At 72.5% G+C, this 55851-nt stretch carries 52 protein-coding genes, 1 tRNA gene and 1 riboswitch (1 of these 54 only partly in view); of the genes, 13 read left to right on the forward strand and 40 right to left on the reverse strand.

Translation table 11 applies throughout. The features are described 5' to 3' along the window. Nucleotides 1–144 precede the first annotated feature (144 nt). From ABZ842_RS10250 to clpS, 10 genes are all read right to left on the reverse strand, one after another. On the reverse strand, nt 145–1095 hold the full coding sequence (locus ABZ842_RS10250; protein ID WP_361534808.1) for a cysteine synthase: 951 nt from the start codon (nt 1093–1095) through the stop codon (nt 145–147). 5 nt (nt 1096–1100) lie between these two features. Beyond that, the gene (locus ABZ842_RS10255; RefSeq protein WP_361534811.1) at nt 1101–1388 is read right to left on the reverse strand and encodes a MoaD/ThiS family protein; all 288 of its coding nucleotides are present in this window, start codon (nt 1386–1388) and stop codon (nt 1101–1103) included. Nucleotides 1389–1527: 139 nt separating this feature from the next. Further along, nucleotides 1528–1632 carry a putative leader peptide gene (locus ABZ842_RS10260; protein WP_361534814.1) on the reverse strand — a complete coding sequence of 35 codons (105 nt, stop codon included), beginning with the start codon at nt 1630–1632 and terminating at the stop codon, nt 1528–1530. Nucleotides 1633–1716: 84 nt separating this feature from the next. Next, nucleotides 1717–2526 (reverse strand): ABC transporter ATP-binding protein, encoded by an 810-nt coding sequence (locus tag ABZ842_RS10265; RefSeq protein WP_361534817.1) that lies wholly within the window; start codon nt 2524–2526, stop codon nt 1717–1719. Further along, nucleotides 2523–3512, reverse strand: a complete 990-nt coding sequence (locus tag ABZ842_RS10270) for an iron ABC transporter permease (RefSeq protein ID WP_361535167.1) — start codon at nt 3510–3512, stop codon at nt 2523–2525. The genes ABZ842_RS10265 and ABZ842_RS10270 overlap by 4 nt, the downstream gene beginning before the upstream one ends. Nucleotides 3513–3637: 125 nt before the next feature. Further along, a complete protein-coding gene (locus tag ABZ842_RS10275; RefSeq protein WP_361534820.1) occupies nt 3638–4648 on the reverse strand; it encodes an ABC transporter substrate-binding protein in 1011 nt (336 codons plus the stop codon). Nucleotides 4649–4681: 33 nt separating this feature from the next. Continuing rightward, a riboswitch (cobalamin riboswitch) is annotated at nt 4682–4844 on the reverse strand. Between the two features lie 35 nt (nt 4845–4879). Continuing rightward, the gene (locus ABZ842_RS10280; RefSeq protein WP_361534823.1) at nt 4880–5302 is read right to left on the reverse strand and encodes a M67 family metallopeptidase; all 423 of its coding nucleotides are present in this window, start codon (nt 5300–5302) and stop codon (nt 4880–4882) included. Nucleotides 5303–5420: 118 nt separating this feature from the next. Continuing rightward, on the reverse strand, nt 5421–6878 hold the full coding sequence (locus ABZ842_RS10285; protein ID WP_361534827.1) for an amino acid permease: 1458 nt from the start codon (nt 6876–6878) through the stop codon (nt 5421–5423). A gap of 343 nt (nt 6879–7221) precedes the next feature. Beyond that, entirely contained in the window at nt 7222–7842 is a 621-nt protein-coding gene (locus tag ABZ842_RS10290) for a DUF2017 domain-containing protein (RefSeq protein ID WP_361534830.1), read from the reverse strand. Next, a complete protein-coding gene (gene clpS / locus ABZ842_RS10295; RefSeq protein WP_361534833.1) occupies nt 7842–8156 on the reverse strand; it encodes an ATP-dependent Clp protease adapter ClpS in 315 nt (104 codons plus the stop codon). The genes ABZ842_RS10290 and clpS overlap by 1 nt, the downstream gene beginning before the upstream one ends. A 191-nt stretch (nt 8157–8347) precedes the next feature. Here clpS and ABZ842_RS10300 point away from each other — a divergent pair, with 191 nt between their 5' ends. After that, on the forward strand, nt 8348–9676 hold the full coding sequence (locus ABZ842_RS10300) for a nicotinate phosphoribosyltransferase (RefSeq protein WP_361534836.1): 1329 nt from the start codon (nt 8348–8350) through the stop codon (nt 9674–9676). A 198-nt stretch (nt 9677–9874) separates the two neighbouring features. Continuing rightward, on the forward strand, nt 9875–10456 hold the full coding sequence (locus ABZ842_RS10305) for an isochorismatase family protein (protein ID WP_361534839.1): 582 nt from the start codon (nt 9875–9877) through the stop codon (nt 10454–10456). A gap of 261 nt (nt 10457–10717) precedes the next feature. On the opposite strand, the gene ABZ842_RS10310 is transcribed toward ABZ842_RS10305, so the two are convergent. Next, nucleotides 10718–11020: a hypothetical protein gene (locus ABZ842_RS10310; RefSeq protein WP_361534842.1), complete on the reverse strand. Its 303-nt coding sequence runs from the start codon at nt 11018–11020 to the stop codon at nt 10718–10720. Nucleotides 11021–11143: 123 nt separating this feature from the next. Continuing rightward, on the reverse strand, nt 11144–13630 hold the full coding sequence (locus tag ABZ842_RS10315) for an immune inhibitor A domain-containing protein (RefSeq protein WP_361534845.1): 2487 nt from the start codon (nt 13628–13630) through the stop codon (nt 11144–11146). 386 nt (nt 13631–14016) lie between these two features. Here ABZ842_RS10315 and ABZ842_RS10320 point away from each other — a divergent pair, with 386 nt between their 5' ends. After that, nucleotides 14017–14304, forward strand: a complete 288-nt coding sequence (locus ABZ842_RS10320) for a hypothetical protein (protein ID WP_361534848.1) — start codon at nt 14017–14019, stop codon at nt 14302–14304. Between the two features lie 141 nt (nt 14305–14445). Here the strand turns inward: ABZ842_RS10320 and ABZ842_RS10325 are convergent, their stop codons facing one another. Together ABZ842_RS10325 and ABZ842_RS10330 are read right to left on the reverse strand one after the other, a co-directional pair. Beyond that, complete coding sequence (locus ABZ842_RS10325; RefSeq protein ID WP_361534851.1) at nt 14446–15252, reverse strand: RDD family protein; 807 nt, start codon at nt 15250–15252, stop codon at nt 14446–14448. A 125-nt stretch (nt 15253–15377) separates the two neighbouring features. Further along, nucleotides 15378–16742: an RDD family protein gene (locus ABZ842_RS10330; protein WP_361534854.1), complete on the reverse strand. Its 1365-nt coding sequence runs from the start codon at nt 16740–16742 to the stop codon at nt 15378–15380. A 248-nt stretch (nt 16743–16990) separates the two neighbouring features. Here ABZ842_RS10330 and ABZ842_RS10335 point away from each other — a divergent pair, with 248 nt between their 5' ends. Continuing rightward, a complete protein-coding gene (locus ABZ842_RS10335) occupies nt 16991–17476 on the forward strand; it encodes an SsgA family sporulation/cell division regulator (RefSeq protein ID WP_361534857.1) in 486 nt (161 codons plus the stop codon). A 16-nt stretch (nt 17477–17492) separates the two neighbouring features. On the opposite strand, the gene ABZ842_RS10340 is transcribed toward ABZ842_RS10335, so the two are convergent. Both ABZ842_RS10340 and ABZ842_RS10345 read right to left on the reverse strand, forming a co-directional pair. Next, the gene (locus tag ABZ842_RS10340) at nt 17493–17888 is read right to left on the reverse strand and encodes a VOC family protein (protein ID WP_361534860.1); all 396 of its coding nucleotides are present in this window, start codon (nt 17886–17888) and stop codon (nt 17493–17495) included. A 257-nt stretch (nt 17889–18145) separates the two neighbouring features. Further along, on the reverse strand, nt 18146–19144 hold the full coding sequence (locus ABZ842_RS10345; protein WP_361534863.1) for an AraC family transcriptional regulator: 999 nt from the start codon (nt 19142–19144) through the stop codon (nt 18146–18148). Between the two features lie 82 nt (nt 19145–19226). Between ABZ842_RS10345 and ABZ842_RS10350 the strand changes: the two genes are divergently transcribed. After that, nucleotides 19227–20072, forward strand: a complete 846-nt coding sequence (locus tag ABZ842_RS10350) for an NAD(P)H-binding protein (RefSeq protein WP_361534866.1) — start codon at nt 19227–19229, stop codon at nt 20070–20072. Nucleotides 20073–20148: 76 nt separating this feature from the next. On the opposite strand, the gene ABZ842_RS10355 is transcribed toward ABZ842_RS10350, so the two are convergent. After that, on the reverse strand, nt 20149–21576 hold the full coding sequence (locus ABZ842_RS10355; RefSeq protein ID WP_361534869.1) for an FAD-linked oxidase C-terminal domain-containing protein: 1428 nt from the start codon (nt 21574–21576) through the stop codon (nt 20149–20151). Between the two features lie 97 nt (nt 21577–21673). Here ABZ842_RS10355 and ABZ842_RS10360 point away from each other — a divergent pair, with 97 nt between their 5' ends. Then, nucleotides 21674–23131 (forward strand): tetratricopeptide repeat protein, encoded by a 1458-nt coding sequence (locus tag ABZ842_RS10360; RefSeq protein ID WP_361534872.1) that lies wholly within the window; start codon nt 21674–21676, stop codon nt 23129–23131. Here ABZ842_RS10360 and ABZ842_RS10365 read toward each other — a convergent pair. The 5 genes from ABZ842_RS10365 to hppD all read right to left on the reverse strand — a co-directional run bounded on the left by ABZ842_RS10365 (nt 23116) and on the right by hppD (nt 28538). Then, nucleotides 23116–23766 (reverse strand): class F sortase, encoded by a 651-nt coding sequence (locus ABZ842_RS10365; protein ID WP_361534875.1) that lies wholly within the window; start codon nt 23764–23766, stop codon nt 23116–23118. The genes ABZ842_RS10360 and ABZ842_RS10365 overlap by 16 nt on opposite strands. A 124-nt stretch (nt 23767–23890) precedes the next feature. After that, nucleotides 23891–24319, reverse strand: a complete 429-nt coding sequence (locus ABZ842_RS10370; RefSeq protein WP_361534878.1) for a hypothetical protein — start codon at nt 24317–24319, stop codon at nt 23891–23893. Nucleotides 24320–24400: 81 nt separating this feature from the next. Beyond that, nucleotides 24401–26482, reverse strand: a complete 2082-nt coding sequence (locus tag ABZ842_RS10375) for a HAMP domain-containing sensor histidine kinase (RefSeq protein WP_361534881.1) — start codon at nt 26480–26482, stop codon at nt 24401–24403. Beyond that, entirely contained in the window at nt 26472–27209 is a 738-nt protein-coding gene (locus ABZ842_RS10380; RefSeq protein WP_361535170.1) for a response regulator transcription factor, read from the reverse strand. Before ABZ842_RS10380 ends, ABZ842_RS10375 begins: the two co-directional genes overlap by 11 nt. Before the next feature lie 183 nt (nt 27210–27392). Next, entirely contained in the window at nt 27393–28538 is a 1146-nt protein-coding gene (hppD, locus tag ABZ842_RS10385; RefSeq protein WP_361534884.1) for a 4-hydroxyphenylpyruvate dioxygenase, read from the reverse strand. A gap of 121 nt (nt 28539–28659) precedes the next feature. On the opposite strand from hppD, the gene ABZ842_RS10390 reads away from it, so the two are divergent. The 3 genes from ABZ842_RS10390 (at nt 28660) to ABZ842_RS10400 (ending at nt 30065) form a co-directional block, all read left to right on the forward strand. Then, on the forward strand, nt 28660–29142 hold the full coding sequence (locus ABZ842_RS10390; protein ID WP_361534887.1) for an Lrp/AsnC family transcriptional regulator: 483 nt from the start codon (nt 28660–28662) through the stop codon (nt 29140–29142). Nucleotides 29143–29205: 63 nt separating this feature from the next. Further along, a complete protein-coding gene (locus tag ABZ842_RS10395) occupies nt 29206–29853 on the forward strand; it encodes a helix-turn-helix domain-containing protein (protein WP_361534890.1) in 648 nt (215 codons plus the stop codon). Then, complete coding sequence (locus tag ABZ842_RS10400) at nt 29850–30065, forward strand: hypothetical protein (protein ID WP_361534894.1); 216 nt, start codon at nt 29850–29852, stop codon at nt 30063–30065. The genes ABZ842_RS10395 and ABZ842_RS10400 overlap by 4 nt, the downstream gene beginning before the upstream one ends. Before the next feature lie 29 nt (nt 30066–30094). Here the strand turns inward: ABZ842_RS10400 and ABZ842_RS10405 are convergent, their stop codons facing one another. The 4 genes from ABZ842_RS10405 to ABZ842_RS10420 form a co-directional block, all read right to left on the reverse strand. Continuing rightward, nucleotides 30095–30883 carry a S16 family serine protease gene (locus ABZ842_RS10405; protein WP_361534897.1) on the reverse strand — a complete coding sequence of 263 codons (789 nt, stop codon included), beginning with the start codon at nt 30881–30883 and terminating at the stop codon, nt 30095–30097. A gap of 455 nt (nt 30884–31338) precedes the next feature. Then, a complete protein-coding gene (locus ABZ842_RS10410) occupies nt 31339–31980 on the reverse strand; it encodes a helix-turn-helix domain-containing protein (protein ID WP_361534900.1) in 642 nt (213 codons plus the stop codon). Between the two features lie 299 nt (nt 31981–32279). Continuing rightward, nucleotides 32280–34070, reverse strand: a complete 1791-nt coding sequence (locus tag ABZ842_RS10415; protein ID WP_361534903.1) for a DEAD/DEAH box helicase — start codon at nt 34068–34070, stop codon at nt 32280–32282. Nucleotides 34071–34285: 215 nt separating this feature from the next. Then, complete coding sequence (locus tag ABZ842_RS10420; protein ID WP_361534906.1) at nt 34286–35797, reverse strand: MFS transporter; 1512 nt, start codon at nt 35795–35797, stop codon at nt 34286–34288. A gap of 183 nt (nt 35798–35980) precedes the next feature. Between ABZ842_RS10420 and ABZ842_RS10425 the strand changes: the two genes are divergently transcribed. Next, nucleotides 35981–36052 (forward strand) — tRNA-Cys (locus ABZ842_RS10425). Nucleotides 36053–36106: 54 nt separating this feature from the next. Here ABZ842_RS10425 and ABZ842_RS10430 read toward each other — a convergent pair. From ABZ842_RS10430 to ABZ842_RS10480, 11 genes are all read right to left on the reverse strand, one after another. After that, nucleotides 36107–36664, reverse strand: coding sequence for an AAA family ATPase (locus ABZ842_RS10430; RefSeq protein ID WP_361534909.1), 558 nt, complete (start codon nt 36662–36664; stop codon nt 36107–36109). A 317-nt stretch (nt 36665–36981) separates the two neighbouring features. Then, the gene (locus ABZ842_RS10435) at nt 36982–39297 is read right to left on the reverse strand and encodes a xanthine dehydrogenase family protein molybdopterin-binding subunit (protein ID WP_361534912.1); all 2316 of its coding nucleotides are present in this window, start codon (nt 39295–39297) and stop codon (nt 36982–36984) included. Then, the gene (locus ABZ842_RS10440) at nt 39294–40946 is read right to left on the reverse strand and encodes a 2Fe-2S iron-sulfur cluster-binding protein (RefSeq protein WP_361535173.1); all 1653 of its coding nucleotides are present in this window, start codon (nt 40944–40946) and stop codon (nt 39294–39296) included. The genes ABZ842_RS10435 and ABZ842_RS10440 overlap by 4 nt, the downstream gene beginning before the upstream one ends. A 164-nt stretch (nt 40947–41110) precedes the next feature. Beyond that, on the reverse strand, nt 41111–42007 hold the full coding sequence (locus ABZ842_RS10445) for an FAD binding domain-containing protein (protein ID WP_361534915.1): 897 nt from the start codon (nt 42005–42007) through the stop codon (nt 41111–41113). 307 nt (nt 42008–42314) lie between these two features. Next, a complete protein-coding gene (locus ABZ842_RS10450) occupies nt 42315–44018 on the reverse strand; it encodes a beta-N-acetylhexosaminidase (protein WP_361534918.1) in 1704 nt (567 codons plus the stop codon). 90 nt (nt 44019–44108) lie between these two features. Further along, nucleotides 44109–44933, reverse strand: a complete 825-nt coding sequence (locus ABZ842_RS10455) for a carbohydrate ABC transporter permease (RefSeq protein WP_361535176.1) — start codon at nt 44931–44933, stop codon at nt 44109–44111. Between the two features lie 104 nt (nt 44934–45037). Further along, complete coding sequence (locus ABZ842_RS10460; protein WP_361534921.1) at nt 45038–46036, reverse strand: sugar ABC transporter permease; 999 nt, start codon at nt 46034–46036, stop codon at nt 45038–45040. A 25-nt stretch (nt 46037–46061) separates the two neighbouring features. After that, nucleotides 46062–47366 (reverse strand): extracellular solute-binding protein, encoded by a 1305-nt coding sequence (locus ABZ842_RS10465; RefSeq protein WP_361534924.1) that lies wholly within the window; start codon nt 47364–47366, stop codon nt 46062–46064. A gap of 277 nt (nt 47367–47643) precedes the next feature. After that, entirely contained in the window at nt 47644–47925 is a 282-nt protein-coding gene (locus tag ABZ842_RS10470; RefSeq protein ID WP_361534927.1) for a DUF3039 domain-containing protein, read from the reverse strand. 52 nt (nt 47926–47977) lie between these two features. Continuing rightward, a complete protein-coding gene (locus ABZ842_RS10475) occupies nt 47978–48799 on the reverse strand; it encodes an ABC transporter permease (protein ID WP_361534930.1) in 822 nt (273 codons plus the stop codon). Continuing rightward, nucleotides 48796–49557, reverse strand: coding sequence for an ATP-binding cassette domain-containing protein (locus ABZ842_RS10480; protein WP_361534933.1), 762 nt, complete (start codon nt 49555–49557; stop codon nt 48796–48798). The genes ABZ842_RS10475 and ABZ842_RS10480 overlap by 4 nt, the downstream gene beginning before the upstream one ends. Nucleotides 49558–49670: 113 nt before the next feature. Here ABZ842_RS10480 and ABZ842_RS10485 point away from each other — a divergent pair, with 113 nt between their 5' ends. Then, complete coding sequence (locus tag ABZ842_RS10485) at nt 49671–50885, forward strand: histidine kinase (RefSeq protein ID WP_361534936.1); 1215 nt, start codon at nt 49671–49673, stop codon at nt 50883–50885. Next, the gene (locus ABZ842_RS10490) at nt 50882–51568 is read left to right on the forward strand and encodes a response regulator transcription factor (RefSeq protein ID WP_361534939.1); all 687 of its coding nucleotides are present in this window, start codon (nt 50882–50884) and stop codon (nt 51566–51568) included. Before ABZ842_RS10485 ends, ABZ842_RS10490 begins: the two co-directional genes overlap by 4 nt. Here ABZ842_RS10490 and ABZ842_RS10495 read toward each other — a convergent pair. Then, complete coding sequence (locus ABZ842_RS10495; RefSeq protein WP_361534942.1) at nt 51541–52101, reverse strand: YqgE/AlgH family protein; 561 nt, start codon at nt 52099–52101, stop codon at nt 51541–51543. The two genes, ABZ842_RS10490 and ABZ842_RS10495, sit on opposite strands and share 28 nt — an antisense overlap. 346 nt (nt 52102–52447) lie before the next feature. On the opposite strand from ABZ842_RS10495, the gene murA reads away from it, so the two are divergent. Further along, the gene (gene murA, locus ABZ842_RS10500; protein ID WP_361534945.1) at nt 52448–53788 is read left to right on the forward strand and encodes a UDP-N-acetylglucosamine 1-carboxyvinyltransferase; all 1341 of its coding nucleotides are present in this window, start codon (nt 52448–52450) and stop codon (nt 53786–53788) included. Nucleotides 53789–54048: 260 nt separating this feature from the next. Here murA and ABZ842_RS10505 read toward each other — a convergent pair whose 3' ends face one another. Next, nucleotides 54049–54330: an HU family DNA-binding protein gene (locus ABZ842_RS10505; RefSeq protein ID WP_004571953.1), complete on the reverse strand. Its 282-nt coding sequence runs from the start codon at nt 54328–54330 to the stop codon at nt 54049–54051. Between the two features lie 333 nt (nt 54331–54663). Continuing rightward, nucleotides 54664–55851 carry the 3' portion of an NAD-dependent malic enzyme gene (locus tag ABZ842_RS10510; RefSeq protein ID WP_361534949.1) on the reverse strand. It continues 246 nt past the right edge of the window, so only the last 1188 of its 1434 coding nucleotides appear in the window; its start codon lies beyond the right edge, outside the window; its stop codon occupies nt 54664–54666.

Below are 55851 nucleotides of genomic sequence, written 5' to 3' on the forward strand. Positions count from 1 at the left end.
ACACTGCGGACCGGTGGTGGGCTGTTCGCAGAGGCCAATCGGTCCCAGGCGAAAGGGCGGGAGTGTCAGGGGGCGCGGAACTGCGCGAGCAGGCCGCCGCCGGGCCGCAGAGAAGCGTGGGTGCGGCCCGGCCGCGGGGGCGGGCTACGCCCAGAGTTGGCCACGGAGGGTTTCGATCGCCGCCTCAGTCGTCGGTGCCGTGTACACGCCCGTCGACAGGTACTTCCAACCCCCGTCGGCGACGACGAACACGACGTCCGCACCCCGCCCCGCCTGCACCGCCTTCTTCGCCACCCCGATCGCCGCGTGCAGCGCCGCACCCGTCGAGATGCCCGCGAAGATGCCCTCCTGCTGGAGGAGTTCCCGGGTGCGGGCCACCGCGTCCGCGGAGCCCACCGAGAAGCGGGTGGTCAGGACGGACGCGTCGTACAGCTCGGGGACGAAGCCCTCCTCCAGGTTCCGCAGCCCGTAGACGAGGTCGTCGTACCGCGGCTCCGCCGCGACGATGCTCACGTCCGGCACGTGCTCGCGCAGGTAGCGGCCGACGCCCATCAGCGTGCCCGTGGTCCCCAGGCCCGCCACGAAGTGGGTGACCGAGGGGAGGTCCGCCAGGATCTCGGGGCCGGTGGTGGCGTAGTGCGCGCCGGCGTTCGCGGGGTTGCCGTACTGGTAGAGCATCACCCACGTGGGGTTCTGCGCCGCCAGCTCCTTGGCGACCCGTACCGCGGTGTTGGAGCCGCCGGCCGCAGGGGACGGCACGATCTCCGCGCCCCACATGGCCAGCAGCTGGCGCCGCTCCTCGCTCGTGTTCTCCGGCATCACGCAGACGATGCGGTAGCCCTTGAGCTTCGCCGCCATGGCCAGCGAGATGCCGGTGTTCCCGGACGTGGGCTCCAGGATCGTGCAGCCCGGGGTGAGGCGGCCGTCCTTCTCCGCCTGCTCGATCATGTGGAGCGCGGGGCGGTCCTTGATCGAGCCGGTGGGGTTGCGGTCCTCCAGCTTGGCCCAGATCCGGACCTCGTCGGACGGCGACAGCCGCGGCAGGTGCACCAGCGGGGTGTTGCCGACGGCCGCGAGCGGGGAGTCGTAGCGCATCGGGCTCAGCGCATTCCGCCGGCGACGGCCGGCAGGATGGTGACGCTGTCGCCGTCGGAGAGCTTGGTCGAGATGCCGTCCAGGAAGCGGACGTCCTCGTCGTTGAGGTAGACGTTCACGAAGCGGCGCAGCTGGTCGCCGTTCGCCTTGTCCACGATGCGGTCCTGGATGCCCGCGTGGCGGGTTTCGAGGTCGGCGAAGAGTTCGGCGAGGGTGGTCCCGTTGCCCTCGACGGCCTTGGCACCGTCGGTGTAGGTGCGGAGGATGGTCGGAATGCGGACCTCGATGGCCATGGTGTGGACTCCAGTCGACAGTCGTTGAGGCGGTGGCGCGCGGGGCGTCGGACGCGGCTCGTCCTCCGCGCGGTGGGGCGGGCGTTCCAGTGATCGTGGGGCCGGCGGGCGCAGGCCCGACGATCGGGTGCGGACGCGCTCAGGTACAGATCGCGCTGGCGAGGCGACACAGGTCGACGTGCAGCCGCGCCACGAGCAGCACAGTGCCGCCCGGCGTCTTGTCGCGCACGTCGTGGAGAACCATGCGGTCATCGTATCGATTCCCGCCCCCAGGGCCGGAATGTGATCTCGCATACCGGACGCCAACCGCCCACTACGTGGGCAACGATCAGCCGGGGAGGTAGGTGACGACGGGTGCGCCGGTGCCCGGATGGACCGCGACCTCGGCCTTCACCCCGTAGACCTCGGCGAGCAAATGCGGGGTCAGGACCTCGCCGGGCGGGCCGGCGGCGACGACCCGGCCGCCGCTGAGCACGTACAGCCGGTCGCAGTAGTACGCGGCGAGGTTGAGGTCGTGCAGGGCCAGCACGCTGGTGGTGTTCAGCTCCCGGATCAGCCCGAGGATGTCCAACTGGTACCGGATGTCCAGGTGGTTGGTGGGTTCGTCGAGGACGAGGAGTTCGGGGCGCTGCACCAGCGCGCGGGCCACCAGGGCGCGTTGGCGCTCGCCGCCGGAGAGCGAGGGGAACGCCCGCCCGGCCAGGTCGGCGATGCCGAGCCGGGCGAGCGCCGCGTCCACGCTGCGGCCGTCCTCGGCGGTGTCCGCCTCCCAGAAGCGCTTGTGCGGGGCGCGCCCCATCAGGACGATCTCGCGGACCGTCAGCTCGAACTCGGGCCGGCTCTCCTGCGGCACGGTCGCCACCCGCCGGGCGCGTGCCTTGGGCGGGAGGGCGACGAGGTCGTCGGCGTCGAGGCGGATCCGGCCGGCGGTGGGGCGCAGCGTGCCGTAGACGCAGCGCAGCAGGGTCGTCTTGCCGCTGCCGTTGGGGCCGACGAGCCCGACCGTCTCGCCGGGGCGGGCGTCGAGGTCGACGTCGGCGAGGAGGGTGCGTCCTTCGACGGAGTACGACAGGTTCCGTACGGTCAGCCCCTCCCCCGCGACGCCTTGTGCGGGTGCAGGTGCGGTCGCGTCGGTCATGCCGGGGCTCCTTCCCGGTAGCGGGAGCGCATCAGCCACAGGAACAGCGGTCCGCCGATCAGCGCCGTGAGCACCCCGACGGGCACGTCCTGCGGGGCGACGAGGGTGCGGGCGCCGAGGTCGGCGACGACGAGGGCGACGGCGCCGCACAGCGCAGCGACCGGCAGCAGTGCCCGGTGGGCAGCGCCGACCAGGAGCCGGGCGGCGTGCGGGACCATCAGCCCGATGAAGCCGACGGCTCCGCTCGCGGCGACCATGACCGCGGTGACCAGCGAGACGAGGACGAAGACGGCGGCCCGGAAGCGCGCCACGTCCAGGCCGAGCACGGTCGCGCCCTCCTCGCCGACGAGCAGCAGGTCCAGCGGGCGGGCGAGCGCCAGCAGCAGCGGCAGGGCCAGCGCGATGACGAGGGCGGGCAGCCACAGGCTGTCCCAGCGGGCGCTGCCGAGGCCGCCGAGCGACCAGAACAGCGCTTCGCGGAAGTGCTCGGGCCGGGAGGAGGCAACGAGGACGAGCGTGGTGAGGGCGGTGAAGACGTAGCTGATGGTGACCCCGGCGAGGACGAGCCGGGTGCCGGTCATCGAACCGCCGCGGCGCGCCAGCGCGTACACGAGGACCATGGCGGCCAGTGCCCCGACGAAGGCGCCGGCGGGCAGGGCGACGGCGGTCGTGACGCCGATGCCGAGGGTGAGCACGACGACCGCGCCGGTGGACGCGCCGGAGGAGATCCCGAGCAGGAAGGGGTCGGCGAGCCGGTTGCGCACCAGGGCCTGGAGCACCACGCCGACGACACCGAGCCCGGCGCCGACGAGGGCGCCGAGCACGACGCGGGGCAGCCGCACGTCGACGACGACGGTCCGCAGCGGGCTGGGTTCCGCGCCGGGCAGCAGGGCCGCGACGACGTCCCGGGGCGGTACGCGTACGGATCCGAGGGCGAGGGCCGCGACCACGGCGGCAGCCAGGGCCAGCAGCAGGCCGGTCACCACCGCGCCGAAGCGGAGCCGGGAGGTCCCGGCCGCCGGCTCCGGCGCGACGTCCGTCTTCGGGGTCGCTGCGGCGGGCGGGCCCTGCGGCGGGCCCGCGGTCACGTCCTTCACGGGCTGCGCCCCCGTCACCGGGCGAGTTGCGGGGCCAGCTTGGCGATCGCGTCCGGCGCGCGGACGCCGACGACGGCGTCGGAGAGCGGCAGGACGGCGAACTTCTTGTTCTTGACGGCCGGCACGTCCTTGAGCGCCGGGTCCTTCAGCAGCCGCTGCTTCTTCTGCTCCACCGACGTGGCGCCGTAGTCGTAGATCACGATGATCTCCGGCTTGCGGGCCACGACCTGCTCCCAGCTCGCGTCGCCGAAGCTCTTGTCGATGTCGGCGAAGACGTTCTTTCCGCCGGCACGGCTGATCAGTTCGTTGCCGATGCCCTTGCCGCCGACGGTGAAGGCGGTCTTGTCGCCGCTGTCGTAGACGAAGACGGGCACCGGGGCCGCGTCCTTCGTGCGCTCGCCCTCGGCCTTCGCGACGGCGGCGCGGGCGTCGGCTATCCACTTCTGCCCGCGGTCGCCGACGCCGAAGGTGCGGGCGACCTCGTCGACCTCGCGGTACACGTCGTCCATGGTGGTGCGCTGCTTGGTGCAGTACTCCAGGTTCAGCCGGGTGTCGATGCCCGCCTTCTTCAGGTCGTCGCGGGTGCGGCCGTCCTTGGCGTCGAAGGCGCTGCCGTAGCCGCCGTACACGAAGTCCGGGTTGACGGAGAGGAGCTTCTCCTTGGAGGGGTACTCCTTGGCCACCACGGGGATCGACTCGTACGCCTTGCGGTACTCCGGCAGGACCGCGTCGTCGAGGTAGGCGGTGCCGACGAGGGACTTCTCCAGGCCCAGCGCCAGCATGATCTCGGTGACGTGCTGGTTCATGGCGACGGCCCGCTTCGGGGGCGCGTCGTAGGTGGTCTTCACGCCGCAGTTGTCGACGGTGTACGGGAATCCGGCGGCGGGTGCGCGCCCGGCCTTGGTGTCGGGTTCGGGGGTGGTCGAACAGGCCGTGGCCGTGAGGGCGAGCGGGAGCAGGGCGGTGGCGGCGACGAGCGCGCGACGGCGCCTGGCCGGCTGGTGCTTCCGGGGCTGCCGGGACATGTGTGAGCCTCCTCCGGGGATTTCCACGTCCCCTGGGTGTGGGAGAAGGGCGGCAAGTCAGTTCCTGGCTAATGGAACGTGTCACCGCGCCGCACCGTCCTCGGTGCGGCGCGAGGGAAACGTTCCACTCACAGTGGCGGGACCGCGCCGGACTCTCACCGGCTTCCTGGGGCCCACCGCCCGTGTTCTGTTGTCGAGGTCTAGGAATACCAGGTCAGTTCGGCACCGAGGTCAGTAGGTGGGAACGACCTGGACCTCTTCCTCGGTGATCTCGCCGTCCACGATCCGGAACGAGCGGAACTGGAACGGCCCGGCGTCGTCGGTGTCGGCGGTGGAGACGAGGACGTAGTGCGCGCCCGGCTCGCTGGCGTAGCTGACGTCCGTGCGGGAGGGGTACGCCTCGGTCGCGGTGTGCGAGTGGTAGACGATCACCGGCTCCTCGCCGTTGTCGTCCATCTCGCGGTAGAGCTTCAGCAGGTCCGCCGAGTCGAATTCGTAGAAGGTGGGCGAACGGGCCGCGTTCAGCATGGGGATGAAGCGCTCGGGTCGCCCGCTGCCCTCGGGGCCGGCGACCACGCCGCAGGCCTCGTCGGGGTGATCGGCACGGGCGTGCGCGACGATCCGGTCGTACAGGGCCTGTGTGAGGGTCAGCATGTCGATCAGGATATGCGCCCGTCCGAATGACGGAAGGGCCGGTCCGCACCCCGTCGGGTACGGACCGGCCCCGTTCCACATCGTGGACGGCCAGTCGTGGAAGGCCAGTCGTGGAGGGTCAGACGTCCTCGGTGGTCCGCTTGCGCTTGGTGAAGGCTGCGCCCTGCGGGTTCTTCGCCCGCAGCACCAGGTACGACACCCCCAGCACCAGCGCCCACACCGGCGCCGCGTACAGCGAGATCCGGGCGTCCTCGTCGATGCCCATCAGCACGATCACCATGCCGATGAACGCGAGCGCGAACCAGCTCGTCCAGGGCGCGCCGGGGGCCTTGAAGGGGGAGGCCGGGGCCTCGCCCTTGGCCACCTTGGACCGGTAGAGGATGTGGCTGACCAGGATCATGACCCACGCCCACATGCCGGAGATGGTGGCGAACGAGACGATCTTGTGGAAGGCGTCGCCGGGCCACTGGTAGTTGATCCAGACGCCGATCAGCATCAGACCGGCGGAGAAGGTCGTCCCGATCAACGGGGTGCCCCGCCGCGTGAGCTTGGTGAAGGCCTTCGGGCCCTGGCTGTTGAGCGCGAGGTCGCGCAGCATCCGGCCGGTGGAGTACATCCCGGAGTTGCAGGACGACAGCGCCGCGGTGAGCACCACGAAGTTGACGATGCCGGCGCCGATCTGCAGGCCCATCTGGTCGAAGGCGGCGACGAACGGCGAGACGCCGGGCTCGAAGGTGGTCCAGGAGACCACCGACAGGATCATGATCAGCGCGCCGACGTAGAAGACGGCGATGCGCCACGGCACGGTGTTGATCGCCTTGGGGAGGTTCTTCTCCGGGTCCTTGGACTCCCCGGCGGTGACACCGACCAGCTCGACCGCGAGGAAGGCGAACATCACGATCTGGAGGGTCATCAGGGTGCCGCCGATGCCCTTGGGGAAGAAGCCGCCGTCGTCCCACAGCAGGGTGACGGAGGCGGTGTCGCCGGCGTCGGAGAAACCGATGGTGAGGATGCCGACGCAGATCAGGATCATGCCGACGATGGCGGTGACCTTGATCATGGAGAACCAGAACTCTATTTCCCCGAAGAGCTTCACGGAGATCAGGTTCGCCAGGTAGAGGACGATCGTGAAGGCGAGGGCCGAGATCCACTGCGGGATGTCGAACCAGTACGTCATGTACTCGGCCGCGGCGGTGACCTCGGTCATTCCGGTGACGACCCAGAACAGCCAGTACGTCCAGCCGGTGGCGAAGCCCGCGAAGGGGCCGACGAACTCGCGCGCGTACTCGGAGAAGGACCCCGAGACCGGGCGGTACATCAGCAGTTCGCCGAGCGCCCGCATGATGAAGAAGATGACCACGCCCGCGATGGCGTAGGCGAGGATGAGGCTGGGCCCGGCCTTGGAGATGCCCTTGCCGGCGCCGAGGAAGAGGCCGGTGCCGATGGCACCGCCGATGGCGATCATCTGGATCTGCCGGGCCCCGAGTCCGCGGTGGTAACCCTGGTCCTCGGCGGCGGTTCCCTGCGGCGGTCCGCTCGGCCCGTCGTGCTTGTCGTCGATCTGCACCGACGTCATGTGGTGCGCCCTTTCTCCATGCCGATCCGAGTCGCCCGCCCCCCGGCGTGCGGCTGCGGACCGGTTCCTGATCCCCCCGGATGTGGATGGAGTGCCACCGGCGATCCGCCGGTACAAGCGCCACCGGGGGCATGGGTGGCGCCCCTGGCGGTCGTGAAGATCTATCACGCTGGCGACGAAGATCGATCGGGCCGATTGTGGCGCACTGCACAGCGAGAACCGGACAAAACGCGCCCCGGAGCGGCAAAGCACCCCGGGGCGGTGACGGAAACGTTATTCGGATTTGAGCGTCCGTTGAGCGAACGACCGAACGGACGGTCGAGTGCGCGGGCGGCGAGGACGGTCAGGGCATCAGGGTCTCGACGAGGGTCTCCTGGAGCACCCCGAGCCAGAGGTACGCCATGACCATCGGTTTGCGCGGATCGGAGTCCGGCAACTGGTACAGCCCGCCGGTCGGGTCACCCTCGGCGCCCTCGTCGTCCGTGATCTCCAGCCGGGTGCCGATGGTCAGCCGCAGGTCGTTGAGCGCGCCGAGCCAGCATCGGGCGTCGTCCGGCGTCAGCTCCAGGACCGCACCGGCGTCGCCCGCCGCGTCGAGCCCGTCCAGGGCGCGGACCACGGCGAAGGCGTTCTCCCGCTTGCCGGTGCGTAGGTCGTTCTCGGTGAAGCGGCGGAACTCGGCGGAGGAGGCGGTCAGTTCCTCGTCCTCTGCGGCGCTCTTGGGCTGCGTCGTCGGGCCCCGGTAGGCGTCCGGGAACAGCCGGGCCAGCGCCGGGTCGGCGGGCGGCTCGCTCGGCCCTTCGGCGAACAGCGCGGCCAGCGGGTCCTCGCCCTCGACCGGCTCGTCACCGGGCCCTATCAACTCCATCAGTTGGACCGCGAGGGAGCGCAGGATGGAGACCTCGACGTCGTCGAGCGCGATGGCCGCACCGCCGCCGGGCAGCGGCTCGAAGTGTCCCGGCATCAGCCGCGGTCCTGGGTCAGGGTGGCCCACAGGCCGTAGCCGTGCATCGCCTGGACGTCGCGTTCCATCTCCTCGCGGGTACCGCTGGAGACGACGGCGCGTCCCTTGTGGTGGACGTCGAGCATCAGTTTGCGCGCCTTGTCCTTGGAGTATCCGAAGTACGCCTGGAAGACATAGGTGACGTAGCTCATCAGATTGACCGGGTCGTTGTGGACGAGCGTGACCCACGGCACGTCGGGCTCGGGGACGGCGAAGCTCTGCTCCGCCGACTCGGGGCGTTCGATCTCAGTGGGGGCAACACTCACCTGATCCATGCTGCCACTCACGGCGACGGATCGCACAAACGGGCATCCCATTTCGTCACTCTGACGAAATGTGGGGTAGCATCCTGGCCATGGCCGGATCGAGCTTGGATCGGCTCGTGGATCCCCGCCACTCCGGCAACGAGTACTGCCAAGTGCCGACAAATGCTGAAGAAGCTGACGAAAGCGTGAGGTCGAGTCCTGTGAACCCCTCTGACCTGGGGCTACCGGTCGATGTGCCCTCCACCGCCCTCTTCACCGACCAGTACGAGTTCACGATGCTGCAGGCGGCCCTACGGGCGGGCACCGCACACCGTCGCTCCGTCTTCGAGGTCTTCACCCGCCGGCTGCCCGAGGGGCGGCGCTACGGCGTCGTCGCCGGCACCGGCCGGGTGCTGGACGCCGTGGAGAACTTCCGCTTCGACGAGGGCGTGCTGGCCTTCCTGCGCGAGCAGGAGATCGTGGACGCGGCGACGCTCGACTGGCTGGCGTCGTACCGCTTCCGCGGTGACGTGTGGGGCTACCCCGAGGGCGAGGCGTACTTCCCCGGCTCCCCGATCCTGCGGGTCGAGGGCACCTTCGCCGAGTGCGTCCTGCTGGAGACGGTGATCCTCTCCATCCTCAACCACGACTCGGCCATCGCGGCGGCGGCCTCCCGGATGTCCACCGCGGCCGGCGGGCGGCGGCTGATCGAGATGGGCGCGCGGCGCACCCACGAACTCGCCGCGGTGGCCGCGTCCCGCGCGGCGTACGTCGGCGGCTTCGACTCGACGTCGGACCTGGCGGCCGGCTTCCGCTACGGCATCCCCACGGTCGGCACCAGCGCGCACGCCTTCACCCTGCTGCACGACAGCGAGCGCGACGCCTTCCGGGCGCAGGTCGACTCGCTGGGCCGCTCCACCACCCTGCTGGTGGACACCTACGACGTGGCCGAGGCCGTCCGCACCGCCGTGGAGATCGCCGGTCCCGAGCTGGGCGCGGTGCGCATCGACTCCGGCGACCTGCTGCTGGTCGCGCACCGCGTCCGGCAGCAGTTGGACGAGCTGGGCGCCCGGAACACCCAGATCACGGTCACCTCCGACCTGGACGAGTACGCGATCGCCTCGCTGGCGGCGGCGCCGGTGGACGCGTACGGCGTCGGCACCCAGCTGGTCACCGGCAGCGGGCACCCCACCTGCTCCATGGTCTACAAGCTCGTCGCCCGCGCCCGCTCGACCGAGCCGGACGCCCCGCTGGAGCCGGTGGCGAAGAAGTCGCTCGGCGCGAAGACGTCCGTGGGCGGTCGCAAGTGGGCGGCGCGCCGGCGCGACGCGGACGGCGTCGCTGAGGCGGAGGTGCTGGGCACCGGCCCGGTGCCGGACCGCCTCGCGGCCGACCAGCTCCTGGTCGAGCTGGTCCGCGGCGGCCAGGTCGTGGCCCGCGAACCCCTGGACGTTCCCCGGGACCGCCACCGGGCGGCCCTGGCGGCGCTCCCGCTGTCCGCGACGCAGCTCTCGCGCGGCGAGCCGGTGCTGCCGACGGAGTACGCGTGAGTGCACGCGCGTGAAACCCGGGGCGGGTGACGTGTGGGGCCGGGCGGTGCGGGGACGCTTCCTTCGGGAAGGGCGACCGCGCCGGTGCCGGCCGTGTGGATCCCGTGGACCTGTGCGTACGCCCCTCCCGTGCGACGGCCCGAGTACCTAGGCTCGGGCGGCACCGCCCCCACCCTCGACCCCAGAAGGACACCCGCCATGCACCGCGCCTTGATCGTCGTCGACGTCCAGAACGACTTCTGCGAGGGCGGCAGCCTCGCGGTGGCCGGGGGTGCGGAGGTCGCGGCGGCGATCACCGAGATGATCGGGGAGGGCGCGGGCTACCGCCACGTGGTGGCCACCCGCGACCACCACGTGGACCCCGGCGACCACTTCTCGGACACCCCCGACTACGAGACGTCCTGGCCCGTCCACTGCGTCGCCGGCACGGAGGGCGCGGGCTTCCATCCGAACTTCGCGCCCGCGATCGCGTCCGGGGCGATCGACGCGGTGTTCGACAAGGGTGCGTACGCGGCGGCGTACAGCGGCTTCGAGGGCGCGGACGAGAACGGCACGGGGCTGGCCGCGTGGTTGCGGGGGCAGGGTGTGACGGAGGTGGACGTGGTGGGGATCGCGACGGATCACTGTGTGCGGGCGACTGCCTTGGATGCGGTGAGGGAAGGTTTCGCCACGCGGGTTCTGCTGGACCTGACGGCCGCGGTCTCCAAGGACCGCACCGCCCGCGTCCTCCCCGAACTCCGCACCGCCGGCATCACCCTCACCGGCACCCCGGTGGCGTGAGCAAAACCAGCCCCTCCGGCGTTTGAGGAGCGGGGGTTCGGGGGCTGGCCCCCGACGATGTAGCCGCGCTCTGCGAGCGAGCCGGGTCTCCGAGGCCCGGGGCGCCCGAATGCACCCGCCCCTCCGTCGGGGCTCCGCCCCGAACCCCGCGCCTCAATCGCCGGCGGGGCTGATTTCTGCTGCCCAGGCCCGCCGAGTGTGCGGGCACTCCAACCGCCTCAAACGCCGGCGGGGCTGATTTCTGCCGGAGGGGCTGAATTGTCACGCACTCGCGCGGAAGCGGAAGGGGTGCCAGAGGCCCGGTGGGGTGGGGGCCTGGAGGCGCCAGAGGAGGCCGTCGGGGTGGTGGAGCACCGCCGTGATCTCGTCCGGCGTCGGCGGCTCCGCGTTCCCCCGCAGATACACCGACCGCAGCCCGAGATTCCGCAGTCGCGTCAGCGCCCGCGCCCGGTTCCCCGCGTGCACCAGGTATCGCGCCGGGCTGCCGTCACCCAGTGGACTCGGCAGGCTCACGGCGACGACGACGGTGCCGTTCGGCAGCTTGCTGAAACCTCCGCCGGACATGCTGCAACACTCCCCCGTGGATCGGTGTGTCAATAAGGGTCGGTCATCACGCACCTAAACACGATCGGCCGTCGCCCGCCAGGGGGCAACGGCCGATCAAGCTCTGACCTGCTATTTCACCAATTACTTGGTCGACGGACCAACCTTCACGGTGATCGTTTCACCGCTCCGGGGCTCCTTCACGATCGAGATCTTGGTGTTGGTGTCAGTTACCTTCACGCTTCCCGTGGGGTTCTCCGCGTACCAGTAGGTGCCCTTGCGGTCGTCGAAGACGCCCCGCCCCGGCTTCGCCGGGATCTTGGTCGGGACGCCCGCGTTGTGCAGGGTGAAGCCGTCGTACGGACGCGTCGTGAACGTCGCGTCGAACGCCTGGATGCGGTTGCGGATCACGCTACCGTCCGCCCACTTCAACGGCTCGGGATTCGCGTCAATCGGCAGGATCTGACCGGTGCCGGGGTGGACGCCGGTGTTGTTGTCCCGCTGGAAGGTGTCCCAGAGCCAGATCATCAGGCCGTTCTGGTACGGGTAGTGCTCGACCCAGCGGTTCAGGGGCGCGTTGAAGCCGAAGTTGTACGGGCCGACCTGCAGGCCCTTGTCGTACGAGACGTACTGCCGGTTCTCGGCGATGTAGTACTGCTCGTAGTCCTTGGTGAAGGACTCCCCGATGCGGCCGAAGCCCTTCGCGGTCCAGCCCGCGTCGCCGTTCTCCGCGCCGTCGGTGACCAGCGCCGCGCCGTCCGCCTTGATCGTGATCGCGTCCGCGGTGAAGCCCTTCTCCGCGGTCGCGCCGTCCGTGCGGTACTGGAAGCGGAGGTCGATCTTCTTGCCGGCGTACGCGTCCAGCGGGTACGCCAGCGCCGCGTGCGCGCCGGAGCGGCCGGTCAGCGCGGGCTTGCCGCTGGAGTCACGGGTGATCGGCTTGCCGCCCGCGGTGCCGTCGATCGGCGTCCAGTTCGCGCCGCCGTCCGTGGAGACCTCGGTGTAGAGGTAGTCGTAGCCCCGCTCGATCTGCCACCAGGCCGAAAGCTCCAGCGACGCGGTGGACTTGCCCGTGAGGTCGACGCTGCGGGTCAGGGTGTTGCGCAGGTCGTCGCCCATGTCGCTCCACCACTGGAGGTTGCCCTCCGCCGGCTTCACGACCGGCGTGGTGCCCGGCTTCTTCGGCAGCTCGACGACCAGCGCCTGGGGCCGCTTGGTGTTGTACGCGGAGACCCCGAGGGTGTGGGTGGAGTCCGTCGCCGCTCTGGCCTTGGTGTAGTTGAGCCAGCCGAGTTGCAGCTTGTCCCAGGCGGTCATGTCGCCGGGCAGGTCGCCGATGGCGCCCTGCCCGCGGCCCAGCCACGAGCCGGAGGACATCAGGCTCCAGTAGCCGGTGGAGTTCTCGCCGCGCCCCGAGTAGTCGTACAGGTCCGGCAGTCCGAGGTCGTGGCCGTACTCGTGGGCGAAGACGCCGAGGCCGCCGTTCTCGGGCTGGACGGTGTAGTCGCCCACCCAGATGCCGGTGTTGCCGATCTGGGCGCCGCCGGCCTTGTTGTTCGCGGGGCCGGTGCTGCCGTTGTCGGTGCCGTACGCGTACCAGCGGTGCGCCCAGATGGCGTCCGTGCCCTGTGCGCCGCCGCCGGCGGACTCGTCCTCGCCGGCGTGCACGAACTGGAAGTGGTCGATGTAGCCGTCCGGCTCGTTGAAGTCGCCGTCGTTGTCGAAGTCGTAGCGGTCCCAGACGTCGTACTGCTTGAGGTCGGCGACGATCTGCTCGTCCGTGCGGCCCTTCGCCTTCTGGTCGGCCACCCATGCGTTCACGCCGTCGCGGACCGCGTCCCAGACGTTCTCGCAGTTGTTCTCGCCGCAGTAGTTGGAGCCGTAGCGGGCCTCGTTGTACTCGACCTTGACCCAGTCGGAGACGGTGCCCTCCACCGAGTAGCGGCCCGACGACGCCTTCTCGAAGTACGTCTTCACGGACTGCTTGGGCTTGCCCTTGGCGTCCTTGCCGCTGCCGAAGTAGAGGTCCTGGAAGTGCTGGCGGTTGTAGTCCGCCTTCCAGTCGGTGGCGTTGTCCTTGGTGCGGTCCGGCTGCTTGATCGCGTTGTGGGCCGGGCCGGGGGTGCCGCCGTACTTGGTGATCGGCTGCTGGGGACCCTCCGGGCCGTCCGGGTCGTACGTCGTCGTGCCGTCGACCTTGTCGCCGAACTCCACCAGGATGGTGAAGATCTTGTCGGTCTTCTCCCGGCCCAACTCGACGTACTTCCCCTTGTCGAGCTTGACGACCTTGGAAGCGCCGCGCTTCTCCACGGTCTTGTCGCCGGCCATCACGGCTTCCAGGGCGCTGGCGCGCTGCGCCTCCTGCTGCTTGCTGAACGGGCCGTCGAGGTCGTGCTCCACGTGGTCCCGCTGCGGTGCCGGGTCGTGTCGTTCGACGGCGCCGGCCGCGGCGGCTGCCCCGGCGGCGGTCGGCCGGGGCGCCCGGTCCTCCGCCTGGGCGGTGGTGAAGGCCGACGCCGCCGCGGTGGTCGCGGCGAGCGCGACGAAGACCGCGGACGCCCTGAAGGTGCGTCTGCCGGTACGTCCGCCGGTGCCCGTGCCGGTGCGTCTGCCCGTGCTCTTGGTGGTCACGTGTGGAAAGTCCTCCCCCGCGCCCCGGTGCCCCGGATCCAGTGGGTGTGGTGGGGCGGTCCGGGAGCGGGGTCGCGTCTCAAGTGACGGCATTCGACCGTAGGTGCGAGAGAAAACCAAGACCTTGACTTGGACACACCAACTGCACTATGTGCAGGCCAGGTTCCGATATCCGGACGGTGGCCGGTCGTGGTGGGCGCATCCGATCGACCGACGGACGGGGCGCATGAACCTGTGCGCCCCCCGTGCACCGGCGGCGTGCAGGACGTCACGCTTATCGCCGATTCCCCCCGGGCATCCAGCACCGTAGAGTCACTTGACAGTGCGACCGCGTTGAGCGACACCCCCCGACCTGTTTCCCCCATCTGTAGAGGATGGAAACCGTGATGCCGCGTCCGACTGCCGCACAGCTCGCCTCCGGTTCGGCGACCGTCGTCTTCTCGGCCCTCGCCCTCCTGCTCTTCACCCGCACCTCACACGCCCTCGGGGTGGCCGCCATCGGCGTGGCCTCCATGGCCCTCGGACTGCTGGTGTGCGCCGCGCTGCCGATGGGGCGGGCGGTGCGGGGCGCCCGTGCGCGCGGTGCCGATGGCACTGCGGCGCCGCGGTCTGCCGCGGCGGCGGCGCCCACGCGCCCCCGCGTAGGAGCGGGCGCGGACTCCCGGGCCCGCTAGGCCCTGTCTGCAGGCGCGATGGCGCCGTGGCACGTATGCGGTCATGGCGTCTGCGACAAGCCCAAGGCGGGCCGGTGGAGACCAACGCTCCCGCAGGGAAACGGCGGATGCGTCCAGGGGACGGCGACGCCAGTTGAGGCGTCAGGCGTTTGTGCCGGTGCCGTCGGACGGTGGTGTCGGCGGGCCCTCGGGCACCGTCACCACCACGGTCTTGGCCGCCTTGTCGTGCAGCCCCTGCCGGTACGGCTTGTCGACCAGGATCGTGATGATGATGACGATCCACCACAGACAGAAGCAGCAGACCAGCGCCGGCACCCACAGGACGGCCGCGCGGATCAGCGACGCCCCCGCGTCCGGGGTGCTGCCGTCGCTGAGCATCGCGACCCGCAGCTTCAGCAGCCGCTTGCCCACGGTCTGGCCGCTCTTCTTGACCATCAGGGTGTCGTAGGCGACGTACGCGACCAGTGCGATCAGCGACCAGAGCCACTGGCGGCCGGTGTTCACCTGGTTGGCGACGTCGTCCCAGTTGTCGTCGGAGTTGGTGCCCCAGCCGACCAGCAGGGAGATCACGAAGAGCGGTACGAAGATGATCAGCGCGTCGATGACGCGGGCCGCGAAGCGCCGGCCGAAGTCGGCGAGCGGTGGCATGCCGGCGAGGGGGTCGGGGGCCCCGCCGTACGGGCCGCCGCCGCCGTAGGGCCCCTGGTCGTACGGGCCGCCCGGCGGCGGGGTGCCGCCCGCGCTGCTGCCGTACGGACCGCCCTGCCCGGCACCGCCGTACGGGCCGCCGCCCTGACCCGGCCCGTACGGGGAGCCGGGCGGGGGTCCCTGCGGAGGCGGCGGGGGCGGCGGTTCGCCGCCGCCTCCTGGCCCGCCCGGACCGCTCGGCTCAGGCGGCTGCTTGCGGAACGGGTCGTCTCCGGGGGGCGGCGGCTGGTCGTTGCTCATGTGGGCAGTGCAACCCGCGGCCGGGACCCCCGCAAAAGGACGCACGCCGTTCGGGGGAACCCGGCTGATGCGCGCTCAGCCGCCCGGCCGCAGCCCCGGCCCCTGCTCCGGCGTCAGCCCCGGCCTCAGCTGCGTACGAACGTGTGCGCCAGCTTGTCGTGCCAGCACTGGCGCCAGGGCCGGTCGACGAGGCACCACAGGACGTTCACCACGCCGACGACGACGAGCCCGAGCACTCCGTACACGAGCCAGCGCCGCAGCGCCGCTCCGAACGCCGGCGGCTCGTGCGACTCGATGTCCACCACGGAGATGCCGAGCAGCTTCTTGCCGAGCGTGTGCCCCCACTTGGCCGTCGGCAGCGCCTCGTACAGGGCGCCGAGGACCAGGAACGCGGCGAGGACGATGCCGAACTGGACCGCCGTGGTCCCGTCCAGGAGCCAGACGGTGACCGTCTCGCCGGACTGCTTCGCCGCCGCGATCTTCTCGTCGACGTGGTCGAGGGCGCTGGTGACCAGCGGGAAGGCGATCGCGCCGAGGACTCCGCCCAGGAGCACGCTGTCGATCAGCCGGGCGGCGATCCGTCGGCCGAGCGGCGCTGGGCGGGCGGCGGCCTGGGCCTGCGCGATGGCCAGGAAGGGGTCGTTGACCGGCGGCTTCCAGGGCACGACGGCCGGTTCGGCGTCGCCGTCCTGGGCGAGTTGGTGCACCTGCTGGGCCCAGGACGCCGAGCCGCCGCCGGGCCCGTCGGTCACCGGCGGCAGGGCCTGGGCCTGGGGCTGGGCCTGCTCGGGGACCTGGGGCTGCACCGGCGCCTGCGGCTGGACCGGGGGCAGCGGCTGCGGCTGCGCGGCGGGCTGCGGGTTCGACGGCTGCGCGGCCCTGGGTCGTACGGCACGAATGGTCACCGTGCTGTCCGGCACGGGCCGCTCGGCGGGCCGCTCATCGCCGGCCGCGGCCTCCGGCCGCCTGCCCGCACCGGCGGACCGCACCCCGGGCAGCGCCCCGCCCGTGGGGTCCCCGCCCTGCTCCGGAATCCGCGGATCCGCCCCGGGACCAGCACCAGCACCGGCACCGCCCCAGGCCACCCCGCCCTGTGAGCCCTGGAAGCCGCTCTGCCGCGAGGAGTCCGCCTGCCACGCGCTTGCCGGCTCCGGCCGCGGGGGCTCCTCCAGCTCCTCCACGGGGTCCTCGTCCAAGAACACCGGCCCGGTCTCCTCGACCGCCGACGGCCCCGCCGCGCCGTCCCCCGCCCCGCCGACCGGCGCGGCCGGCGCAGCAGGAGCGGAGGGAGCGGGAGGGGCAGGAGGAGGAAGCGGAGCGGCGGGCTCGGGCGCCGCCGCCGTCGTCTGTTCCTCCTTGGGTGCGGGCCGGCTCGTACCGGGCACCCAGGACGCACCGTTCCAATACCGGACGTATCCAGGAATGGACGGGTCGGGGTAGTACCCGGGCGCAGGACTGCCGTCGCCGTCGTTCGGGGTTGGGGCGCTCATCACCGTGGTCCCGTATCTCCTCGCGAGCCTCGTTCAACCCACCACATGTACCAGACGCTTGCACACCCCCGCGTCTGTCCTGCGGTAACGACCACCATCCGGTGTGTCCCGCGCCGTCCGCGGCGCCGGCGGACGACGGGTGCGCGGGTCGGCGAAAAAAAACTTATCGAAGTCGCGTAAGAGTCGGGCGGCAACCCGCTCCCTCCTGTGTGGGCCCGAACCGGGGCCCCGACGACGAGGGAGAGAACATGCACTCCGTGGTGGAACGCGAACTGGAACTCCGGCTGGTGCTGTCCCCGGAGCGGAGCGTCACCGTGCCCGCTCGGCTGTCCTACCGCTCCGACGACCCGTACGCCGTGCACGTCACGTTCCACATCGGCTCGGAGAGTCCGGTGATGTGGACCTTCGCGCGGGAGTTGCTGGTGGAGGGGGTCTTCCGGCCGTGCGGGCACGGGGACGTACGGATCTGGCCGACCAAGGCCGACGGGCGGAACGTGGTGCTGATGGCGCTCAGTTCGCCGGACGGGGACGCGTTGCTCGAAGCGCCGTCCGCGCCGGTGTCGGCGTGGTTGGAGCGGACGCTGCGGGTGGTGCCGCCCGGGGAGGAGTCGGAGAACCTCGGGATCGACGACGGGATCGCCGGACTGCTGGCCCACCATCCGGCCGACGGCCGCGCGGGGGGCGGCCGGCACGGGGCGCCGGCGGACGGTGAGCCGCGGGACGGCGATGCCTGACGGGCGCGGGGCGTCCTCAGGAGGCCGCGCCGTCGCGTTCCCCGTCGGGTGCGGTCAGGAACTCCAGGTTGTGGCCGTCCGGGTCCTCGACGTAGAAGCCGCGACTGCCGTGGATCAGATAGGTGTTGCCGGGGTCCCGGTGCACCGGGTCGCTCCAGTACGGCAGTTCGCGCTCGGACACCTTGGCGAGGATGCGCTCGAAGAGGTCGTCGGGAACGCGGAAGGCGAGGTGCTGCATGGTGACGTCGCCGTCAGTGTCGTAGTAGTCGAGCGTCGGGCCGTCCTCCAATTGCAGGGCGGCGAACGGGCCGACGGCCTGCGGTTCCGGCGTCTCGATCAGTTCGGCGAGGAAGCGGGCTCCCCGGAAGCGGTCCTTGCTGAAGACGACGGTGTGGTCCAAACGCGCGGACATGGCTGCTCCTTCTTCTTCTCGCTGTTGCGTGGTCGTGCTTCAACGGTAGGAGCGCGGGGCGCGGCGCAGCCATCGGGCATTGGCCCTAGGGCCCCGGTCCGCCCGGGGGCGGGACGGGGCTTAGGTCGTGCCCGTGCAGTCCCTGCGCGAACAGCCCACCACCGGCCGGTGGAGACCAACGCCCCCGCAGAGCCACGGCGGCTACGTCCAGAGGCGCAGGGACGCGCGGGACGCTACGGACGCGGCCTGAGTCGGGACTACGGCGAGCGATGCGCGGCGCGGTGGGCGGCCGGGGCGATGCCGCGCAGGCGTTTGAACGCGACGCTCAGGGCGAACGCGTTGGCGTACCCGACCCGACGGGCGACGGCCTCCACGGTGTCGTCCGTGGTCAGCAGCAGATCGGCGGCGGTGTCGACGCGCCAGGACGCCAGGTACGCCATGGGGGGTTCGCCGACCTCCGCGGTGAAGTGGCGGGCGAGCGCGGCGCGGGAGACGCCGGTGCGGGCGGCGAGGTCGGCGACGGTCCAGCGGCGGGCGGGGTCGTCGTGGAGCAGCCGTAGGGCCGGGCCGACCATGGGGTGGTCCCAGGCGCGGTACCACGGCGGCGACTGGGCCCCGGGGCGGTCGAACCAGGCGCGCAGGGCCGCGAGCAGCATCAGGTCGAGGAGGCGGTCGAGCACGGTGCGGCGGCCGGGGCGGGTCGTCGCGATCTCCTGGGCGAGCAGTTCCAGCAGCGGGTGGCCGCACTGTGCGCCGGGGACGACGAGGACGTCGGGCAGGGCGCGCAGCAGCCGGTCGCTGACGCTGCCGCGGGCCTCGTACACCCCGCTGAGCAGCATCGCCGCGGGCTCGGGCGCGGCGTTCGGGACGGGTGTGCCGGCCAGCACGTCGATGCCGTCGCCGCCGGGCGGGGGACAGTAGGCCGCGGCGGTCACCAGGGTCCTCGGCGCGGCGCCCGGTTCGTCGGCGACCGTGTACGGCGCCCGGCCGCGCACCACCGCGACCGCGCCCTCCTCGACGGCCACGGGTTCGCCGCCGTCGGGCAGGAGCCAGCCCCGGCCGCGCACCATCGTCACCAGCGTCAGCGGTGTGCCGCCGGCGAACCGCAGGGACCACGGCCCGTCCACGCAGGCGCACCGGAAGAGCGCACCGCGCGCCCGCACCCCGTCCAGCAGTTCGGCCAGGACGTCCACACCCGCGTCCGCACCCGCGTCCGCACTCGTCGCGCTCGTCGCACTCGTCGCGCTCGTCGCCATGACAAGAGAGCGTAGACGCTGAGACATGGATACGAGCTGCTGAGCCATGGAGCGTCTTCCGCCGGCCGGATTCACTGGGGGCATGACACAGCACGACATCCTCGTCCTCGGCGGTACGGGCACCACCGGCCGCCGCGTCGCCCGCCGGCTGAAGGAGCTCGGGCACGTCGTCCGGATCGGTTCGCGCTCCGCCGACCCGCGCTTCGCCTGGGAGTCCCCCGCGACCTGGGACGCAGCCCTCGACGGCGTCGACGCCGTCTATCTCGTACCGCTCGACGGCGCTCTGCTCACCCGGCCGTTCGTGGCGCGCGCCGAGGAGCGCGGGGTGCGTCGGATCGTCCTGTTGTCGGGGCGCGGGGTCGACCTGCCGGGGTACATGGACCACTCGCAGCCGGCGGCGCGGACCCACGTCGACGGCGAGGCGGCGATCCGGTCGGCGCGCTCGGCGGAGTGGACCGTGCTGCGGCCGGGGTGGTTCGCGCAGAACTTCAGCGAGGGGTTCTTCCTGGACGCGGTGCGCTCGGGCGAGCTCAAGCTGCCCGGCGAGGACGGTGCGGCGTCGTTCGTGGACGCGGAGGACATCGCGGCGGTCGCGGTGGCCGCGCTCACCGAGGACGGGCACGCGGGACGCACGTACGAGCTGTCCGGGCCGGGGGCGCTGAGCCTGGGCGAGGTGGCCGCGGAGATCTCCGCGGCTTCGGGGCGCACGGTGCGCTACGTGCCGGTGCCGCCGGCGGACTTCGTAGCCGAGATGACGGCGCAGGGGTGGTCTCCGGAGGACGCCGAGGCGTACGTGGAGATCCTCTCGCCGGTGCGGCGCGGTCTGGACGCGCACCTGTCCACCGGGGTGCAGGAGGCGCTGGGGCGGCAGCCGCGCGACTTCGCCGCGTTCGCCGCGGACGCGGCGGCGGCCGGCGCCTGGAGCTGATCGACGCCCGTGGCGGGTCGGGGCGGGCCCGGGGGAACGACCTGCCACGTCGGCGGCCGGCAAACGCATACGGGCGTCAGAAGACCTTGCCGGGGTTCAGGATGCCCAGTGGGTCGAAGGTCCGCTTGATGCCGCGCTGCAACTCCACCCCCACCGGCCCCAACTCCCGCGCCAGCCACTCCTTCTTCAGCACCCCGACCCCGTGCTCCCCCGTGATCGTGCCGCCGAGTTCCAGCCCGAGCGCCATGATCTCGTCGAACGACTCGCGGGCGCGCCGGGTCTCGTCCGCATCCGTGTGGTCGAAGCAGACGACGGGGTGGGTGTTGCCGTCGCCGGCGTGGGCGCAGACGCCGATCGTCAGCCCGTGCTTCTCGGCGATCGCCGCCGTCCCGTCGATCATCGCGCCCAGCCGGGAGCGCGGGACGCACACGTCGTCGATCATCGTCGCCGACTTCACGGCCTCCAGTGCGGTCAGCGCCGTCCGCCGGGCCTTGAGGAGGAGTTCGGACTCGGCGACGGTGTCGGCCGGTACGACCCCGGTGGCGCCGGCGGCCGTGCACAGCTCGCCGACCGCGGCCAGGTCCGCCGTCGGGTCGGGGGTGTCGAACGCGGCCAGCAGCAGCGCCTCGGTGGTTTCCGGCAGCCCCATCCGGCCGAGCGCGTTGACGGCGCGGATGGTCGTGGCGTCCATCAGCTCCAGCAGCGACGGCGCGTGCCCGCGCTCCATGATCGCGCAGATGGCGTCGCAGGCCGCCGCCGCGCTCGGGAACTCGGCCGCGAGCACCAACTGCCGCGGCGGCTTGGGCTTCAGCGCCAGCACCGCCTTCACGACCACCCCCAAACTGCCCTCGGAGCCCACGAACAGCCGGGTCAGGTCGTAGCCGGCGACGCCCTTCGCGGTACGCCGGCCGGTGGTGAGCAGTCGGCCGTCGGCGAGGACGACGTCCAGGCCGAGTACGTACTCCGCGGTCACCCCGTACTTGACGCAGCACAGGCCGCCGGACGCGGTGCCGATGTTCCCGCCGATGGTGCAGGTCTCCCAGCTGGAGGGGTCGGGCGGGTAGTAAAGTCCGCGCTCCTCCACCGCGCGCGACAGCACGGCGTTCACCACGCCCGGCTCCACGACGGCGATCCGGTCGACCGGGCTGATCTCCAGGATGCGGTCCATCTTGACCAGCGACAGCACGATGCAGCCGTCCGTGGCGTTCGCCGCGCCCGACAGGCCCGTGCGGGCGCCCTGCGGGACGACGGGGACGCGCAGCTCGGTAGCGGTGCGCAGCACGTGCTGCACCTGCTCCACGGTGCGCGGCAGGACGACGACGGCGGGCGTGCCGGCGGCACAGAAGCTCGCCATGTCCCGTCCGTAGGAAACGGTGACGTCGGGGTCGGTGATCAGGGCTTCGGCGGGCAGCCCGGCGCGCAGCCTGCGCAGGAGGTCGGCAGGGCCGTCGAGGCCGGCACCGCTCGGTCGGTCGAGGAGGTCGTCCGTGCGTCCAGCGTCCATGCCTCCAGCCTCGCACCGGCGGCCATCGGTGTGAACCCGTACCCCGCCCACCTGGATGATCGTCGTACCGTACGCGTACTGCCGCACAGTGATCGTCATGAAGGGCGAAGCTGCGAAGAACGTCGCGGTCGGCACGCTGGTCGTCGCGACGCTGATCACCGGAGTGGTGCTGGCCTTCCCCGGCACGGGCCGGCAGGGCCCGCCGCCGCTGCCCGGCCCCCTCGCGCGCGCCGAGACGGCGGTGCTGGCGGGCGCGCCCGCTTCGGTGCCGGAGCTGGACGCGCTGATCGCGGACCGGCGCACGTGGCTCAAGGGGCACCCGAAGGACGAGGCGTCGTGGGCGGCGCTGGGCTCCGCGTACACGGAGCGGGCGGTGCGAGCCGCGGACTGGTCGGCGTACGGCAAGGCCGAGCAGGCGCTGAAACGGTCCCTCGCGGCGCTCCCGGGCGAGCGCGGCAACACCGACGCGCTGCTGGGGCTCGCCGTGCTCGCGGGCGCCCGCAACGACTTCGTCGCGGCGAAGGAGTACGCGACGCTGGCGCGCAAGCAGAAGCCGCGGCGCTGGACCGTGCACCGCGCGCTGGTCGACGCGTACAGCGGGCTCGGGGACCACAAGGCGGCCGAGAAGTCGCTGGAGTCGGTGCAGAGCCTGTACGACGGGGCGCAGGCGCGCAGTCTGGCGGCCCGGGTGTACCGCGACCGCGGCTGGCGCGAGGACGCGGCGGCGAGCGCGTACGACGCGGTCGGCGCGGCGCGCGGGGCCACGGAGCGGGCGCACGCGCTGTGGCGACTCGGCGAGTTGTCGTGGGAGCGGGGGGAGCCGGAGGAGGCGGTCGGCAGCTACGACGCGGCGCTGCGGCTCGCCCCCGACCTGCATCCGGCGCTCGCCTCCCGGGCCCGGGCCCTCGCCGCCGTCGGCCGCACGGACGAGGCGCTGCGCGACTACCGCGCCGCGCTGACGAAGGCGGCGCTGCCGGAGTACGCCCTGGAGGCGGGCGAGTTGGCGCAGTCCCTGGACCTCGACGCGGAGGCGACGGCCTTCTACGGGCAGGTGCGCGCCGCCGGGGAGCGGGCCGCGGCGCAGGGGGTGAACGTCCAGCTCACGCTGGGCCGCTACGAGGCCGACCACGGGGACCCGGCGGAGGCGGTGCGCATGCTGCGGGCCGAGTGGGACCGGGGCCGGCGCAGCCCGGAGACGGCGGACGCGCTGGCGTGGGCGCTGCACAGGGCGGGGCGGTCGAAGGAGGGGCTGCCGCAGTTGGTGAAGGCGATGAAGGACGGGCCGCGCAGTGCGCTCTTCGCGTACCACCGGGGCGAGATCGAGCGCTCCCTCGGCATGTACGGGGCGGCCCGCCGCCACATCGGCGAGGCCCTGCGCACGAACCCGTCCTTCTCCCCGCTGCTGGCCCCGGCCGCCCGGTCGGCGCTCACGGCGCTGGGCGAGCCGCCCGAGGGCGGTCCGCGCAAGTTGACGGGTCGCGAGGGTCAGGGCGGCTCGGGCGGCACGCCGGCGGGCCAGCAGCGCCGCACCGGGACGGGTCAGAGGGTGGCGTAGACGATCAGGTTGTCCACGGGGTGCCCTTCGGCGTCGAACTCCCCGTCGCAGGTGACGAGTCGCAGTTCGGGGCCGGAGGTCGGCCCGTAGACGCGCTGGGTGGGGAACGCGGTCTTCTTCACGGTCTCGGTGCCGGTGACCGTGAAGGTGCGGGTCGTCCCGCGGGCGTCGCGCACCTCGATCTTCGCGCCCTTCGCGAGCTTCTTGAGGTCGTGGAAGACGGCGGGCCCGTACTTGGTGTCGTTGTGCCCGATGACGACCCCGGGCCCGCGCTGCCCGGGCACGGCCCCGCCGGTGTACCACCCGGCGGTCATCCCCTTCTCGGCGGGCGGCACTTCGACGGTCTGGTCGGCGTTGAGCCCGAGCTTCATCAGGTCGCTGCTGACCCCGATGGAGGGGATGGCGACGTGTACGGGTTCGGCGACGGACGCCTTCGTGGACGAGGCCGTGGACGGGTCCGTGGACCGGGGCTCTGACCGGCGCTCCGGCCGGGCCTCGGTGCCGACCGACGTACTGGACCCGGCGACGCGCCCGCCGCCCTCGTCCCGGACCCCGTCTCCGTCCCCCGAACACCCGACGACCACCAGCAGACCGAGCGCGAGGGCCGCAAGGCGGGAGAAGACTGCGTGACGCATGTGAAGCTCCAAGAGGGGTGACCGCGACGGGGCCGGGCAGGCGGACGACGAACTGAGCGACTCGGGGGCGCAGTCGTACGGGACGGGCCGCACTCCACTGCGCGGCCCGTCCAGCAGCGGAAGATCAGGCCGCAGTCGCCCGGGCCGTACCGCGGCGGCGCACCAACACGCCCCCGCCCACCAGCACCAGCGCACCCACACCGGCCGCGACACCGACACCGGCGCCGGAGGCGGCGCCCTCGGTGACCTCGGGCCGCTCCCCCGCGGCCACGCCACCGCGCGGCAGGACGATCCTCGGCACCTCCGCCGACTTGCTGTCCCCGCGGAAGATCACGCAGGCGTCAGCCTTGTCGGTCGGCTTCGCCTTTGCCGTGCTGCCGCCCTCCGTCTTGATGGGCAGGCACTTCACGTCCTTGGCCCTCTCCGGGGACGGCTTCGGCTTCTCGTCGGCGAACGCGGCACCGGCCGGCGCCAGCACCGCGCCGAGGGCGACAGCGGTGACGGCGAGGGCCCGCAGCGGGCGACGACGGCGGCACACAGACGCTTCGGTCATACGGATGTCTCCAATCCGGGGGTCCCGAAGGGGCTCGGAACCGTATGACCGCAAGGCTGGCCGGGAGTTGTGAGGATCCTGTCAGATCCCGGTGTCCTCCCCGTCAGCCCCGACCGCGACCGGCAGCAGCAGTGTGAAGACGGACCCCTTCCCCACCCGGCTGGCCGCCTCCACCGAGCCGCCGTGCGCCTCCGCCAGCTTCCGGACGATCGCGAGGCCGAGCCCGCTGCCGCCGGTGCGCCGGTTGCGGGACTTGTCCGCGCGCCAGAAGCGGTCGAAGACGTACGGGAGGTCGTCCGCCGCTATGCCGCTGCCGGTGTCGGCGACCTCGATCGCCACCCGCCGGCCCGCCCCCTCGCCCTCGCTTTCGCCGTCACCCGCGCCCGCCCGGTACGCCCGCAGGGTGACCGTGCCGCCGCGCGGGGTGTGGCGCACGGCGTTGGAGACGAGGTTGTCGACGGCCTGGCGCAGCCGGACGGGGTCGGCCGCCAACTCCCCCGCGTCGGCGCCGGCTTCCGACACCGTCAAGGTGACGCCCGCCGCCTCCGCGCGCGGCGCGTGCGCCGCGGCGACCTGCGGCAGCAGCTCGTCGATCCGCACCGGCACCGGGGACAGCCGCAGCTCTCCCGCGTCCGCCTGGGCCAGGTCCTGGAGGTCGTCGATGATGTGCTGGAGCTGGACGGCCTCCTCCAGGAGGGAGGAGACGAACGCCGGGTCGAGTTCCGCCACCCCGTCCTGCGCGCCTTCCAGCCAGCCCCGGATGGTGCTCAGCGGCGTGCGGAGTTCGTGCGCGACGTCGCCGACCATCTCGCGGCGCTGGTGTTCGAGCCGGGTGCGGTGTTCCGCCATGTCGTTGAACGCCGCGGCCAGCCGGCCCATTTCGTTGTCCCCGCGGACCGGCACGGGCTCCGCGGCTCCGCCGTCCTTCATCCGCTGTGCGGCGGCGGTGAGGGCGCGCAGCGGCCGGACGAGCCGGGTGGCCGCCAGCACGGACGCCCCCACGGTCAGCGCCAGCACCAGCGCCGCGGCGCCCGCGATGCGCGCGGTGTTCTCCGGGGAGAGGTCGAAGCCGGGGACCTCCGCGCCGTCGGGGTCGCTGATGAACAGCAGCGCGGGGGACGACACGTACGAGCCGAGTTGGTCGCGGCGGGCGGTGTCGACGCAGTTCTCCACGACGCTGTCCACCCGGACGACGACCCGGGCGTCCGGCTCCTTCCTCGGCTCGGCCGCCCGCGGGGTGGCCTGCCCCGCGGTGCTCGGATCGGCCGGCGTCACCAACAGGATTCGCTCCTTGGGAGTTTGGCCGAGCACGGCGATCTTCGCGTCCGGTCCGGAGCCGAACTCCATCGTGAGCGGAACACTCTTGTGGCCCTTGCGGCTCAGGCAGTCGTCGGAGAGCTTGGTGAGCGCCTTGAGCGCCGCGCTCTCGGTTTCGGTGGGGACCTCCAGGCGCCCGAGCCCGCACTGGTCGCGGAGCTCGCCGGTCTCGTACCCGGCGGCCCGCACCCAAGAGCGCCCGCTGGGGGCGGTCACGCGCTCGGCGGTGACGGACCGCTCGCCCAGGCAGTCGACGACGGCGTCCGCGACGGAACGCAGCCGGGCGCCCTCCTCGGCGGTCAGCCGGAAGGGGCCGACGGCCCGGGCGTCGATGCCGCCCGGGGTCAGCGCGCCCTTTCCGCTCCCGGCCGTGCCGACGGGGACCGACCCTTGGTCGGCCTTCTGCTCCGCGGTGGGGTCGAGCACGGCTTCGGTGTTGAGCGGATCGATGACGGCGGAGGCGTTCTCGGGCAGCGCGGGCGGCGCCCCGCCGGTCGCGGAGTCCGCGATGGGGACGCGGGCGCGGGTGGTCAGCGCGATCCGGCGGTCGTACTTCTCGGCGAGCGCGGTGACCTGGCGCTGGACGCCGTCCCACTGGGGGGTGGTCGCGGCGTGGCCGAGGAGCGTCCGGTAGATCAGAGCGTCCGTGGTGAGGTTCCGGCCCTGTTCCCGCTTGATGGCGCCGGAGGTGGTCTGGGCGGCCAGCCAGGCGGTCGCGGCGACGGAGCAGACGGCGACGAGGGCGGAGACGGCCAGCAGCCGACCCAACAGGCTCTTGCGCAACGGCAGTCGACGCCCGTGCACCCGCCCGCGCTTGCGCCCTGTGGCGGCGCGGTCAGGACGCACGGCCGGCGCCCTTCGCCGGGTCCGCGAGCTTGTAGCCCACGCCGAAGACGGTGAGCAGCCGTTGGGGCTTCTTCGGCTGGTGCTCGATCTTCTTGCGGAGGTTCATGATGTGGACGTCCACGGTCCGGTCGCCTATGTAGCGGGTGTAGCCGTGGAGTTCTTGAAGGAGGCGCTGGCGGGTGAAGACCCGGCCCGGCTCGGCTGCCATGGCGGTGAGGATGCGGAACTCCCCCGGGGTGCAATCGACTCCGGCGCCGTCCAGGGTGATCTCGTGCCGCTCGGGGTCGATCACGAGGGCGCCGACGGTGATCAGGTGTTCCTCGACGGGGGCGGGGGCAGCGGCGGGGGCGGCTGCGCCGCGGGGCCCCGCGGCGGACGCGGAGCGGCGCAGCAGCGTGCGCACCCGGGCCATCAACTCCCGCGGGCTGTAAGGCTTCGTCATGTAGTCGTCGGCGCCGAGGTCGAGCCCGAGCAGGAGGTCGTCCTCCGTGGTGCGGGCAGTGAGCATCAGCACGGGGAGTTCGTACGCCTCGGCGCGCAGGATGCGCAGCACGTCGAGCCCGTCGGTGCGGGGCATCATCACGTCGAGCACGAGGAGGTCCGGCGCCCGGCGGCGGACCTGCTCGACGGCGGCGCGGCCGTCCGTCACGACCGTGACCGCGTGGCCTTCCCGCTGGAGGTAGCGGCGGACCAACTCGGCCTGCTTGTCGTCGTCCTCGGCGATCATCACATGTGCGCACACGCCTCGATGGTAGGCAGAGCGTCGAACGCGTGCGCAGGGCTGTAGATAACCCCGGGGAAACAGTCGCGGACGGACGGCCGGGCGCGGTTCGCGCCGGCCGTCCCCACGACGGCGTGGACCGTTCGGACGGCGTGAACCGTGCGGGCAGCGTGGGCCGCTCGGACGGCGTCAGAGGTTGCCGCGCTTCTCCTGCTCGCGCTCGATCGCCTCGAACAGCGCCTTGAAGTTGCCCTTGCCGAAGCCCATGGAGCCGTGCCGCTCGATCATCTCGAAGAAGACCGTCGGCCGGTCCTGGACGGGCTTGGTGAAGATCTGCAGCAGATAGCCGTCCTCGTCGCGGTCGACGAGGATCTTCAGCTCCCGCAGGGTCTCCACCGGCACCCGGGTCTCGCCGGCCCACTCGCCGAGGGTGTCGTAGTACGAGTCGGGGGTGTCGAGGAACTGGACGCCGGCGGCCCGCATGGCCCGCACCGAGGCGACGATGTCGTTGGTGGCGAGCGCGATGTGCTGGACGCCGGCGCCGCCGTAGAACTCCAGGTACTCGTCGATCTGCGACTTCTTCTTCGCGATCGCGGGCTCGTTGATCGGGAACTTCACCTTCAAGGTGCCGTCGGCGACGACCTTCGACATGAGGGCGGAGTACTCGGTGGCGATGTCGTCGCCCACGAACTCCTTCATGTTGGTGAAGCCCATGACCTTGTTGTAGAAGCCGACCCACTCGTTCATCCGACCGAGTTCGACGTTGCCCACGCAGTGGTCGATGGCCTGGAAGGTGCGGCGGGCCGGCGGCTCGACGATCGGGGCGGCGGCGGTGAAGCCGGGCAGGTACGGCCCGTCGTAGCCGGAGCGCTCCACGAGGGTGTGCCGGGTCTGGCCGTAGGTCGCGATCGCGGCGAGGACGACGGTCCCGTGCTCGTCCTTGAGCTCGTACGGCTCGGTGATGCCGCGGGCGCCGTGCGCGGTGGCGTAGGCGTACGCGGCACGGACGTCCGGGACCTCGATGGCGAGGTCCACCACGCCGTCGCCGTGCTCGGCGACGTGCTCGGCGAGGAAGGCGCCCCACTCCGAGGTCCGCTTGATGACGGAGGTGAACACGAACCTGGCGGAGCCGTTCTCCAGCACGTAACTGGCCGTCTCTCGGCTGCCGTTCTCCGGCCCGGCGTAAGCGACGAGCTTCATCCCGAAGGCGGTGGAGTAGTAGTGGGCGGCCTGCTTGGCGTTGCCGACGGCGAAGACGACCGCGTCCATTCCCTTCACCGGGAAGGGGTCGGCCTCGCGCGCGGTGGTGGGGTGGTGATCGATGGTCTCAGTCATGGTTGCAGGCTCCACCCGATCCACAAGGTGCGCAATAGTTCGTCGTTCCTCTGGGCAACCTGTCCAGCCGGGGTCCACGATGGTGGCCCCTTCTGTACATGATGACCATCGGGGAGCGGGTATGGCGATCGATCATTTGGACGGCCGGCTCATCGTGCTGCTGGCCCGGGAGCCCCGCATCGGCGTCCTGGAGGCGTCGCGGCGCCTGGGGGTCGCCCGGGGCACCGTCCAGGCGCGGCTCGACCGGCTCCGGTCGAACGGGGTGATCAGGGGCTTCGGCCCGGACGTCGACCCGGCGGCGCTCGGCTATCCCGTGACGGCCTTCGCGACGCTGGAGATCAAGCAGGGGCAGGGCTCGGACGTGCGCAGCCATCTGGCGTCCGTGCCCGAGGTGCTGGAGCTGCACACCACGACCGGGCACGGCGACATGCTCTGCCGGCTGGTGGCGCGCTCCAACGCGGACCTCCAACGGGTGATCGACCGGGTGGTGGGCTTCGGCGGCATCGTCCGGGCGTCCACGGCGATCGTGATGGAGAACCCGGTGCCGCTGCGGATCATCCCGCTGGTGGAGCAGGCGGCGACGGGCGAGCCGGGATCCGGCTGAGCCCCGACAACTCGATACAAAGAAGTCTTTGCAACGAGGTGGATGCAAAGCTATCTTTGCATCATGTCGGAACGCCCAGACCACTCAGACCGCTCAGACGCCGCCGATGACCGGCGCGAGTACCGGCCGCTGGATCCGCGGTCGCTGCGCGGCCTCGCCCATCCCCTGCGCATCCGACTGCTGACCTCCCTGCGCCACGACGGACCCGCCACCGCGTCCGGCCTCGCGGAGAAGCTCGGCGAGTCCAGCGGGGCGACCAGCTACCACCTGCGGCAGCTCGCCGCCCACGGCTTCGTCGAGGACGCGCCCGGGCGCGGCAAGGGCCGGGAGCGGTGGTGGCGGGCCTCCGCGGACGGCACGAGCATCGACCACTCGCTGTTCACCGACCCCGACCCCGCGGTGCGCGGCGCGGCGGACCTGTTCATCCACGAGATCGCGACGCTCCACACCGAGGAGGTCAGCACCTGGCTCGGCACCGCGCACGAGTGGCCCGAAGCCTGGCGGCGCAGCTCGGACCTCAGCGACTTCACACTGCGGCTGACGCCCGCGCAGGCGTTGGACCTACGGGACCGGGTGCACGCCCTGATCCAGGACTACCACGCACAGGCCCCGGGGCCCGACGCGGCGGACGCGGAGAAGGTCCGGGTGCACCTGCACACGTTCCCGCGCGGCGACGGCCGGCGGGACGATCCGAGAGGGGACGGACAATGAGCGAGGCCCACCCGGACTTCCGGCTCCGACTGGCCGCGGAGCGCGCCGCGCGGCTGCGGGTCCGGGCCGCCGCATCCGCGCTGGCCGCGCGGGCACGGGCGCAGCGCCCGCCCCGGACGCCGCTGCGGGTGCGCTTGGGGTGGGCCCTGGTGGAGGTGGGCCTGCGGCTGGTCCAGCGGCGGGCGGTGCCGTTGCGGTCCCGTACGGTTTGAGCGGCCCGTACCGGCGAGGCGCCGGGCGATCAGCAGGAGGGGACCTTCTCGCCCTTCTGCAGGTCCCGCAGCGCGTCCACCGCGCCGTCGAGCGTGGTGACGGGAATGAGCTGGAGCCCCTTCGGCAACTCGGCCTCGGCGTCCGCGCACTCCCCCTTGGGCACCAGGAAGACGGTCGCGCCGTCCCGCTTGGCCGCCTGCGTCTTCAGGGAGACCCCGCCGACCTCGCCGACCTCGCCGTCCGGGCTGATCGTGCCCGTACCCGCGACGGTACGGCCGCCGGTGAGGTCGCCGCCGGCGCCGTTGCCGTCGAGCTTGTCCACGATCCCCAGCGAGAACAGCAGCCCTGCGCTCGGCCCGCCGATGTCCTCCAGCCGCAGGGAGACCTTCACCTTCGCGGGGTCCTCGTCGAGGTACGAGAGCGCGGCCTTCGCCGCGTCGTGCTGCGACTCCTCCATCGCCTCCAGGTTGATCTTCTCCACCTGCTGGTCGGACTTCCCCGCGGGATAGACCGACTCCCGCGGCAGCACCGCGCGGTCCGTGCGGAACCAGCTGTCCACGACGTCCTGGACGTCCACGTCCGTGGACGGCCCGGTCGCCACGATCGTCGTCATGCGCAACTGCCCGGTCGTCTTGCGCACGGGCGCGCCCTCGATCGAGATGACGGGCTGGCCGTCCTGCGTCCCGAGCACGTCCGCGGTGGACCCCGGCTGGGCGATCACGAACGGCAGCGGCACGAAGGCCGCGACCGCGAGCAGCGCGAGGACGGGCAGGGCGCTGAGGGCGATGGCGCGGGGGCGAGTGAGACGGGAGAGCACGGGGCCAATCTAGTCGCAGCGCCGCGGGTGCAGCGCCCCGACCACGTCTTGGCCGGCGGGGACGGGCTCGGCTGCCCCGCGGCTCCCTGTGCCGAGGACTGCCGGCGGGCGGCTGCGGGTCGTACGTGGCCTGGTCGCGCAGTTCCGCTCCAGGGCGCTGTTGCGCCGTACTGGCGACGCGGTGATGACGCCTGCGGCCCGGTGGCGGGTTTCTCGCGCAGTTCCCCGCGCCCCTCATTACCCACGCCCTGCGGGCGTAGGCCCGGCCTGTGGACGAGCCTGCAGGTGACCGACGGAGGCAGCGAGACAGGGGCGCTGGGGTCCCCCAGGCCCTCTGGGGCCGAGATGGGGGTACCCCCGTGCCCTCAGGGCACAGGGGAGGAACTGCGCGGGCAACCCGGCACCGGGCCGCAGGCGCCGTCACCGCATCCGCGCCCGTCAAAGCGCGGCAGGCATCACCGTAGGGCTTCGGCCACCTCGCGCGCCGCGTCGACCACGCGGGGGCCCACGCGTTCGGGGACCGAGTCGGCGAGCATCACCACGCCCACGCTGCCCTCTATGCCGGTCACCCCGACGAGGGGAGCCGCCGCGCCGCTCGCGCCCGCCTCCAACTCGCCGTGGGTGAGGGTGTAGCCGGGGTCGTCGGCGGGGGCCTGGCGCGCGGCGAGGATCGCCTTGCCCGCGGCGCCCCGGTCGAGCGGGTGGCGGAACCCGGCCCGGTACGCGACGTGGTAGTCGGTCCAGGTGGGCTCGACCACGGCGACGGCGAGCGCCTCCGCGCCGTCCACGAGCGTGAGGTGGGCCGTCGCGCCGATGTCCTCGGCGAGCGCCCGCAGCGCGGGCATCGCGGCCTCGCGCACCAGGGGGTGCACCTGGCGCCCCAGGCGCAGCACGCCGAGGCCGACCCTCGCCCGGCCGCCGAGGTCGCGGCGGACGAGGGCGTGCTGCTCCAGGGTGGCGAGCAGCCGGTAGACGACGGTGCGGTTGACGCCGAGTTTTCCGGACAGCTCGGTGACGGTCAGCCCGTGGTCGGTGTCGGCGAGCAGCTTGAGGACACGCAGTCCCCGGTCGAGCGTCTGGGAGGTCTCCGCGGTCACGACGCCCTCTCCTTCGGAGTGAGTGACGGCGGGTCCCCCGGTCGTCGCGGCACCGGTCCCGTCGGCGTCGCACCGAGGGCCCACCGACGGGCCATGGCACACCGGTTGGGCTCCGCGGCTGCGCTGCCACGGGGCGCTTGATTGTGTGACGGGGACAGTAGCGAGCTGGTTCGCTCAGCGGAAGACCCCGTCCAGAATCCGGTCCCACGGATGTGATATGGGACCGGTTCCTCCCTGTTCCTCCCCAAGAAGCACCCCGTGATCGGCCGCGCCGACCGCCCCGCCGACCGCCGCGCCGGTCACCGCATCCGCGTCGCCCACTCCTGGACCTTCTTGATCCGCTCCCGGATCTGCCCGGCCGTCGCCTCCGCGCTCGGCGGCCCGCCGCACACCCGCCGCAGCTCGGTGTGGATGACGCCGTGCGGCTTGCCGCTCTGGTGGACGTACGCGCCGACCATCGTGTTCAGCTGCTTGCGCAGTTCCAGCAGTTCCTTGTGGGAGACCACGGGCCGGCGCTCGGCCGGCAGCTCCAGCAGGTCGGCCTCGGTGTCCGGCTTCTTGCGGCTGTGCGCGATCTGTCGGGCCTGCCGCTTCTGCAGCAGCATCTGCACCTGGTCGGGTTCGAGGAGGCCGGGGATGCCCAGGTAGTCCTGCTCCTCCTCGCTGCCGGGGTGCGCCTGCATGCCGAACTCGGCGCCGTTGTACATCACCCGGTCGAAGACGGCGTCCGACTCCAGTGCCTCGAAGGGCAGTTGGTCCTGATCGCCGGTGTCCTCGTCCTGCGCCTTGTTCGCCTCGTCCAGCTCCTTCTCGGACTCGGCGTACGGGTCCTCCTCGCCCTCCTTCTTGGGCCGGTCGAGGACGTGGTCGCGCTCGACCTCCATCTCGCCGGCGAAGCCGAGCAGGTTGGGGATGGTCGGCAGGAAGACGGACGCGGTCTCGCCGCGCCGCCGGGAGCGCACGAAGCGCCCCACGGCCTGGGCGAAGAAGAGCGGCGTGGAGATGGTGGTGGCGTACACGCCGACGGCGAGCCGGGGCACGTCGACGCCCTCGGACACCATCCGCACCGCCACCATCCAGCGGTCCGTGCCCTCGCTGAAGTCGTCGATGCGCTTCGAGGCGCCCGTGTCGTCGGAGAGGACCACGGTCGCCTTGGTGCCGGTGATCTCCCGGATCAGCTTGGCGTACGAACGCGCCGAGTCCTGGTCGGAGGCGATGACGAGCCCGCCGGCGTCCGGCACCGACTTGCGGACCTCGATCAACCGCTGGTCGGCGGCGCGCAGCACGTTCGGCATCCACTCCCCGCGCGGGTCCAGCGCGGTGCGCCACGCCTGGGAAACCGCGTCCTTGGTCATCGGCTCGCCGAGCCTGGCCTCGACCTCGTCGCCGGCCTTGGTGCGCCAGCGCATGTTGCCGCTGTACGAGAGGAAGATGACGGGCCGCACGACGCCGTCGGCCAGCGCGTTGCCGTATCCGTACGTGTAGTCGGCGGCGGATCGGCGGATGCCGTCGTTGCCCTCCTCGTACATGACGAACGGGATCGGGTTGGTGTCCGAGCGGAACGGGGTGCCGGTCAGCGCCAGGCGCCGGGTCGCCGGCTCGAACGCCTCCAGGCACGCCTCGCCCCAGGACTTGGAGTCGCCGGCGTGGTGGATCTCGTCCAGGATCACCAGCGTCTTGCGCTGCTCGCAGCGGTTGCGGTGCAGCATCGGCCGCACCCCGACTCCCGCGTACGTCACGGCGACGCCCTGGTACTCCTTGCTGAGCGGACCGGCGCTGTACTCCGGGTCCAGCTTGATCCCTATCCGCGCCGCGGCGGCGGCCCACTGCTTCTTCAGGTGCTCCGTCGGCGCGACCACGGTGACCTGTTGCACCACGTGGTGGTGGAGCAGCCAGGAGGCGAGGGTGAGCGCGAAGGTGGTCTTCCCGGCGCCGGGCGTCGCTACCGCGAGGAAGTCCCGCGGCTGTTCCTGTACGTACCTGTCCATGGCCGACTGCTGCCAGGCGCGCAGCTTCCCCGCGGTGCCCCAGGGGGCACGGCCGGGGAAGGCGGGAGAGAGGTGGTGGGAGTGGGCGGCGGTGGTAGTCACGGTCTCCGGTTCGACGGGCGCGACGGGCACGGAGCCCCGGGTTCCACGGGGCTGGGGTCGCGGGCGGTTCCAGCCGAGCCCCGCTCCAGGCCGAGGGGGCTCGGTATGACAACCGGGCCACCCTACCGGTGCGTCCGGACCGGTCCGGCTCGGACGGGGCCGGCCCGGGGCCGAGTGCGAGTTACCTCACACGGCCCAGCGCGGCGCCGTACGCGTCAGGAGTCCGCCGTCCCGGCGGCGGGACGGACGGTGGTACGGGTCCGCAGCCGGGTGGCGACCCACGCGCCCACCAGGGCCACCAGCGCCATCGGCAGGAACACCGCGGCGAAGGCGCCGGGGTGGGAGCCGGCGGACTCCGCGGCGGAGGTGGAGGCGTGGTGCGCGACGGAGCCGCCGCCGAGGGCGGCGAAGGCCGCGCCGCCGATCGCCAGCAGCATGATGTTCGACAGCCCGTCGGAGATCTGGAGCGCGGCCGAGTTCGAACCGGCCTCCTCCGGGGCGGACAGCTTCAGCAGCAGCACGCTGGTGGACGCGATGACCATGCCCATGCCGAAGCAGCCGATCCCCCAGGCGACGGCGAGGGACCAGACCGGCACGGAGTCGATCAGTACGGCCGGGGCGGCGGCGATGGCCACGGCGACCAGGACCATGCCGAGGGCCACCAGCCGCTCGCGGTGCGGCTCCATCTGGGGGCGGGACTGGAGGAACGAGCCCAGCGCCCAGGTGACCCCGCCGGCCGCGAGCGAGAGGCCGGCCATCGTCGGGGACAGTCCGCGCTGGGTGACCAGCATCAGCGGGATGAAGGACTCGGCGGCGATGAAGGAGCCCGCGGCGACGCCGCGCAGCAGCACCACCGACGGCAGTCCGCGAGCCGCCCGGTAGGTGCCCCTGGGCAGCAGTCCGAGGACCGCGGGCACCAGCAGCGCCGCGCCCGCGGCGGCCGGCAGCACGGAGAGCCACGCCAGGTCCTGCGCGGCGTACTGGAGCAGTCCCGCGCCCAGCGAGATGCCCAGTGCCAGCCGGATGCGGCGGGCGTCGAACGCGGGCAGCGGCGCGCCCGGGTCGGCCGGTCCGGACGCCATCCGTCGGATCGCCGGCAGCGCGAGCGCCAGCGGGAAGACGACGAGCACGGGGATGCCGACGAACACCCAGCGCCAGCTCAGGTGCTCGGTGACCGTGCCGGAGACCAGCGGCCCGACGATGGACGGGATCACCCAGCTCGCGGCGAACGCGGCGAGGATCTTGGGCCGCAGCCGCTCGGGGTAGGCGCGGCCGATCACCACGTACAGCGCGACGATGACCAGGCCGCCGCCGAGCCCCTGGACCGCCCGGCCGAGGATGAAGAGCCACATCGCGTTCGCGGTCCCGGACAGCAGCAGCCCCACCCCGAAGGCGGCGATGCCGGTGGCCAGCGGGCGCAGCGGCCCCTGCCGGTCGGCCCACTGCCCGGACAGCACCATCGCGAAGAGGCTGGTGGTGAAGTACGAGGAGAAGGCGAAGGCGTACGCCCCGACGCCGTCCAGCTCGCGCGCCGCGACCGGCATGGCGGTGCCGACGGCGGTCGCCTCGAAGGCGACGAGCAGGACGACCGTGATGATGCCGACGCTGAGCGCGCGGTGCGTACGGCCGAGGATCGCGGTGGCCTCGGGGTCCTCGGATATCAGGGCGGGCGCGGGGGCGCCTTCGACGTCCACGTCGACGTCACGGGGTTCGGGGGCGGGGGTCATTCGCTCAGGGTAAGTGGCGTGGAGCGAAATCGACCCTGTCGCTGGACGGGCCCGGGCTGGTCCCTTGGTCGTACGACCGACGGGCGGAGTGTGAACGGGGCGTGTCAGTCACATTGCGGGGTGCGGGGATTCCTTGGCCGGGCGGGAGTGCGCGATCTACGTTCTTCTCAGCAAGCAACGCACGACCGTGTGCCCGAGAGGCTCAGGGACTCGCCTGCAACGCGAGGTACACCGGTTCGAATCCGGTCACGGTCTCCGGTACGCGCGTGTGACCGCCCCCGGCGAGGAGGGGGGCGGTCACACGCGCTTTCACACCTTCGCCTCCGGCAGGCGGGCGAGGAGGGCGTCCACGGTCTGCTCGGGCGTCAGCGCGCTGGAGTCGAGCCAGAGCCCGATCCGCGGCGTCTGCCCGTGCAGCACCCCGTCCAGCCGTGCGACGGTCCAGTCGCCGCCGTACCCGGTCTTCGCCCGCCCGGCCTCGCGGGCGGCGACGGCGTCGGGGCCGGGCGCGAGGACGACGACGTACAGGGGGCGGGTGCGCACCAGATCCACGTAGTGCGCCAGGTCCTCGCCGATGACGATGTCCTGGACCACGGCGGTCACGCCGGCCTCGGCGTACAGGTCCGCGGCGGCGGCGGAGATCCGGTGCCGCAGCCGCAGCTCCTCGCGGGCGGGCGAGTCCTCGCCGCCCTCCACGGTCATGTCCGCGCCGCCGGTGACGATCATGCGCCGGAAGGCGTCGCCGCGGACGTGGGCGGCGCGGGGGAGGCGTTCGGCGAGGTGCTGGGCGATGGTGGACTTGCCGGCGGCCATGATTCCGGTGACGAGCACGACGGCGGAGTCGAGGGCGTGGGGGTGCGTTTCCATGCGCCGAAGCTAGGCTCGCTGCCGCTCGCGCTCAACCGGTTTCGGCGCCCCGGGGCGGCTGCCTTGCGGGCGCGCTGCGCTTGCGGGGGCGGGGGACGTGCTCGCCGTGGCCCTGCGGGCGCGTGGGTCTCTGCGGGTGCTCCGTGGTTGTTCGCGCAGTTCCCCGCGCCCCTGTTTCGCTACCCCCGTCACTCGCCTGCGGGCCGGGGCACAGGCTTTTAGGGGCGCGGGGAACTGCGCGACAAGCCCACCACCGGGCCGCGGAGACCAGCGCAGCCGCAAGAGAATGGCGGGCCCCTTCACCGCCCCCGCAAGGGTTACGTGTGGGTGACGGCCGCCTGGGGGCGGATGGGGAGGCGGTTCACCGGGCGGCCCGTCGCCGCCCGTACCGCCGCCGCCACCGCCGCCGGCGACGTCACGATCGGCACCGCACTCGCGGCCTTCGCCCCGAAGGACGCCACCACGTCCCGCTCCTCCACCAGCTTCACGATCCGGATGTCCGGCGCGTCCAGCGCCGTCGGCAGGGCGTACCCCGTCAGGTCCGGGCGCCGGACCGTGCCGCGCGAGGTGCGGAGGTTCTCCGTGAGGGCCGTGCCCACGCCGAAGGTGACCCCCGCTTCGATGCGGGTCGCGAGCTGCGCCGGGTTCAGCACCCGCCCGACGTCCTGCGCCACCGCCATCTCCACCACGCGCACCGCGCCCAACTCGATGTCCACGTCCACCACCGCGCGCACCGCGCAGAACGCCATGCCCACGAAGGCGTCGCCCTGGCCGCTGTCGTCCAGCGGCTCGGTGGGGTGCGGGCGGCACTGCGCGGTCGCCCACAGCTCCTTGCCGTCCAGCACCTCCGCGACCGTCACGGAGAGCACCCCGTCGTACGAGGTGATCTTGCCGTCGGCGATCTGCAACAGCTCCGTGGACATCCCGAACTGATGGGCCAGCGGCTGCAACAGCTGGGTGCGGACCATCTTCGCGGCCCGCTCCACCGCGCCGCCGGAGACCCAGGTGTGCCGGCCGTGGCAGGACGCGCCCGCGGGCGGCTGGTCGGTGTCGACCGGGGCCATGCGGACGTCGTCGATACCGAGGACGTCCTGCACGATCTGGCGGGCCAGGGTGGCGAAGCCGGAGCCGGTGTCGACGGCGGCGCAGATGACGGTGGCGACGCCGTCGTGGACCCGGACCGTGGCCGTGGAGACCTCGTCGGCGCCCTCCGCGCCGAGCATGTGGACCATGCCGAGTGCGTAGCCGACGCCGCGGCGCACCGCGCCCGGCTCGCCGGCGCCCTCCGGGCCGCCCGGCAGCAGCCAGTCGTCCTCGGGCGAGTCCTTCGGCAGCGCGGGCAGCGGGTAGTCCCGTACGGCGTGCAGCAGTTCGGCCACCGGCGCGGGGCAGGTCACGGTCTGCCCGGTGGGCAGGATGTCGCCGGTCGACAGGACGTTGCGCAGCCGGACGTCCGTGGGGTCGAGCCCCAGCTTCGCGGCGAGCTTGTCCATCTGCGCCTCGTACGCCGCGCACACCTGCATCGCGCCCTCGCCGCGCACGTGGCCCGCGGGCGGGTTGTTGGTGCGCACCGCCCAGCCCTCGATGAAGGCGTGCGGGACGACGTAGGGGCCGCAGGCGAACGCGACCGCGGCGGCCAGGGACTCCGCGGAGTCGTCGGCGTACGCACCGGCGTCCAGGAGGAGTTGCGCCTCCACCTTCACCAGCCGGCCGTCGGCGTCCGCGTGGTGGCGGTAGCGCAGCAGCGTGGGGTGGCGGTGGGGGTGGCCGAGGAAGGACTCCTCGCGGGTCGCGACCAGCTTCACGGGGCAGCCGGTGCGCAGCGCGAGGAGGGCCAGCGGCAGTTGGAAGCCGGGGTCCTCACGGTCGGAGGTGGCGCCGGGCACCCCGGTGACCACGACTTTGACCCGGTCCGGCGCGAGGCCCAGGAAGGACGCGGCCAGGTCGCGGTCGGTGTGCGGATCGGTGGAGGCGACGTACAGCTCCACCCCGCCGTCGGGGCGGGGCACCGCGAGGCCCGCCTCCGCGCCGATGGGCGCCGGGTCCTGGCGGCCGATGCGGTACAGCCCCTCGACGACGACCTCGCCGGTGACGTCGGGGTCGCCGTAGCGCAGCGGGATGTGACGGATCAGATTGCCGTCGGGGTGCAGCGGCGGCGCCTCGAAGGCCGACTCGGGGTCGGTGACCGGCTCCAGGACCTCGTACTCGACGGCGATCGCCGCGGCGGCGAGCCGGGCGGTGTCCGGGTGGTCGGCGGCGACGGCGGCGATCGCCTCGCCGTGGTGGCGCACCACGGTGGAGGCGAAGACGGGCCGGTCGGCGACGCGCCGTCCGTAGCCCTTGTCGCCGGGCACGTCGTCGTGCGTGATGACGGCCCGTACGCCCTTCATCTCCAGGGCGGCCGAGGTGTCGACGGAGACGATGCGGGCGGACGGGTGCGGGGCGCGCAGGATCGCCGCCCACAGCAGTCCCTCGGCCCACAGGTCGGAGGCGTACGGGAAGGTGCCTTCGGTCTTCGCACGCGCGTCGGTCGGGGGCAGGGACGCGCCGAGCCCCCGTTCCTCGACGGGCTGCTCGGGCCGGGGCGATCCGGCCGCTCGGGGCGTCGCGGTGGTGGCCGCGTCGTTGCTCACGCCATGCCTCCGTCGTGCGGGTGGGGCTGCACACTACCCGCACCGGGAGGCGCCTGGTGCGGAATGAGAGGGTCCGGGCCGGGCCCGTTCGGGGCGTGCGGAACCGCGCCCGCGTCGAGCCCGGTGCCCTCGACGTCTTCGGCCAGGGCCGCGGCGCTCGCCTCGCGCTCGGCGACGACCTGTTTCACCGCGTCCAGGACCCCCCGGTAGCCGGAGCACCGGCACAGGTTGCCGCAGAGCGCCTGGCGGGTCTCCAACTCGGTGGGGTTGTGGTTGCCTTCGAGCAGGTCGTGCACGGTCATCGCCATGCCGGGAATGCAGAAGCCGCACTGCACCGCGCCGCAGACGGCCAGCGCCCGCTGCACGTCGGAGGGTTCGCCGTCGGTGGCGAGCCCTTCGACCGTACGGACCTCGCTGCCGGCGGCGGTGGCCGCGGGGACCAGGCAGGAGGCGACGAGGCGACCGTCCACCTGGACGTTGCAGGCGCCGCACTCGCCCTGGGAGCAGCCGTCCTTGGCGCCGGCGAGACCGAGGCGCTCGCGCAGCACGTACAGCAGCGACTCGCCGATCCAGGCATCCGTGACGGGCCGGTCGGTGCCGTTGACGCGCAGGACGTACGAGGTGGGCGGGTGCTCCTCGAAGACGGGCGCGGGGACGGCCTCGGGGGCTTCGACGGGCTCGACGTCCGGAGCGTCGGAGTCGGGGGCCGGGGCGGCGGAGTCGGCGGGCGGGGCGGCATCAGGAGCGGCGTCGGCGGTACGGGGCGCGGGCACCGCCCCGGCGGACGGCTCCTCGGGCGCTGCTTCGGGCGCCGCCTCGGGCTCGGGCTCAAGCTGGGGTCCGGGCGTCTCGGACGCGACGGGCTCGGGCGCGGGCTCGACGGGCTCAGCGGTCTCCGGGGCGGCGGCCGTACCCGTCTCGACCTGCGCCGGCTCCTCCTGCGGCTCCGTCTGCGCGTCCGCGGGCACCGGGTGCGGCTGCGCCGGGTGGGCCGCGGGCGCCGCCGGCGCGTGCGCGGCCGAGTCGTACCCGTTCCCGTCGGGCGCGGGCCGGGGCGCGGCGTCGATGCCGTCGGCGGGCGCTTCGGGCTGCGCGGGCTCGGGCTCGGTCGCCCACGGCGCGGGCGCGCCGCCCGGCAGCGTGGTGGGCGCTTCGGCGGCCCAGGGCGCGGGCGGGCCGCCCGGCAGGGTCGGCGGGGCGGAACTCCACTGCTGCGCCTGGAGCATGGCGGCGGTGTACTCCCCCGTCTCCTCCGGCAGGTCGCCGCGGGCGACCGGGATGGTCCACTGTCCCGTGACGTCCGACGCGGGTGCCGGCGCCGGTGCGGCCGACCGGTCGGCCTCCGTGAAGGCCCACTGGGCGGTGGCGTGCGGGTCGTCGGTGTACGGCACCGCCGACGCCGCGGAGGGCGCGGGGGCCTCGGACGAGCCGGAGCCGGGGGCCTCCGGCCAGCCGCCGTGCTCGGGGGCGTGCGGCGGCTGCGACAGCGCCTCTTGGGGCACCTGCGGGTCGGCGACCGGCGTCAGCGGCAGGATCATCGGCGGCACGTAGCCGTGTCCGGGCGCCTCCAGGGGCGCGGCGTGCAGCGCCTCGTCCGGGGGCAGTTGGACGAAGGCGGTCGCGTCCTGCTCGAACGCGCCCTGCGGCATGGGCTGCCAGCCGCCGTGCTCGGGGGCGTGCGGCGCCGGGTACTGCGGGTGGTGGCCGCCCTGCTGGGCGGAGTGGTCGGGGTGGACCGTGTGGGCAGTGTTGTCAGCGTGGTGCTGGTGGTCCTGCTCCCCCGCCCCGTGGTCGGTGTTGTTGGTGTTGCCGTTCACGACAGCGCCCTCCCCAGTGCACGCCGGGCCAGCGCGGCGACGGTGCGCCGCAGATGCAGTACGGCGGGCGGCAGCACCTGCTGCTCCTCGCCCTGGGCGGCCGGCTCGGGGTCCGGGATGCACGCGGCGGCCACGTACTCCCCGAAGGCCACCAGCGCCTCCGCCGCGAGCCCGCGCTCGCCGTCCCAGTCGATCAGGGAGGCGATCCACCGCTCCGCCTCCAGCGGGCGCAGCGGCATCGTCGCGATGGCGCCGACGGCGCAACGCACCCCGCGCCGCTGCGGGTCGAGGACGACCGCGACGGACGCGGTGGCGCGGCCGGGGCCGGTGCGCCCGGTGGCCTTGAGGAAGACCTGCGGCGCGTGCAGCAGCGGTACGCGCACGTACCCGATCAGTTCGGCGGGGGCCAGCACCTCGCGGCCGGCCAGCAGATGGGCGACCGGGACCTCGCGGCGGCTGCCGCCGGGGCCGGCCACGACGAGGTCGGCCTCCAGCGCGGCGAGCACCGGCAGGGTGTCGCCGGTGGGGGCGGCGGAGGCGATGTTGCCGCCGAGGGTGCCCGCGTTGCGGATCTGGGGCGGTCCCGCGGCGCGCGCGGACGCGGCGAGCGCGGGGATCAGCGCGGCGAAGTCGGGGCGGCCCATGCGGGCGTGGGTGAGACCGGCGCCGAGGAGGGCGTGGCCGTCCTGGTAGCGCCAGCCGCGGATCTCGCTGATGCGGCCGAGGCCGACGAGTCCGGCGGGGCGCAACTGCCCCTTGTTGACCGCGGCCATGAGGTCGGTGCCGCCCGCGACCGGCACCGCGGCGGGCATGGCGGTCAGCGCCGCCACGGCCTCGTCGAGCGAAGCCGGCATCGTCACCGACTGCGATGTCTGCGGTGCGTGCGTGGTCACCCCAGCTGCCCCTTCCCGGTGTCCGGCGATCCCGCCTGTGTTGCCGTACCGTACGTGCTCACAGCCCGGACGTGGCAACTCTGGCACATCTTCCGAGCCGACCGCCGCGGGGGTCCGCGAAGGGCACGTCCGCGACGGATGCACCCTTGTTGGGGCAATGACCCTTTTTGGGCGGGTCGACGGGTTGACGGTCCTTCGGCGCCCCGCGCGGATCGACACGGTTCGCCATGGGTCGGGACGAGTTGTTCCGCAGCACGGTTCCACGGTGCCAGGAGCCCGGTGCGCCGGCACCGGGCTCCCGGGCGGATCACACGTTCGGGGTCGGCGCCTCGCGCGGGTACCCCTTCACGCCGGGCCGCTTCTGCCAGGGCAGCGGCCCGGTGGGCGGCCGGTAGCCGACGCCGAGCGCGTCAAGGCGCGGGTAGTGCGCCCCCATTCGGCGCTCGAAGTCGGCGAAGTCCCGCTCCTCGGGCGCGGGCAGCTGCGACCAGGCGACTTCGGCGAGGGCGACGAGCCGGGGGAAGACCTGGTAGTCGACGCGGGCGCGCTCCTGCATGACCTCGGTCCAGACGTTGGCCTGGGTGCCGATGACGTGCTTCGCCGCCTCGGGCGTCAACTCCGGCGGCACCGGCTCGAAGCGGTAGACGCTCTCCAGCGTCTGCACGAAGCCCATCGGGATGGGCTCGTCGGGGTCGTCGGTCTGGCGGTGGTCGAGGTAGACCCGGTGCTCGGGGCACATCACGACGTCATGACCGGCCTTGGCCGCCTCGATGCCGCCCTCGTAGCCGCGCCAGGACGAGACGGTGGCGCCGGCGGCGAGACCGCCCTCCAGGATCTCGTCCCAACCGATGAGCCGCCGGCCGCGCTGGGTCAGCCACTTGTCGAAGTGGCGCATGAACCACGCCTGGAGGCCGTCCTCGTCGCCGACCCCGAGCTCCTCGATGCGGGCCTGCGCGGTCGGGGACGCCTTCCACTGGTCCTTGGGGCACTCGTCGCCGCCGAGGTGGATGTAGGGCGAGACGTCGGCCGGGAAGAGCTCCAGGACCTCCTCCAGCACGCCCTCGTAGAAGCGCAGCACGGCCTCGGTCGGGGCGAGCACGTTGGGGTTGATGCCCCACGTCTCCCAGGGGGTGAGCGCGGAGGTGTCGATCACGTCGGTGTTGCCGAGTTCCGGGTACGCGGCGATGGCGGCCTGCGAGTGGCCCGGGATGTCGAACTCGGGGACGACCCGGATGTGCCGCTCGGCCGCGTAGGCGACGATCTCCCGGATGTCGTCCTGGGTGTAGTAGCCGCCGTACGGCTTCTCGTCCCACTGGTCCGAGTAGCGGTGCCCCCACTTGGTGCGCGAACGCCAGGAGGCCACCTCGGTCAGCCGCGGGTGGCGCTTGATCTCGATGCGCCAGCCCTGGTCGTCGGTGAGGTGGAAGTGGAAGACGTTCAGTTTGTGCGCGGCGAGCAGGTCGAGCATCCGCAGCACGTCGGACTTGTGGGAGAAGTGCCGCGCCACGTCGAGCATCATCCCGCGCCAGCCGAACCGGGGCGCGTCCTCGATCGTCTGCGCGGCCACCGCCGCGCCGGAGGGGCCGACGGGCGCGGCGCGGAAGGCGGCCGGGCCCAGCAGTTGCCGCAGGGTCTGGGCGCCCCAGAAGACCCCGGCGCCGCTGCCGCCGCGGATCTCCACTCCGGTGCCGGCGGTGACGGTCAGCCGGTACGCCTCGGGTTCGAGGTCCTCGTCGACGAGGAGCGTGACGGAGTTGGCGGCGCCGGCCCCGCCCGGGGCGAGGGGCAGCCCGAGGGCCGCGCCGACCGTGCCGCGCAGCCAGCGCTCGGCCCGCTCGGTGCCCGGGGCGGCGTACAGGGTGGTGTGCGCGTCGGGGGCGAAGGCGCCGCCGCCGTCGGTGGTGCGGACGGACTGCGGGGCGGGGACCAGCAGGGGCCCCGCCGCCCCTTCGGGGGAGCCCGGTGTCGGGCCGCCGGTAGTCGTGGCGTCGGTCGAGGTGGCGTCGGGCATGGGGTGGATCCTTCCTTGGCCGGGTGAGCCTTGGCTTTCGGGGGTCCGGAAAAGCCTCCTCCGGCCGCGGGGGAACGGCCGGAGGAAGTATTAGTCCTTCACTGCGCCGCCGAGTCCGGAGACCAGTCGTCGCTGGACGAGCACGAAGAAGACCAGCACCGGAATGGTCATCACCGTCGAACCCGCCATGATTCCGCCCCAGTCGTTCTCGTCCGGTTTGAAGAAGACGAGCAGCGCCATCGGGAGGGTCGACTGCGAGGTGTCGCTGATGATGAACGACTTGGCGAAGAGGAAGTCGTTCCAGGTGGAGATGAAGGAGAAGACGCTGGTCGCCACGAGGCCCGGGAAGACCAGCGGGAAGAGGATCTGCCACAGGAATCGGGTGCGGCTCGCGCCGTCGATGTAGGCGGCTTCTTCCAGCGCTTCGGGAACCGCCTTCACGAATCCCCGCAGCATCCAGATCGCGAAGGGCAGCGAGAAGGCGATGTGGGGCAGGATCAGCGACCAGAGGGAGTTGAGCTGACCGAGGTCCCGCATCAGGAAGAACATCGGGATCGTCAGTGCCTCGATGGGCACCATCTGCGCCACCAGGAACATGATCAGCAGCGTCGTGCGGAACTTGAACTTGAACCGGGTCACCGCCGTCGCCGCCAGGAAGGCGATCAGCGCGGAGGCGAGCACGACCGTGCCGGCGACGAAGAGGCTGTTGAGGAAATAGCGCCCGAATTCCTGCTGCTCGAAGACGCGGCGGAAGGAGTCGAGCGACGGGTTGAGCGTCCAGGGGCGCGCCTCGGTCGACTGGATCTCGCCGGCCGGCTTGAAGGCGGAGAGCACCATCCAGTACAGCGGGAAGGCGACGACGACCGCGACGAGCAGCGCGGTCGCCTCGGCGGCCAGCCGCCAGGGGCGCCGGATCCGGAAGGAGCGCGCACGGCTCGTCGAACCGCTCTTCGAAGTGCCCGTCGCAGTGCTCGTCGAACTGCTTGCGGAATCGCTTGTGGAAGTGCTCGTGGAAGTGCTCACAGCTCTTCTCCCTGGCGTCGCATGAGGCGCAGATAGACGAGGGTGACGGCCAGCAGGATCAGCAGCATGATCACGCCGATGGCCGAGCCCAGGCTGTACTGCGAGGACGCGAACGCCTTTTGGTACGCGTACACGTTGAGCACGAGGTTCTGCCCGGCGATGCCGCCGCCGGAGGTCATCACGTAGATCTGGGTGAAGACCTTGAAGTCCCAGATGATCGACTGGATGGTGACGACGATCAGGATGGGCCGCAGCATCGGCGCGATGATCGTGCGCCAGATGCGCCACTGGGACGCCCCGTCGAGCGAAGCGGCCTCCAGCACCTCGGAGGGGATCGCCTTGATGCCCGCGTACACGGTCACCATGACGAACGGGAAGGAGCACCAGACGACTTCGAAGAGGACGAGCGCGAAGGCGCTGTAGCGCCCGTACGTCCAGGAGAAGTCGCCGAGCCCGAGCAGCCGGTTGACCGGGCCGTGGTCCGGGTCGAAGAGGAAGACCCAGACGGTGGAGCCGGTGATGGCGGGGGTGGCCCAGGCGCCGAGCGCGGCCAGCATCAGGGCGAGCCGCGGCACCGCCCGGATGCGGGTCAGCAGCACGGCGAGGGCGCAGCCGACGGCCAGGGTGGCGATCACACAGGCGGCGGCGAAGACCACCGTCGCCAGCAGGACCTGCCAGAACTGGCTGTCGGAGAAGAGGGTCTGGTAGTTCCCGAAGCCCTTGAAGGTGGTGGGCTCGCCACCGCTGACCTGGGCCTGGGTGTATTCGAGGAACGAGATCAGGCCGAGCTGGTAGATCGGGTAGACCAGCAGGGTCGCGAGGACCACCAGCGCGGGGAGCAGATAGAGCCAGGGCGTCCAGCGGCTGCCCTGCCGCCCGCCCGGCCCGCGGCGGCGCGCGGGCCGGGACTTCCCGTTCCGACCGGGGTGCTTCTCGGCGGGGGCCGGGGCGGTGGTGACCACCGCGCCCGGCCCCGCTGTCGCTTCGTGCGTCATGTCGAGGTGTCCGCGTCCCGTCCGGTCAGCCCGCGGCGGAGAAGGCCGCGTCCATCTTCTTGGCGGCCTCGTTCGACGCCCCGGCCACGTCCTTCTTGCCGCTGACGATCTCCTGGAACATCGTCGGCAGGACGGTGGAGGCGTCGATCTGGCCCCAGCCGGCGGAGGCGGGGACGAACTTGGCGCCGGCGGCGAGGGTGTCGACGAAGGGCTTCACGAAGGGCTCCTTCGCGGCGATCTCGGTGCGCACGTCGGTGAAGGTGGGCAGGAAGCCCATCGCCTCGAAGAGCTTGCGCTGGCTCTCCTTGCCGGTCAGCTCCTTCATCAGGTCGACCGCGAGGGTGCGGCGCTCGCTGCTCTTGAGGACGCCGACGTTGTTGCCGCCCGCGAAGGCGGGGGCGATGGAGCCGGCCTTGACGCCGGGCAGCGGAACCACGGCGTACTTGCCCTTCGCCTTGCCCGCCTCGACGGCCTGGTGGTTGAAGTCGCCGCCGATCGCCATGGCGGCGGTGCCGGAGGCGAAGGCGGTGATGGTGGCGTTGCCGCCCATGGAGGCGCACTTGGAGGCGGGACAGTTGTCGTCGCCGAAGAGGGAGGTGTAGGCGGTGATGCCCTTCTGGGCCTCGGGGCTGTTGATCGCGGACTTGTAGCTGTTGCCGTCCTGCTTGGCGAGTTCACCGCCGTTGGACCAGATGAACGGCATGGCGCCGTAGGTGTACGTGCCGCCGACGGCGAGGCCGTAGAGCTCGGGCTTGGCCTTGCGGATCTGCTTGGCCGTGGAGATCAGCTCGTCCTGGGTGGTGGGCGGCTTGAGGTTCAGCTCCTTGAACACGTCGGTGCGGTAGTACAGGGCGCGCACGCCGACGAAGAGCGGGGAGCCGTACACCTTGCCGTCGACGGTCACGGACTGCTTGGCCGTCGCGTCGGTGTCCTTGGCGTCCGCCCAGTCGCCGAACTCCTTGCTGACGTCGGCGAGGCCGCCGTCCTTCACGTAGCTGGCGGTGTCGGTGTTGCCGTACTCGATCAGGTCGGGGGCGCTCTTCGGGTCGTTGAAGGCGGCCTTGATCTTCTGGGCGCGGGTGTCGACGGGGATGTACTCCACCTCGACCTTGGCGTCCTTGTTCCGCTTGGTGAAGGCGGCGATGGCGTCGTCCACCACCTTCTTCTTCGGCCCGTTGTTGACCTCCTGGAAGAGCCAGACCCGCAGGGTGCCGGACTTCTCGTCCTTCGAAGAGCTGTTGTCGGAGGTCTGGGGTGCGCACGCGGTGGCGGTGAGGCCGGCGAGGACGAGCGCGGTGACCGGAGCGGCTATGCGGGAGCGGAGCTTCATGGGCGGTCCCTCGGGGTGAGTGCGAGGTATGCATTGCGACATATGCAACGCATGTTTCGTGCTGCACAACAGGAGGCGAACATAGAACGGCTCAAACCTGGGGACAAGTGGTCTCAACCACTCTGTGACCGGGCGGAGCATCCTGTGCAACGGCCGCCGAAAACCCCCCAACAACCTGCACATCGCCACAGAAAACACAGAACGGCCCCTGGGGCGCGCCTACTCGCGCGCCCCAGGGGCCGTCGTGGACCCGCCGCCGGTACCCGGCGGAGCTGCCCTACTTCTTGTCCTTGCCGCCCTTGTCCCCGCCGGGACCCATGGAATCGTAGATCTCCTTGCACATCGGACAGACCGGGTACTTCTTCGGGTCGCGACCCGGCACCCAGACCTTTCCGCACAGCGCGACCACCGGAGTGCCGTCGAGGGCACTCGCCATGATCTTGTCCTTCTGAACGTAGTGGGCGAAGCGCTCGTGATCGCCGTCGCCGTGCGACACCTGCGGCGTCGGCTCTACGAGGGTTCCCGTCCCTGTCCCGCGCTCGGGCTCAAGAGTGCTCATGAACTCCAAGGGTACCCGGGTGCCCGCAGGGCGCGGCCCCTGCGTGGCCGGCTCATGCGTCGCGCCGGCGCAGGGCCACCAGACCGGCCGCCACCGCCACCGCCGTCCAGGCGAGGAAGACGGCGAGGCCCGTCAGCGGGCCGTAGCCGATCCGGTCGAAGGGGACGGTGGCCATCAGCCGCGAGCCGGCCAGGTGCGGCAGGAAGCGGCCCGCTTCCGCGATCCCCGGGAGCGTCCCCAGCACGTCCCCGATCACGAAGAACAGCGGCACCAGGACGGCGAGCGAGGCGATCGTGCTGCGCAGCACCGCGGCGACCCCGGCCGACACCAGACACAGCAGGGTCAGATGGAGCGCGAAGCCGAACACCGCCCGCAGGGCGCCCGGATCGCCCAGGGAGGCGTTCAGCTCCCCGCCCATCGCGGTCTGGGCCACGAAGAAAGTGGCGAAGGCCGTGGGCAGGGCCACCGCGAGCGTGGCCGCGCCCAGCACCGCGACCTTCGCTGTCCAGTACGCCGTACGGTTCGGCACCGCCGTCAGCGAGGAGCGCACCAGGCCCGTGGTGTGCTCGCCGGCGACGGCCATCACGCCCAGGCAGACCACGGCGAGCTGGCCCAGGGAGACCCCGGCGAAGCCCATCAGGACCGGGTCGAAGTCCTCGCGGCGGTAGTCCGCCGCGTTCGCCCGGATGGCCGAGCCGTACAGGAGCCCGGCGGCGACGTTCACCACGAAGGTCGCGACCAGGGTCCACCAGGTGGAGCGCAGGGTCCGCAGCTTGAGCCACTCGGCGGCCAGGGCCGGGGCCAGCACGGATGCCAGCACGCGGGCGGGAGCGGGGGCAGGGGCGAGAGCAGGGCTGGGGGCGGGGGTCGTCATCGTGCACCGCCGCCGAGGTCGGTGCCCACGCCGGTGCCGGCACTGGCATCGGCACCGGCCGTGAGCCGGATGAACGCCTCCTCCAAGGAACCGCCGGGCGACGCGTGCGCGGCCACGACCTCCGCCACCCCGCCCTCGGCCAGCAGCCGGCCGCGGCCGATGACCACCACGTGGTCCACGGTCAGCGCGGCCTCGCCCATCAGGTGCGAGGAGACGAACACCGCCCGGCCCTGCCCCGCCAGGTCGCGCATCAAGGTGCGGATCCACACGATGCCCTCCGGGTCCAGGCCGTTCACCGGCTCGTCCAACAGCAGATAGCGGGGGTCGCCGAGGAGCGCCGCCGCGATCCCCAGGCGCTGTCCCATGCCCAGGGAGTACGTCCCCACCCGGCGTCGCGCCGCGGCTCCGAGGCCGACCTGCTCGATCACCTCGTCCACGCGCGCATCCGATATCCGGTGCGTACGGGCGAGGAAGCGCAGGTGGGAGCGGCCGGAGTGCCCCGGGTGCACGGCCCGGGCCTCCAGCAGCGCGCCCACCGTGCGCAGCGGGTGGCGCAGCCGGGCGTACGGCACGCCGTCGAAGAGGGCCGAGCCGCGGGTGGGCCGGTCCAGGCCGAGCATCATCCGCAGCGTGGTGGACTTTCCCGCGCCGTTGGGCCCGAGGAAGCCGGTGACGCGGCCCGGGCGCACGGTGAAGCTCAGGCCGTCCACGGCGGGCGTCCGGCCGCGGTGCTTGGTCAGGTCGTGGATGTCGATCACGTTTCCCACCGTGACGCACCCCGCCGGTGCCGCGCATCGCGCGCAAGAGGGAGGTGTTCGTCTCCCTCTGCAGGGGGAGGCGCGGGCGCCGACGGCCCGTCTACCGTCGGAGGATGACCGCCCACGGACGACCGAAAGCGGGCCTGGTGGGGCGGGACGGGCTCGCGGTCGCCGCGTATCTCCTCCTCGTCTCGACCACCGGTGCCGCCGGCTCCACCGGCGCCGGCTCGTCCGCGCTCCCGGACGGGCTCGCGTCGCTGCTGGTGTTGGTGACGGTGGCTCCGCTGGTGGTGCGGCGGCTGTGGCCGCTGCCGGTCTTCGGCAGCGTGCTGGCCGCCACCTGCGTCGGCGTGCTGCTGGGCGCGGTGCACGATCCGTTCGTCCCCGCCGGCTTGGCGCTGTACACGGTCGCCGTGCAAGGGGCGCGCGAGCACTGGTGGCAGCGGTGGCTGCCCGCCCTCGCGATCGGCGCGCTGTCCCTGTGCGCCCTGGTCGCCCCGCTGCGCGATGGACGCGGCGCCTGGTGGACGAGCGGCCCCGGCCTGCTCGTCCTCGGCTTCGGCGTGCTCCTCGGCACGTGGGAGCTGGGCCGGGCGGCCAGCGAGCGGCGCGCGTTCGCGATCCGTACGGCCGAGCAGCTCGCGCAGCGCGCCGTCACCGAGGAGCGGCTGCGCATCGCCCGCGAACTGCACGACGTGGTCACCCACTCCATGGGACTCATCGTCGTCAAGGCCGGCGTGGCCAACCACGTCGTGCGCACCCACCCCGACGCGGCGAACGACGCCCTGCGGGTCATCGAGGCCACCGGCCGGGACGCCCTGACCGAGCTGCGGCGCATGCTGGGGGTGCTGCGCGCCTCGGACACCGGCGAGCGCGTCCCCGCGCAACTCGCCCCCGCACCCACGGTGGCCGAGCTGCCGGAGCTGGCTGCCCGTGCCGGCGCCGAGCTGACCGTGGGTGACCTCGAAGGTCTGCCCGAAGGGGTCGGCCTCGCCGTCTACCGGATCGTGCAGGAGGCCCTGACGAACGTCCTGCGCCACGCCGGCCCGGGCACCCCGTGCCGGGTCGCGGTCGATTCCGACGGCACCGCGGTGCGGCTGGTCGTGGCCGACGACGGCCCGCCCGGCGGCCCCGCGCCCGACGGCCACGGCATCGTGGGCATGCGCGAGCGCGTCGCGCTGTACGGCGGCGTCTTCGCGGCCGGCCCGCGCGCACCCCGCGGCTTCGAGGTTCGGGCGACGATTCCGTACGAGCGCGTCCACCGCCCCGGGGGCGAGCCGGCGCCCGAGCCCGAAGCGGCCCGGGCGCACGTCGAGGTGGGCCCGTGATCCGGGTCCTCGTCGCCGACGACCAGGCGCTGCTCCGCGGCAGCCTGCGGCTGCTGGTGGAGGCCGAGCCGGGCCTCAGCCCCGTCGGGGAGGCCGCGGACGGCGACGAGGCCGTGCGGCTGACCCGGCGCACCCGCCCCGACGTGGTCCTCATGGACGTCCGGATGCCCGGCACCGACGGCATCGAGGCCACCCGCCGCATCAGCGCCTCCCCGGAGACGGCCGCCACCCGCGTGCTGATGCTCACCATGTTCGACCTCGACGAGTACGTGTACGGCGCGCTGCGCGCGGGCGCCAGCGGCTTCCTCCTCAAGGACGCCCCGCCCGCGGAGCTGTTGTCTGCGGTGCGCGTCGTCGCGGCCGGCGAAGCGCTGATCGCCCCCAGCGTGACGCGCCGGCTGATCTCCGAGTTCGCGCTGCGCCCGCCGCAGGGCCGCCCGGACGCCACCGCGCTGGCCGCGCTCACCGGGCGCGAGCGCGAGGTGCTTGAGCTGGTGGCGCGCGGCCTGAGCAACACCGAGATAGCCCGCCGGCTGTATGTGGGCCTGTCCACGGTGAAGACGCACGTCAGCCATCTGCTGGGGAAGTTCGGCGCGCGCGACCGGGCGCAGTTGGTGATCGCGGCGTACGAGACGGGTCTGGTCGTCCCCGGGCGTCAGTTGAGCGAGGGGTCTTCCGGATAGGTCGCGAACATCGCCAACTCGCTGCGCTGGCGCCGCAGGACGGCCCGCCACAGCTGTTCGGGCCGCGGTGACGACACGTCGCCCGGCTCGGAGTCCACGACGTACCAGGCGCCGTCGTCCAGTTCGGCCTCCAGCTGACCCGGCCCCCAGCCCGCGTACCCGGCGAAGATCCGCAGCGAGCCGAGGGCGGCGCCGACCAGCTCGGGCGGCGCCTCCAGGTCGACCAGGCCGATCGCGCCGTGCACCCGCCGCCAGCCGAGGGGGCCTTCGTCGCCCGGGATCACGGCGACGCCCAGCGCGGAGTCGAGGGAGACGGGACCGCCCTGGAAGACGACGCCGGGCTCGCCCGCGAGCGCGGCCCACGACTCCAGGATGTCGCCGACGCCGACGGGGGTGGGGCGGTTGAGGACCACGCCGAGGGAGCCCTCGTCGTCGTGGTCGAGGACGAGGACCACCGTGCGGTCGAAGTTCGGGTCCGCGAGTGCCGGTGTGGCGACGAGCAGCCGCCCTGTGAGCGAGGACACCTCGGTCATGCGCAACATGATCCCGCATCGGGCCCGCTTGCGGGCCGCTGCGGCGAAACCCAGCGCGCGGGGGCTCCACGGGGTGCCCCGCCTCCGGCGCACCCCGACAACCCCGCCGTCCCCCTGCGGGTGGCATTTGTCTCCGCGCCCCGGTCGCAGGCGCCGGATCGGAGCGCGCCGCATGGCGAGAGGCGCACCCCGCACAGGGGGTCACGCTGTGGGGTCGCGGGAGGACCCAGCGTGCTGTACCGAAATCATTACGTACCGGGACCCTCCTCGGCCTTACGGGGCACCGCCCCCCGCCCCTTACCCTTTTCTCTGTCCCACTGCCCGACCACTCCGGAACGCGAGATCCATGACCGGCACAGACGATGTACTGCTTGTCCACGGCGGCACCCCGCTGGAGGGCGAGATCCGCGTCCGCGGCGCCAAGAACCTGGTGCCGAAGGCAATGGTCGCCGCTCTCCTGGGCAGTGAACCGAGCAGACTGCGCAATGTGCCGGACATCCGCGACGTCCGCGTGGTGCGCGGGCTGCTCCAGCTGCACGGGGTGACGGTCCGGCCCGGTGACGAGCCGGGCGAGCTGGTGCTCGACCCGACGTACGTGGAGTCCGCGAACGTCGCCGACATCGACGCGCACGCGGGCTCCTCCCGCATCCCGATCCTCTTCTGCGGCCCGCTGCTGCACCGCCTGGGCCACGCGTTCATCCCCGGCCTCGGCGGCTGCGACATCGGCGGCCGGCCGATCGACTTCCACTTCGACGTGCTGCGGCAGTTCGGCGCGAAGATCGAGAAGCGGGACGACGGGCAGTACCTGGAGGCGCCGCAGCGGCTGCGCGGCACCAAGATCCGGCTGCCGTACCCCTCCGTCGGCTCCACCGAGCAGGTGCTGCTGACCGCCGTCCTCGCCGAGGGCGTCACGGAGTTGTCGAACGCGGCGGTCGAGCCGGAGATCGAGGACCTGATCTGCGTCCTGCAGAAGATGGGCGCCATCATCTCGATGGACACCGACCGCACCATCCGCATCACGGGCGTCGACCGCCTCGGCGGTTACACCCACCGGGCGCTGCCGGACCGTCTGGAGGCCGCCTCGTGGGCGTCCGCGGCGCTGGCCACCGAGGGCAACATCTACGTCCGCGGCGCCCAGCAGCGGTCGATGATGACCTTCCTGAACACCTACCGCAAGGTGGGCGGCGCCTTCGAGATCGACGACGAGGGCATCCGCTTCTGGCACCCGGGCGGCTCGTTGAGCGCGATCGCCCTGGAGACGGACGTGCACCCCGGTTTCCAGACCGACTGGCAGCAGCCGCTGGTGGTGGCCCTCACGCAGGCCGCCGGGCTCTCCATCGTCCACGAGACGGTGTACGAGTCGCGGCTGGGCTTCACCTCCGCGCTGAACCAGATGGGGGCGCACATCCAGCTGTACCGGGAGTGCCTGGGCGGCTCGGACTGCCGGTTCGGCCAGCGCAACTTCCTGCACTCCGCGGTCGTCTCGGGGCCCACCAAGCTCCAGGGCGCCGACCTGGTCATCCCGGACCTGCGGGGCGGCTTCTCGTACCTGATCGCCGCGCTGGCGGCGCAGGGCACGTCCCGGGTGCACGGCATCGACCTGATCAACCGCGGCTACGAGAACTTCATGCAGAAGCTGGGCGACCTCGGCGCGAAGGTCGAGCTGCCGTCCGGCCCGCTCGGCTGACGGCCGACCGCCGGGGGCCGTACGCACAACGGGCCCCCGGCAACGGCCCGGCACGACGAACGGCCCGGCACGACGCCGTTGCAGCGCCGTAGCACCGCCGCTGAACGGCCGCTGAAGGGCCGTTGGAGGGCCGCTGAAGGCCGCTGGAACGCCCAAGGGCGGTCACCACCAGGTGGTGACCGCCCTTGCGTTTGTCCTCAAGCTCCCGCGTCCCTGCGCCCGGCCCGTCGCTGGGCGCCACGGGCCGAGGGACCCGGGACTTACTTGCCCTTGGCCGCTTCCTTCAGCTTCGAGCCGGCCGAGACCTTCACGCTGTAGCCCGCGGGGATCTGGATCGGGTCGCCCGTCTGCGGGTTGCGCGCGGTGCGAGCGGCACGGTGGGTGCGCTCGAAGGTCAGGAAGCCGGGGATGGTGACCTTCTCGTCGCCCTTGGCGACGACCTCACCGACGGTCTCGGCAAGGGCGGCCAGCACGGCGTCGGCGTCCTTGCGGGTCACCTCGGCGCGGTCGGCCAGCGCGGCCACCAGCTCACTGCGGTTCATGTTCTTACTCCCGTGTTTCTTCTTGCCTGTGAGGCGTGAGTCGAAGCCGATGCTGCCAGGGCCCTCTGACACTCCCCCGAACCGGGGGTCCGTCAGTGAACCCCGCCCTGTCTGGTGAAACTCCCCAGGGACGCAGGTCCTCGGAGCAGCATCCTGCCTCCACCGACGGCGCGAACGCCAATCCGGCACCCTCCTGGGTCACACGAAAAGCGCCACTGCCTCGCGGTGGTGACGTTCCGTCGACACGGCGGGGACTCACCGGAGCCGTCCGGTCCGTGGTCCGGCCACCCTAGATCGACGGCGGGGGCACCGGACCCCGCGACGCGCCGGAGGTCAGGCGGACGTGGAACCCGTCACATCCGCGCCGGCCGCCTTCGCGGCGTTGCGCACGGCGCCCGCGACGGCCCCGGCGACCTTGTCGTTGAAGACGGACGGAATGATGTAGTTCGGGTTGAGTTCGTCCTCGGTGACCACGTCGGCGAGGGCCGCGGCGGCGGCCAGCATCATCTCGGTGTTGACCGTGCGGGACTGGGCGTCCAGCAGACCGCGGAAGACGCCCGGGAACACCAGGACGTTGTTGATCTGGTTCGGGAAGTCGGAGCGGCCGGTGGCGACCACGGCGGCGGTCTGCCGGGCGACCGTCGGGTCGACCTCGGGGTCCGGATTGGCGAGCGCGAACACGATCGCGCCGTCGGCCATCGCGGAGACGTCCTCGGCGCCGAGGAGGTTGGGCGCGGAGACGCCGATGAAGACGTCCGCGCCGACCACGGCCTCCTTGAGCGTGCCGGTGACGCCCTCGGGGTTGGTGTTGTCCGCGATCCAGCGCAGGGCAGAGCCCGGCGCGGCGTCGACGAGGTCGTCGCGGCCCGCGTGCACCACGCCGTGGATGTCGGCCACGACCGCGTGCTTCACGCCCGCCGCGATCAGCAGCTTCAAGATGGCCGTACCGGCGGCGCCGGCGCCCGACATGACGACCCGTACGTCCGAGACGGCCTTGCCGACCACCCGCAGCGCGTTGGTGAGCGCGGCGAGGACGACGATCGCGGTGCCGTGCTGGTCGTCGTGGAAGACGGGGATGTCCAGGGCCTCGCGCAGCCGGGCCTCGATCTCGAAGCAGCGCGGCGCGGAGATGTCCTCCAGGTTGATCCCGGCGAAGCCGGGGGCGATCGCCTTGACGATCGCGACGATCTCGTCGGTGTCCTGGGTGTCCAGGCACAGCGGCCAGGCGTCGATGCCGGCGAAGCGCTTGAAGAGGGCCGCCTTGCCCTCCATGACGGGCAGCGCGGCCTTGGGGCCGATGTTGCCGAGGCCGAGCACCGCGGAGCCGTCGGTGACCACGGCGACGGAGTTGCGCTTGATGGTGAGGCGACGGGCGTCCTCGGGGTTCTCGGCGATCGCCATGCAGACCCGGGCCACGCCCGGCGTGTAGACCATGGAGAGGTCGTCACGGTTGCGGATCGGGTGCTTGGACTGCATCTCGATCTTTCCACCGAGGTGCATCAGGAAGGTCCGGTCGGAGAC

The sequence above is a fragment of the Streptomyces sp. NPDC047315 genome, from assembly GCF_040643215.1.
GTDB lineage: Bacteria > Actinomycetota > Actinomycetes > Streptomycetales > Streptomycetaceae > Streptomyces.

Bases quoted from the DNA above. Each gene is read 5' to 3' on its own strand.
- ABZ842_RS10260 (WP_361534814.1), bottom strand. From the start codon at position 1,632: ATGGTTCTCCACGACGTGCGCGACAAGACGCCGGGCGGCACTGTGCTG.
- ABZ842_RS10370 (WP_361534878.1), bottom strand. From the start codon at position 24,319: ATGACCGAAGCGTCTGTGTGCCGCCGTCGTCGCCCGCTGCGGGCCCTC.
- ABZ842_RS10325 (WP_361534851.1), bottom strand. From the start codon at position 15,252: ATGAGCAACGACCAGCCGCCGCCCCCCGGAGACGACCCGTTCCGCAAG.
- ABZ842_RS10255 (WP_361534811.1), bottom strand. From the start codon at position 1,388: ATGGCCATCGAGGTCCGCATTCCGACCATCCTCCGCACCTACACCGAC.
- ABZ842_RS10400 (WP_361534894.1), top strand. From the start codon at position 29,850: ATGAGCGAGGCCCACCCGGACTTCCGGCTCCGACTGGCCGCGGAGCGC.
- ABZ842_RS10345 (WP_361534863.1), bottom strand. From the start codon at position 19,144: ATGGCGACGAGCGCGACGAGTGCGACGAGCGCGACGAGTGCGGACGCG.
- ABZ842_RS10460 (WP_361534921.1), bottom strand. From the start codon at position 46,036: ATGACGCACGAAGCGACAGCGGGGCCGGGCGCGGTGGTCACCACCGCC.
- ABZ842_RS10360 (WP_361534872.1), top strand. From the start codon at position 21,674: ATGAAGGGCGAAGCTGCGAAGAACGTCGCGGTCGGCACGCTGGTCGTC.
- ABZ842_RS10275 (WP_361534820.1), bottom strand. From the start codon at position 4,648: ATGTCCCGGCAGCCCCGGAAGCACCAGCCGGCCAGGCGCCGTCGCGCG.
- ABZ842_RS10440 (WP_361535173.1), bottom strand. From the start codon at position 40,946: ATGCCGCAGGGCGCGTTCGAGCAGGACGCGACCGCCTTCGTCCAACTG.
- murA (WP_361534945.1), top strand. From the start codon at position 52,448: ATGACCGGCACAGACGATGTACTGCTTGTCCACGGCGGCACCCCGCTG.
- ABZ842_RS10475 (WP_361534930.1), bottom strand. From the start codon at position 48,799: ATGACGACCCCCGCCCCCAGCCCTGCTCTCGCCCCTGCCCCCGCTCCC.
- clpS (WP_361534833.1), bottom strand. From the start codon at position 8,156: ATGGATCAGGTGAGTGTTGCCCCCACTGAGATCGAACGCCCCGAGTCG.
- ABZ842_RS10290 (WP_361534830.1), bottom strand. From the start codon at position 7,842: ATGCCGGGACACTTCGAGCCGCTGCCCGGCGGCGGTGCGGCCATCGCG.
- ABZ842_RS10420 (WP_361534906.1), bottom strand. From the start codon at position 35,797: ATGACCCCCGCCCCCGAACCCCGTGACGTCGACGTGGACGTCGAAGGC.
- ABZ842_RS10250 (WP_361534808.1), bottom strand. From the start codon at position 1,095: ATGCGCTACGACTCCCCGCTCGCGGCCGTCGGCAACACCCCGCTGGTG.
- ABZ842_RS10340 (WP_361534860.1), bottom strand. From the start codon at position 17,888: ATGTCCGCGCGTTTGGACCACACCGTCGTCTTCAGCAAGGACCGCTTC.
- ABZ842_RS10450 (WP_361534918.1), bottom strand. From the start codon at position 44,018: ATGCCCGACGCCACCTCGACCGACGCCACGACTACCGGCGGCCCGACA.
- ABZ842_RS10350 (WP_361534866.1), top strand. From the start codon at position 19,227: ATGACACAGCACGACATCCTCGTCCTCGGCGGTACGGGCACCACCGGC.
- ABZ842_RS10395 (WP_361534890.1), top strand. From the start codon at position 29,206: ATGTCGGAACGCCCAGACCACTCAGACCGCTCAGACGCCGCCGATGAC.
- ABZ842_RS10485 (WP_361534936.1), top strand. From the start codon at position 49,671: ATGACCGCCCACGGACGACCGAAAGCGGGCCTGGTGGGGCGGGACGGG.
- ABZ842_RS10355 (WP_361534869.1), bottom strand. From the start codon at position 21,576: ATGGACGCTGGACGCACGGACGACCTCCTCGACCGACCGAGCGGTGCC.
- ABZ842_RS10265 (WP_361534817.1), bottom strand. From the start codon at position 2,526: ATGACCGACGCGACCGCACCTGCACCCGCACAAGGCGTCGCGGGGGAG.
- ABZ842_RS10310 (WP_361534842.1), bottom strand. From the start codon at position 11,020: ATGTCCGGCGGAGGTTTCAGCAAGCTGCCGAACGGCACCGTCGTCGTC.
- ABZ842_RS10285 (WP_361534827.1), bottom strand. From the start codon at position 6,878: ATGACGTCGGTGCAGATCGACGACAAGCACGACGGGCCGAGCGGACCG.
- ABZ842_RS10330 (WP_361534854.1), bottom strand. From the start codon at position 16,742: ATGAGCGCCCCAACCCCGAACGACGGCGACGGCAGTCCTGCGCCCGGG.
- ABZ842_RS10280 (WP_361534823.1), bottom strand. From the start codon at position 5,302: ATGCTGACCCTCACACAGGCCCTGTACGACCGGATCGTCGCGCACGCC.
- ABZ842_RS10505 (WP_004571953.1), bottom strand. From the start codon at position 54,330: ATGAACCGCAGTGAGCTGGTGGCCGCGCTGGCCGACCGCGCCGAGGTG.
- ABZ842_RS10380 (WP_361535170.1), bottom strand. From the start codon at position 27,209: ATGATCGCCGAGGACGACGACAAGCAGGCCGAGTTGGTCCGCCGCTAC.
- ABZ842_RS10430 (WP_361534909.1), bottom strand. From the start codon at position 36,664: ATGGAAACGCACCCCCACGCCCTCGACTCCGCCGTCGTGCTCGTCACC.
- ABZ842_RS10305 (WP_361534839.1), top strand. From the start codon at position 9,875: ATGCACCGCGCCTTGATCGTCGTCGACGTCCAGAACGACTTCTGCGAG.
- hppD (WP_361534884.1), bottom strand. From the start codon at position 28,538: ATGACTGAGACCATCGATCACCACCCCACCACCGCGCGCGAGGCCGAC.
- ABZ842_RS10335 (WP_361534857.1), top strand. From the start codon at position 16,991: ATGCACTCCGTGGTGGAACGCGAACTGGAACTCCGGCTGGTGCTGTCC.
- ABZ842_RS10495 (WP_361534942.1), bottom strand. From the start codon at position 52,101: ATGACCGAGGTGTCCTCGCTCACAGGGCGGCTGCTCGTCGCCACACCG.
- ABZ842_RS10365 (WP_361534875.1), bottom strand. From the start codon at position 23,766: ATGCGTCACGCAGTCTTCTCCCGCCTTGCGGCCCTCGCGCTCGGTCTG.
- ABZ842_RS10470 (WP_361534927.1), bottom strand. From the start codon at position 47,925: ATGAGCACTCTTGAGCCCGAGCGCGGGACAGGGACGGGAACCCTCGTA.
- ABZ842_RS10390 (WP_361534887.1), top strand. From the start codon at position 28,660: ATGGCGATCGATCATTTGGACGGCCGGCTCATCGTGCTGCTGGCCCGG.
- ABZ842_RS10465 (WP_361534924.1), bottom strand. From the start codon at position 47,366: ATGAAGCTCCGCTCCCGCATAGCCGCTCCGGTCACCGCGCTCGTCCTC.
- ABZ842_RS10320 (WP_361534848.1), top strand. From the start codon at position 14,017: ATGCCGCGTCCGACTGCCGCACAGCTCGCCTCCGGTTCGGCGACCGTC.